General features: G+C 68.9%; 50 protein-coding genes and 5 pseudogenes (1 of these 55 only partly in view). 33 read left to right on the plus strand and 22 right to left on the minus strand.

Annotation, left to right across the window (positions count from 1 at the left end; translation table 11 throughout):
- Positions 1-320, plus strand: a pseudogene (locus ACIQCZ_RS35510) (recombinase family protein); the annotation flags it as partial.
- 196 nt (positions 321-516) lie between these two features.
- On the opposite strand, the gene ACIQCZ_RS35515 reads toward ACIQCZ_RS35510, so the two are convergent.
- From ACIQCZ_RS35515 to ACIQCZ_RS35525, 3 genes are all read right to left on the minus strand, one after another.
- Positions 517-1,194: a DUF6585 family protein gene (locus ACIQCZ_RS35515; RefSeq protein ID WP_402288945.1), complete on the minus strand. Its 678-nt coding sequence runs from the start codon at positions 1,192-1,194 to the stop codon at positions 517-519.
- A gap of 394 nt (positions 1,195-1,588) precedes the next feature.
- Positions 1,589-2,191 carry a GrpB family protein gene (locus ACIQCZ_RS35520; RefSeq protein ID WP_402288947.1) on the minus strand — a complete coding sequence of 201 codons (603 nt, stop codon included), beginning with the start codon at positions 2,189-2,191 and terminating at the stop codon, positions 1,589-1,591.
- 1,133 nt (positions 2,192-3,324) lie between these two features.
- Positions 3,325-4,674, minus strand: coding sequence for a tetratricopeptide repeat protein (locus ACIQCZ_RS35525; protein ID WP_402288950.1), 1,350 nt, complete (start codon positions 4,672-4,674; stop codon positions 3,325-3,327).
- Positions 4,675-4,885: 211 nt separating this feature from the next.
- Between ACIQCZ_RS35525 and ACIQCZ_RS35530 the strand changes: the two genes are divergently transcribed.
- From ACIQCZ_RS35530 to ACIQCZ_RS35540, 3 genes are all read left to right on the plus strand, one after another.
- Positions 4,886-5,080, plus strand: coding sequence for a hypothetical protein (locus ACIQCZ_RS35530; protein WP_402288952.1), 195 nt, complete (start codon positions 4,886-4,888; stop codon positions 5,078-5,080).
- A gap of 137 nt (positions 5,081-5,217) precedes the next feature.
- On the plus strand, positions 5,218-5,886 hold the full coding sequence (locus ACIQCZ_RS35535; protein WP_402288954.1) for a macro domain-containing protein: 669 nt from the start codon (positions 5,218-5,220) through the stop codon (positions 5,884-5,886).
- A 124-nt stretch (positions 5,887-6,010) separates the two neighbouring features.
- The gene (locus tag ACIQCZ_RS35540) at positions 6,011-7,675 is read left to right on the plus strand and encodes an ADP-ribosyltransferase domain-containing protein (RefSeq protein WP_402288957.1); all 1,665 of its coding nucleotides are present in this window, start codon (positions 6,011-6,013) and stop codon (positions 7,673-7,675) included.
- A gap of 129 nt (positions 7,676-7,804) precedes the next feature.
- On the opposite strand, the gene ACIQCZ_RS35545 is transcribed toward ACIQCZ_RS35540, so the two are convergent.
- Both ACIQCZ_RS35545 and ACIQCZ_RS35550 read right to left on the minus strand, forming a co-directional pair.
- Complete coding sequence (locus ACIQCZ_RS35545; protein WP_402288959.1) at positions 7,805-7,981, minus strand: helix-turn-helix domain-containing protein; 177 nt, start codon at positions 7,979-7,981, stop codon at positions 7,805-7,807.
- A gap of 325 nt (positions 7,982-8,306) precedes the next feature.
- Positions 8,307-9,410 carry a serine hydrolase domain-containing protein gene (locus tag ACIQCZ_RS35550; protein WP_402288962.1) on the minus strand — a complete coding sequence of 368 codons (1,104 nt, stop codon included), beginning with the start codon at positions 9,408-9,410 and terminating at the stop codon, positions 8,307-8,309.
- 666 nt (positions 9,411-10,076) lie between these two features.
- Between ACIQCZ_RS35550 and ACIQCZ_RS35555 the strand changes: the two genes are divergently transcribed.
- Entirely contained in the window at positions 10,077-12,509 is a 2,433-nt protein-coding gene (locus tag ACIQCZ_RS35555) for a lamin tail domain-containing protein (protein WP_402288964.1), read from the plus strand.
- A gap of 61 nt (positions 12,510-12,570) precedes the next feature.
- Here ACIQCZ_RS35555 and ACIQCZ_RS35560 read toward each other — a convergent pair whose 3' ends face one another.
- The 3 genes from ACIQCZ_RS35560 to ACIQCZ_RS35570 are packed head-to-tail and all read right to left on the minus strand — an operon-like array spanning position 12,571 to position 15,472.
- Positions 12,571-12,861: a hypothetical protein gene (locus tag ACIQCZ_RS35560; RefSeq protein WP_402288967.1), complete on the minus strand. Its 291-nt coding sequence runs from the start codon at positions 12,859-12,861 to the stop codon at positions 12,571-12,573.
- Positions 12,858-14,078, minus strand: coding sequence for an FAD-dependent monooxygenase (locus ACIQCZ_RS35565; protein ID WP_402288970.1), 1,221 nt, complete (start codon positions 14,076-14,078; stop codon positions 12,858-12,860). Before ACIQCZ_RS35565 ends, ACIQCZ_RS35560 begins: the two co-directional genes overlap by 4 nt.
- Positions 14,075-15,472, minus strand: a complete 1,398-nt coding sequence (locus ACIQCZ_RS35570; RefSeq protein WP_402288973.1) for an MFS transporter — start codon at positions 15,470-15,472, stop codon at positions 14,075-14,077. The genes ACIQCZ_RS35565 and ACIQCZ_RS35570 overlap by 4 nt, the downstream gene beginning before the upstream one ends.
- A gap of 106 nt (positions 15,473-15,578) precedes the next feature.
- On the opposite strand from ACIQCZ_RS35570, the gene ACIQCZ_RS35575 reads away from it, so the two are divergent.
- Both ACIQCZ_RS35575 and ACIQCZ_RS35580 read left to right on the plus strand, forming a co-directional pair.
- Positions 15,579-16,211: a TetR/AcrR family transcriptional regulator gene (locus ACIQCZ_RS35575; RefSeq protein ID WP_402288976.1), complete on the plus strand. Its 633-nt coding sequence runs from the start codon at positions 15,579-15,581 to the stop codon at positions 16,209-16,211.
- A gap of 555 nt (positions 16,212-16,766) precedes the next feature.
- Positions 16,767-17,219 (plus strand): DUF5707 domain-containing protein, encoded by a 453-nt coding sequence (locus tag ACIQCZ_RS35580; protein WP_402288979.1) that lies wholly within the window; start codon positions 16,767-16,769, stop codon positions 17,217-17,219.
- 197 nt (positions 17,220-17,416) lie between these two features.
- Here ACIQCZ_RS35580 and ACIQCZ_RS35585 read toward each other — a convergent pair whose 3' ends face one another.
- Complete coding sequence (locus tag ACIQCZ_RS35585) at positions 17,417-18,403, minus strand: alpha/beta fold hydrolase (protein ID WP_402288982.1); 987 nt, start codon at positions 18,401-18,403, stop codon at positions 17,417-17,419.
- A 141-nt stretch (positions 18,404-18,544) separates the two neighbouring features.
- Between ACIQCZ_RS35585 and ACIQCZ_RS35590 the strand changes: the two genes are divergently transcribed.
- Positions 18,545-19,153 carry a helix-turn-helix domain-containing protein gene (locus tag ACIQCZ_RS35590; RefSeq protein WP_402288985.1) on the plus strand — a complete coding sequence of 203 codons (609 nt, stop codon included), beginning with the start codon at positions 18,545-18,547 and terminating at the stop codon, positions 19,151-19,153.
- A 285-nt stretch (positions 19,154-19,438) separates the two neighbouring features.
- On the opposite strand, the gene ACIQCZ_RS35595 is transcribed toward ACIQCZ_RS35590, so the two are convergent.
- Together ACIQCZ_RS35595 and ACIQCZ_RS35600 are read right to left on the minus strand one after the other, a co-directional pair.
- A complete protein-coding gene (locus ACIQCZ_RS35595; protein WP_402288987.1) occupies positions 19,439-20,020 on the minus strand; it encodes a hypothetical protein in 582 nt (193 codons plus the stop codon).
- Between the two features lie 467 nt (positions 20,021-20,487).
- Positions 20,488-22,119 (minus strand): helix-turn-helix domain-containing protein, encoded by a 1,632-nt coding sequence (locus tag ACIQCZ_RS35600; protein WP_402288989.1) that lies wholly within the window; start codon positions 22,117-22,119, stop codon positions 20,488-20,490.
- 414 nt (positions 22,120-22,533) lie between these two features.
- On the opposite strand from ACIQCZ_RS35600, the gene ACIQCZ_RS35605 reads away from it, so the two are divergent.
- The 6 genes from ACIQCZ_RS35605 (at position 22,534) to ACIQCZ_RS35630 (ending at position 26,423) form a co-directional block, all read left to right on the plus strand.
- Complete coding sequence (locus ACIQCZ_RS35605; protein ID WP_402288992.1) at positions 22,534-23,562, plus strand: hypothetical protein; 1,029 nt, start codon at positions 22,534-22,536, stop codon at positions 23,560-23,562.
- Between the two features lie 72 nt (positions 23,563-23,634).
- Entirely contained in the window at positions 23,635-24,057 is a 423-nt protein-coding gene (locus tag ACIQCZ_RS35610) for a TetR/AcrR family transcriptional regulator (RefSeq protein WP_402288995.1), read from the plus strand.
- 306 nt (positions 24,058-24,363) lie between these two features.
- Positions 24,364-24,579, plus strand: a complete 216-nt coding sequence (locus ACIQCZ_RS35615; protein ID WP_189282204.1) for a hypothetical protein — start codon at positions 24,364-24,366, stop codon at positions 24,577-24,579.
- A complete protein-coding gene (locus ACIQCZ_RS35620) occupies positions 24,567-25,010 on the plus strand; it encodes a tail fiber domain-containing protein (protein ID WP_402288997.1) in 444 nt (147 codons plus the stop codon). Before ACIQCZ_RS35615 ends, ACIQCZ_RS35620 begins: the two co-directional genes overlap by 13 nt.
- A gap of 451 nt (positions 25,011-25,461) precedes the next feature.
- A complete protein-coding gene (locus ACIQCZ_RS35625) occupies positions 25,462-26,058 on the plus strand; it encodes a TetR/AcrR family transcriptional regulator (protein ID WP_402288999.1) in 597 nt (198 codons plus the stop codon).
- Positions 26,055-26,423: a DoxX family protein gene (locus ACIQCZ_RS35630; RefSeq protein ID WP_402289001.1), complete on the plus strand. Its 369-nt coding sequence runs from the start codon at positions 26,055-26,057 to the stop codon at positions 26,421-26,423. Before ACIQCZ_RS35625 ends, ACIQCZ_RS35630 begins: the two co-directional genes overlap by 4 nt.
- A 122-nt stretch (positions 26,424-26,545) precedes the next feature.
- On the opposite strand, the pseudogene ACIQCZ_RS35635 reads toward ACIQCZ_RS35630, so the two are convergent.
- The 3 genes and pseudogenes from ACIQCZ_RS35635 to ACIQCZ_RS35645 all read right to left on the minus strand — a co-directional run.
- Positions 26,546-26,893 (minus strand): annotated as a pseudogene (locus ACIQCZ_RS35635) (ATP-binding protein); the annotation flags it as partial.
- Positions 26,894-27,449: 556 nt separating this feature from the next.
- Positions 27,450-28,103: a TetR/AcrR family transcriptional regulator C-terminal domain-containing protein gene (locus tag ACIQCZ_RS35640; RefSeq protein ID WP_402289003.1), complete on the minus strand. Its 654-nt coding sequence runs from the start codon at positions 28,101-28,103 to the stop codon at positions 27,450-27,452.
- Positions 28,100-29,032 carry an alpha/beta fold hydrolase gene (locus ACIQCZ_RS35645; RefSeq protein WP_402289005.1) on the minus strand — a complete coding sequence of 311 codons (933 nt, stop codon included), beginning with the start codon at positions 29,030-29,032 and terminating at the stop codon, positions 28,100-28,102. The genes ACIQCZ_RS35640 and ACIQCZ_RS35645 overlap by 4 nt, the downstream gene beginning before the upstream one ends.
- A gap of 211 nt (positions 29,033-29,243) precedes the next feature.
- Here ACIQCZ_RS35645 and ACIQCZ_RS35650 point away from each other — a divergent pair, with 211 nt between their 5' ends.
- From ACIQCZ_RS35650 to ACIQCZ_RS35680, 7 genes and pseudogenes are all read left to right on the plus strand, one after another.
- Positions 29,244-29,597: a hypothetical protein gene (locus ACIQCZ_RS35650; RefSeq protein ID WP_402289008.1), complete on the plus strand. Its 354-nt coding sequence runs from the start codon at positions 29,244-29,246 to the stop codon at positions 29,595-29,597.
- Positions 29,594-31,147: a multicopper oxidase family protein gene (locus ACIQCZ_RS35655; RefSeq protein WP_402289010.1), complete on the plus strand. Its 1,554-nt coding sequence runs from the start codon at positions 29,594-29,596 to the stop codon at positions 31,145-31,147. The genes ACIQCZ_RS35650 and ACIQCZ_RS35655 overlap by 4 nt, the downstream gene beginning before the upstream one ends.
- A gap of 281 nt (positions 31,148-31,428) precedes the next feature.
- Positions 31,429-32,127, plus strand: a complete 699-nt coding sequence (locus ACIQCZ_RS35660; RefSeq protein WP_402289013.1) for a TetR/AcrR family transcriptional regulator — start codon at positions 31,429-31,431, stop codon at positions 32,125-32,127.
- 55 nt (positions 32,128-32,182) lie between these two features.
- On the plus strand, positions 32,183-33,706 hold the full coding sequence (locus tag ACIQCZ_RS35665; protein ID WP_402289015.1) for an FAD-dependent monooxygenase: 1,524 nt from the start codon (positions 32,183-32,185) through the stop codon (positions 33,704-33,706).
- Between the two features lie 142 nt (positions 33,707-33,848).
- On the plus strand, positions 33,849-34,271 hold the full coding sequence (locus tag ACIQCZ_RS35670) for a hypothetical protein (protein WP_402289018.1): 423 nt from the start codon (positions 33,849-33,851) through the stop codon (positions 34,269-34,271).
- Between the two features lie 108 nt (positions 34,272-34,379).
- Positions 34,380-35,069: pseudogene (locus ACIQCZ_RS35675) on the plus strand (helix-turn-helix domain-containing protein); the annotation flags it as partial.
- Positions 35,070-35,158: 89 nt separating this feature from the next.
- Entirely contained in the window at positions 35,159-35,977 is an 819-nt protein-coding gene (locus tag ACIQCZ_RS35680) for an IS5 family transposase (protein WP_402289021.1), read from the plus strand.
- A 112-nt stretch (positions 35,978-36,089) separates the two neighbouring features.
- Here ACIQCZ_RS35680 and pip read toward each other — a convergent pair whose 3' ends face one another.
- Positions 36,090-37,052: a prolyl aminopeptidase gene (gene pip, locus ACIQCZ_RS35685; protein ID WP_402289024.1), complete on the minus strand. Its 963-nt coding sequence runs from the start codon at positions 37,050-37,052 to the stop codon at positions 36,090-36,092.
- Between the two features lie 192 nt (positions 37,053-37,244).
- On the opposite strand from pip, the gene ACIQCZ_RS35690 reads away from it, so the two are divergent.
- From ACIQCZ_RS35690 to ACIQCZ_RS35705, 4 genes are all read left to right on the plus strand, one after another.
- On the plus strand, positions 37,245-38,732 hold the full coding sequence (locus ACIQCZ_RS35690) for an IS1182 family transposase (RefSeq protein WP_402289143.1): 1,488 nt from the start codon (positions 37,245-37,247) through the stop codon (positions 38,730-38,732).
- Positions 38,733-39,043: 311 nt separating this feature from the next.
- Positions 39,044-39,265, plus strand: a complete 222-nt coding sequence (locus tag ACIQCZ_RS35695; protein ID WP_402289026.1) for a hypothetical protein — start codon at positions 39,044-39,046, stop codon at positions 39,263-39,265.
- A gap of 68 nt (positions 39,266-39,333) precedes the next feature.
- Positions 39,334-39,600 (plus strand): hypothetical protein, encoded by a 267-nt coding sequence (locus tag ACIQCZ_RS35700; RefSeq protein ID WP_402289029.1) that lies wholly within the window; start codon positions 39,334-39,336, stop codon positions 39,598-39,600.
- Positions 39,601-39,622: 22 nt separating this feature from the next.
- Positions 39,623-40,261 (plus strand): SGNH/GDSL hydrolase family protein, encoded by a 639-nt coding sequence (locus tag ACIQCZ_RS35705; RefSeq protein WP_402289031.1) that lies wholly within the window; start codon positions 39,623-39,625, stop codon positions 40,259-40,261.
- 426 nt (positions 40,262-40,687) lie between these two features.
- Here the strand turns inward: ACIQCZ_RS35705 and ACIQCZ_RS35710 are convergent, their stop codons facing one another.
- Entirely contained in the window at positions 40,688-41,671 is a 984-nt protein-coding gene (locus ACIQCZ_RS35710; protein WP_402289034.1) for a hypothetical protein, read from the minus strand.
- A 140-nt stretch (positions 41,672-41,811) separates the two neighbouring features.
- Between ACIQCZ_RS35710 and ACIQCZ_RS35715 the strand changes: the two genes are divergently transcribed.
- Both ACIQCZ_RS35715 and ACIQCZ_RS35720 read left to right on the plus strand, forming a co-directional pair.
- Entirely contained in the window at positions 41,812-42,060 is a 249-nt protein-coding gene (locus ACIQCZ_RS35715) for a DciA family protein (protein ID WP_402289036.1), read from the plus strand.
- Between the two features lie 318 nt (positions 42,061-42,378).
- Positions 42,379-43,053, plus strand: a complete 675-nt coding sequence (locus ACIQCZ_RS35720; RefSeq protein WP_402289038.1) for a DUF4232 domain-containing protein — start codon at positions 42,379-42,381, stop codon at positions 43,051-43,053.
- Positions 43,054-43,077: 24 nt separating this feature from the next.
- Here ACIQCZ_RS35720 and ACIQCZ_RS35725 read toward each other — a convergent pair whose 3' ends face one another.
- From ACIQCZ_RS35725 to ACIQCZ_RS35740, 4 genes are all read right to left on the minus strand, one after another.
- Complete coding sequence (locus ACIQCZ_RS35725) at positions 43,078-43,302, minus strand: hypothetical protein (protein WP_402289040.1); 225 nt, start codon at positions 43,300-43,302, stop codon at positions 43,078-43,080.
- Between the two features lie 436 nt (positions 43,303-43,738).
- Positions 43,739-44,584, minus strand: a complete 846-nt coding sequence (locus tag ACIQCZ_RS35730; RefSeq protein WP_402289042.1) for an endo alpha-1,4 polygalactosaminidase — start codon at positions 44,582-44,584, stop codon at positions 43,739-43,741.
- 507 nt (positions 44,585-45,091) lie between these two features.
- Positions 45,092-45,451, minus strand: a complete 360-nt coding sequence (locus ACIQCZ_RS35735) for a DoxX family protein (RefSeq protein WP_402289044.1) — start codon at positions 45,449-45,451, stop codon at positions 45,092-45,094.
- 169 nt (positions 45,452-45,620) lie between these two features.
- Positions 45,621-46,115 carry a cupin domain-containing protein gene (locus tag ACIQCZ_RS35740; RefSeq protein WP_402289046.1) on the minus strand — a complete coding sequence of 165 codons (495 nt, stop codon included), beginning with the start codon at positions 46,113-46,115 and terminating at the stop codon, positions 45,621-45,623.
- Between the two features lie 81 nt (positions 46,116-46,196).
- Here ACIQCZ_RS35740 and ACIQCZ_RS35745 point away from each other — a divergent pair, with 81 nt between their 5' ends.
- Complete coding sequence (locus ACIQCZ_RS35745) at positions 46,197-47,048, plus strand: LysR family transcriptional regulator (protein WP_402289048.1); 852 nt, start codon at positions 46,197-46,199, stop codon at positions 47,046-47,048.
- 784 nt (positions 47,049-47,832) lie between these two features.
- Here the strand turns inward: ACIQCZ_RS35745 and ACIQCZ_RS35750 are convergent.
- Positions 47,833-48,486: a TetR/AcrR family transcriptional regulator gene (locus ACIQCZ_RS35750; RefSeq protein ID WP_402289050.1), complete on the minus strand. Its 654-nt coding sequence runs from the start codon at positions 48,484-48,486 to the stop codon at positions 47,833-47,835.
- A gap of 378 nt (positions 48,487-48,864) precedes the next feature.
- Between ACIQCZ_RS35750 and ACIQCZ_RS35755 the strand changes: the two genes are divergently transcribed.
- From ACIQCZ_RS35755 to ACIQCZ_RS35775, 5 genes and pseudogenes are all read left to right on the plus strand, one after another.
- A complete protein-coding gene (locus ACIQCZ_RS35755; RefSeq protein ID WP_402289053.1) occupies positions 48,865-49,263 on the plus strand; it encodes a VOC family protein in 399 nt (132 codons plus the stop codon).
- A gap of 111 nt (positions 49,264-49,374) precedes the next feature.
- Entirely contained in the window at positions 49,375-50,256 is an 882-nt protein-coding gene (locus tag ACIQCZ_RS35760) for a GNAT family N-acetyltransferase (protein WP_402289055.1), read from the plus strand.
- Between the two features lie 207 nt (positions 50,257-50,463).
- A pseudogene (locus ACIQCZ_RS35765) lies at positions 50,464-50,810 on the plus strand (transposase); the annotation flags it as partial.
- A gap of 162 nt (positions 50,811-50,972) precedes the next feature.
- Positions 50,973-51,181: pseudogene (locus ACIQCZ_RS35770) on the plus strand (transposase); the annotation flags it as partial.
- A 217-nt stretch (positions 51,182-51,398) separates the two neighbouring features.
- Positions 51,399-55,781 carry a S8 family serine peptidase gene (locus tag ACIQCZ_RS35775; RefSeq protein ID WP_402289058.1) on the plus strand — a complete coding sequence of 1,461 codons (4,383 nt, stop codon included), beginning with the start codon at positions 51,399-51,401 and terminating at the stop codon, positions 55,779-55,781.
- Between the two features lie 539 nt (positions 55,782-56,320).
- Here the strand turns inward: ACIQCZ_RS35775 and ACIQCZ_RS35780 are convergent.
- On the minus strand, positions 56,321-56,844 hold the 3' portion of the coding sequence (locus ACIQCZ_RS35780; RefSeq protein WP_402289060.1) for an ABC transporter permease. The gene runs 238 nt beyond the window's last position; 524 of the gene's 762 nt are visible here — the last part of the coding sequence; its start codon lies off the right edge, out of view; its stop codon occupies positions 56,321-56,323.

Raw genomic sequence — 56,844 nt, forward strand, 5'->3', positions numbered from 1 at the left:
TCCTGCCCGAGTACACGGCCGCCGACCCGGGCGCCCCGGCCCCGGAACTGCCGGTCGCCCTCGACATGCCGGGCAAGGTCGCCGACTTCCTCCGCGCCGCCGAGCTGGAGCCCGCCGAGCGCGTCACGCTCGACCAGGGCGTGACCGTACGGCGCGGACAGGGCTACACCCTGCGCGTCACCGCCGTACCCGCGGTCCACCGCCAACTCCTCGACCGCTGCCAGCCCCTCGACGACACCGCGGCGATCCCGGCACAGCGCAAGGCCCGCCGCGAGTACGAGAACCGCGTCAACGCTCTCGGGACTCACAACGGGAGCTGAAAAGACCCACCAAGATCAAGAACTGGCAGCTTTTGGGCGTACCTCGGCGCTACCCCATTCCCACGCCTCGGATGCTGCCGAGGCCCACAGAGGGACCAGCCGGCCCCCACAGACACCGCCGCCTGGCAGCAGACGGAGCCCGACACCGCCGCTTCGTGCCGCTGCCGGACTCCCGGACTTCGGCAGCGGCAGGCACTCAGCCTTTCAGTTCGTGGCACAGGTTGAGGAAGAGATCGGCGTTGGGAATGTCCGCGAGAGGCCTGGACCCGACCGCGAGGCGTTTGTCGTGGCCGTCGAACGAAACGCGGCCGTCGTAGGTTCGCACCTCGCCGATCCCCGACCAGGCCACGCTGCGCTTGCCGTCCCGCAGGCCGTGGCGGTCGGCTGTGAAAGGCCCGAAGCCCATCGCCTCACCGCGCGCGATGCGGCTGAGGACCCCGGGCAACTGCGCCCGGGTGATGCCGCGCAGCAAGTAGTCCCCCCAGTCGCCCGGATACAGGAACGGCGCGCCGTGTACCACCTCGGTGATCCCCAACTGCTCCTTCTGCCGCTGGAGGAAGCCCCGGCTGCCCGGACCGATGTTCAGCGCGTGACCGCTCGGGGCGATCAGGGTGTAACGAGCGTTTACCAGGGCGCCGTTGACCCGCCGGTAGTAGCGCAGTGCCCGCGTCGTGGGCCAGTCGTAGGCAGCCTCGAAGCCGTCGAAGCTGCTCACCACCAGGCCCCCGGTGTGGACGTAGAGCCGCCAACCCCGCCACTTGCGGTACATCCACCCCTGCTTCGAGGCGAACGTCTGGACCCAGTCGCCCAGTCCTCGTTGCCCGGCCAGGGCGGCGGCAGACGCGCTCGGCCGCTCGGAGAAGATCTCGTCCATATGATGCCCCCGTGTTTCGCTTCCGGATCACGGTAGCCGCAACCGGTAGCCAGGGCGGTACTTGCCGGAGATCTCGGCGGACCCACGCCGACGCCCCGTCCCGGTCCCATACGGTCCGAGAACGTTCGGCTTCGCGGACGCGTTGCTGTGTTGGGACGGCTCCGGTGGGCCTGACACCGGTGGCGGAGCACCGGCGCGGGCACGGCGCAGCGTCCCGGCAGCACGAGACTGCGATCAGCCGCCATACGGCGGGCGTGGCCGTGCCGTCGGGGTGTTCGAGTACGGCGAAGGAGGCCGGGCGGTGCGATCACGTTTCCGGGCACGGACGCCGTGCGGGCGGTGAAGAACAGCCGGAAGTCGCGGTCGTGCAGCAGGCCGAGCTCGTCCTGGCGCGTCAGTCGTCATCGGCCATGGCTCGTTCGATGATGCCCGCGACCACTTCGGACTTGGCGTCGGCGTAGTTCTGCATGTACTCCCACGATTGCCGGGCCAGGGCGCGCTTGGTGTCGGCGTACAGCTCACGGTCTCCGCTGTGGCGGCGCAGCCGGTCGCGGAAGCGCAGCATGCGTCTGTTCTCGGGGCACCCGGTGGACAGGACGTGGAGGTTGACGGAGTCGGCGCTGGGGTCGATGTCGTACCGGCGCAGGACACGGTGCTCGTACCACTCGGGTTCGCGGATGGCGAGCTCGTAGCCCAGGGCTTCGAGGGCGGGCACATAGGACACCTCGTCCCCGGAGTCGGGAACGATCAGGAGCATGTCGATGATCGGCTTGGCGGGGAGGCCTGGTACGGAGGTGGAGCCGACGTGCTCGATCCGGTGGTCCAGGTGGCCCAGGCGCTCCTTCATGCGGACGGCCTCCCGCTCGAAGGCCGCGGACCATTGCGGGTCGTGCTCGCGCAGGGTGATCTGGCTGTTGAGTTTGGGGGCCGCGCCCAAGTTGGCTGCCTCGATCTCCTCGGCGGTCATGGCGACGCGCGGGATCTCCTGTTCGGGCATGGATGGGCTCCTGCTCTCTGGCACGGTGGTCAAGGGGTACTTGTCATCAGATCAACTCCAGTAGACCAAAGGCTTGTTAGCTTCCGCTCAGCCGATGAAAACGGCCATGGCGACTCGCGGGCCGATGTGGAGGACGAGACCGTGTGCAGCATCGCGGAGCTGAACATGAGCAGGTCCCCGGCGTTCGGGTGGAGGGTGAGCGCGGGGGCTCGATCGTTGCGGTGTCCAGCCCCTCCACGGCGAGGAGGGGCTCCGCCTCCTCCTCGTCCGGCTCGCGCCAGGCCATCGTCTACTACCAGGTACCGCCACTGACGTCGATCTTCGCAGATCGGTCTGCCGGTGGAGTCGGTAGACCGATTGCGGAAGTTCTCCAGGGCACGCGGGGTACGTGACGAAGCCCTTCCCTCTCGCGGAGGGAAGGGCTTCGTGAGCGAGCGCTGGGCAGGCCTTGCACCTGCATTTCCCCGCAGGAAGCGGGGTGTCTTTCCTTGGACCACCAACGCAGCGTCGGTCGCCGTGAGTTACGGCTGACTTCCAAGATCAAATTTAGCACATGTGGCCGTCGACCGGCCCCGGCGATCGCGGAGGCCGGTCGAGCGGCAGACCAGGGCGATGCGCGAGCTCGGCCGACCTGCACCGAAGTGGCTGCCCAGGTGGAAACCCTCCAGGCCCAGCAGGAACCGAGTGCGCTTTTCGAGCAGTCTTGAGGCCGGCGTGCGCGCCGCGCTCGCCTGCAAACGCCGTTTCGGGCACGGCGTCTTACCAGGACCTGCCGCCCGCCGCCCTCGCTCGGCCTGCACGTCATCACCGCCCAGCAGTGGCGCCGATCGCCACCGACCGGAGTGCTTACGGGCCTGGTGCACGATGGCGAGCGGGCTCCCGACGTCATGCGGCTTGCCTCCGTCGTCGTCGGCCGACGACGCTCCGCGTCGCCCCCCTCCTCCGCCTCGGACCCGAAGCCGCATGACACCGCTCGCCGATCCACTCCCAGCCGTGCACCAGGCCGTTACCTCGAAGCCCGCCGGACCGGAACACCCGGCTGATCAACGACGGCGCAGGTCAACCCCGGGCAACCGGCGCAGCGCTCTCCAGGTGACAAAACACCACCCAGCGGGCCCGAACCGGGCAGGGCCTCAGAACGGGGGATCGTCGTGCCAGGTGCCGTGCGACAGCTCGGGCGGCCGGGAGGTGCGTCGCTGGAGGACGGCCAGGGCGTCCTCGACGCGGCCGAGGTCGATGAGGTAGCCGGCCAGGTCATGGCTGTTCGCGGAGGCGTGCTGTTCGAGGACGGTAACGGCCTCCTCGGTACGTCCGGCGCCGGCGAGCAGTTCGGCGATGTGCGGCGCCGCGTACGAGGTGGCGCCCTCGGGATGGGAGCGGGCCTGTGCGATCGCTTCGTCGACGCCGTCGCGGGCGGCGATCAGCGGCAGCCGTATCCAGTACAGGTCCCACTCCTCCTCGCCCCCGCGCGCGGCGGCGAGGGCGTCGAGGTGCGCCAGGCCGACCTCGGGGCGGCCCTGGTCGAGACACAGGTCGGACAGAGCATGGAGGACCCAGTCGTCCCCCTTGCGGGCGTCGGCCTGAACGCGCATCACGTCGATCGCTTCGTTCCCCCGGCCGTGCCGGGCCAGGAGCCACGCGAGCTGCACCGTCATGCTGACCCGGCGAAGGGACGAGTCGCCGGTCTGCCGGTACACGGCGATCGCGCCCTCCGCGTCACCGCGTTCCTCCAGCAGTTCCGCGAGGCGCTGCCCGGCGTACCCCAGCTCCTCGGTCGCCGCACAGGCACGCAATTCCCCGGTCCGGCCGTGCCGGGCCAGCAGATCGGCCAGCTGGTCTTGGCCGTTGACCGAGATGGCGTCCCGGGTGCGCAGCAGGACAATCGCCTCGTCAATACGGCCTTGGCGCTCGTGGATCGTGGCGAGCAGCCCGATCGCCGTGCCGCGATCGAGGCCTCGGCAGCACCACGGGAAGTCGGAACACCGGTGCTCGGCCCGGGCGGCGAGCAGCGCGGCGGCTTCCCCGTCGCCGTCGGCAGCGGCCGCCACGTCGACCAGCGCCACTGCGAGGGAAAGCTCGCCGATGTGCGGGCGCAGCAAGGTGAACGCCTCCTCGCTGCGGCCGTGCCGGGCGAGCAGGCGCGTGTAGAACTCCAGCGCCATCGGGTGTCCGGCCTCCATGCGGACCCGGGTGATCTCGATCGCCTCGTCGACCCGCTCCCAGCCCTCCAGCAGCTCGGCCGCGGCTACGACGGCCGTCCACCAGCCGGTTACCAGGTACGGGGCGAGCACCTCCAATGCGTCGCCCTGCCGGCCCTGCTCACCCAGCAACCGCGCCCACGCCAGCGCGCAGAACCACTCCCCGCGCCCGGCCTGCAGCTCCACCACGTCGACGTGGCCGCGTTCGAGCAGCCGTGAGACCAGCTCCGGCGGGATGCAGCCGGACCGCGCCCGGGCCCGGTAATCAAGATCAGCAGCGTCCACGGCCACGCACCATAGCGCTCGCCGCTGACACCTTGCCGAATCGACCACTTCGTCCCCCTCGAAGAAGCCTGGCGCTCCGGGGCCTCGGAGTGGGCGACGCCCGAGCGGCGCGCCTTCGCGAACGACCAGGTCCACTCGCAGCTCGTCGCAGTGTCGGCCGGCAGCGACGAAAGGCGGCGAGCGCCGCCCACCGGTTGGTGCTGCGCCCGCAGTGGTCCTCGTTCCGTGGCGCCAGAAGCTGGCGAACCGGGTCCACCTGACGGCGACGGACACGGACCTGGAGATCGGAACCGGACCGGAGGCGACCGGCCCCAGCCTCTCCCTGCTGCTCGCCGTGTCGGGGCGCCGGGCGGCACTGGACGACCTCTCCGGGCCGAGTGTCGCCACGCTGAAGGCGGGTTCCTGACCGCTCGTCATCGGCTCCCTCTCCTCCCCTCGCCCGCTCCCTGCTCCCTTGCTCGAACAACCCTGTCGAACGGCGCTGTCAGTGGCGCGCGGTAGCTTCGGGATTGTTCGGGATCACGGGGTGAGAGGGGTGAATTCGTGGGTGTCAGGCATGCGTTGAGCGTCGTCCTGGTCGACGTCAACGACGAGGTGGTGACGGCTTGGCGGTCCGCGTTCGCGGACACGCCGGAGGTCGAGATCAGGCGGGGTTCCCTTCTCGATGTGGACGCCGACGCCTGGGTCTCTCCCACCAACGAGCGTGGCCGGATGGACGGTGGGGTCGACGCCGTCGTCAAGCGGTACCTCGGTGCGGGCATCCAGGTGCGGGTACAGCGGGCGATCCGCGACCGGTTCGGCGGACGGCTGCCGGTGGGCAGCGCGGTGTGCGTCCCGTCCGGGGCGGACATACCCCGGTACCTGATCTCGACGCCCACCATGCGCCAGTCGTCGCAGAACGTCAGCCACACGATGAACGTGGCCCTGGCCTGCGCAGCCGCCTTCCAGGCGGTGCATCTGCAGAACCGGGCGAAGCCGGGCAGCATCCGGTCGGTGGCCCTCGTCGGAATGGGCGCGCAGACCGGGCGGGTGCCCGCGAAGGTGTGCGCCAACCTGATGTGGACGGGCTACACCCTCTTCCACGACCACGGTTTCGCGGACTACGACGAGTTGCGGGCCGCCGTACTGGGGCAGCTCGACGACATCGAGGGAGCGGGGTCCGCACGGCGGGTCCGGATCAACGTGCCGCAGCGGCCTTCCTTTCGTCACTGACCCGAAGACCTCGCAGGCCGGTGCCGCCCAGGGCGCGGACACCGGCGACGACCCTGCCGCATCTGTTCAGCATGCCGGGGCGCCCGCGGAGGCGCCCGGTTCGAGTGCCGGGAGTTCCACCCTCGTGAGTGATGTCGACGTGACGGCCGCGGGCGATGCCGGTTCCCCGGCCGCGGATCCGCTGGGACTGGCCGACCTGTTCACCGGTGGCGGCGAGCCATGGCTGCCGCTGCTCGGGCCGGTGATCGAGGCGCAGCCGGGAGCCGCCGACTTCATCGGCCCGAAACGCAGCCCGGAGGTCGTTCCGGTGCGCGAGCTGACGTTCCAGGCGTTGAAGCCGCATCCGCCGGAGAAGTGGAAGGTGGTCGTCTTCGGACAGAACCCCTATCCGCGGGCGGAGAGCGCGACCGGCATCGCGATGTTCGACAACACCTTCAACGACTGGAAGGACAGCCAGTTCGGCCGGGTCGTCAGCATCCGCTGCCTCATCAAGGCAGCCGCGATGTGGAAGTACGGCATCGTCAAGAAGACCCCGATCGCCGACGTCCGCGCCCTGCTGAAGAAGGAGGACACGGTTCAGCCGCCCGAGTGGTTCCAGGCGATGCTCACCCAGGGCGTGCTGCTGCTGAACGCGTCCCTCACGGCGAGCGCGGACGGGGCGATGGCGACCGATCGGCACACATCGTTCTGGCGCCCTGTGGCGGAGCAGATCGTCGAGGAGATCCTCCGGGCGAAGCAGGACACGGCGGAGGAGGACGACAGGGGGGTGGTGTTCGCCTGGTGGGGCGTGCACGCCCGGAGTCTGAAGAGGGTCGTCCAGCGGCTGGAGAAGAAGTACCCGGGGGTGCAGGTCCGTCACCTGGACCACGCCAATCCGGCCGCGCAGGGGGATCTGTTCTGCGAGGGCGACCACTTCGCCCAGGTGAACGACGCCCTGGCGGCGGTGGGGGCCGAGCCGGTCGACTGGCTGCCGCGGAAGGGCTGGGACCAGGGGACGGGCGGGGCCGGTGGGCCGGAGGACGGTGATGTCGCGCAGCGGATGGGGGCGTTCATCGCGTCCACGATGGAATTGCATCAGCTGTACCTGGAGCGGCTCACCAGCGTCAAGGACGAGGGCCTCGTCCTGCCGCCCGTCACCGGGGTGTTCGACACGCCGCTGATGGACTTCCGCAAGGCCGTCGAGCCGGTCTCGCGGGTGCTCGCGCACCTGGATCGGCACATCGATCTGTCGAGCCGTTTCGGGGAGACGAAGGCCGCGGAAGCGGCGTCCGCGGGCGCGCTGCCCGGGGAGGCCGTGAGTACCTTGTCGGCCGACGCGATCTCGGCCCTCTACCTGTACACGTGCGAGTCGGGCTTCTACCGCGAGATCAACGCCGTGCTGCGCTCGTCGGACCGCGAGCGCGTGGTGCCGTACCTGCCGTACCTGAGGTTGCTGTTCTCGGCGATGGAGGCGTTGCCGGCGCAGACGCGGCCGCTGTGGCGTGGTGTGGCGCTGGATCTGCGGTCCCAGTACCCGCTGGGGCGGACGGTGACGTGGTGGGGCGTGTCGTCGTGCACGTCCGAGGTGGGTGTGGCCCGTGCGTTCCTCGGCGGGCGTGGCCGGCGGACGCTGTTCGAGGTGACGCCCGCGCGGGCGGTGGGGATCCGGCGGTTCTCCGCGTTCACGGGTGAGGAGGAGTACATCCTCGCGCCGGGGACGCAGCTGAAGGTGACGGAGGTGAAGGCCGAGCGTGGGGGTCTGTGCACGGTGCGGCTGACCGAGCTGGAGGGGGCCGGCCTGGTGTCATGACGCCCCAAGCCGGGCATACGAGGCCCCGTGCCGGGCCTGAGCCGTGTCGTGGAAGAGGACTGGAAAAGCCGTAGTGCGCTCCTACCAGTTGCACGCCGCTCTCGGTGGGCAACTGGCAGGCCGGCTCGGTCACCTGAGCCCGCTGCAGGAGCGTGAAGGCGCTCGGCGTCCTGAGCGGCCGCGGTCTGCCAACCCGGCCAGCCGCTGCTCGGCGAACCGGCCCCGCCACATTCGCACGGTGTCCAGGCGCACCCCGACCTGCCGGGCGATGCGCGTGTTGGCCCGGCCGCGTGCGGCTGGCAGCACGATCTGCGCGCACCCGCGCCCGGTACTCGCTTCGGTGGCCCCCGGCCACCTTCTTCAACCGGTGCTCGGCAGCGGTCACGGAGAGCGAGCGGGCAGTGGTAACGGGCGTGGCAGACAGGCCGATCATGAGAAGTGGATCAAGACAGTGCCAGGCTGCCGTATCCCCGATGGCCATGGCGAACCGTCCATCCACCGGACACGGCATCCGGACAGGGCAGGATGGCCGCCATGCCCACACCCCTGAATCCACCAAGATCCCACTGGCCCAGAGGCTGACCGGTCGTGCCCGCACCGCCCGGCAGCAGCCGGGCCCGACCGGAGAGTCTCAGCTGGTGGCGACCTTCGCGACCAGCTCACTGATCTGGTCGACCGCGGCGGAAGGACCCGGGAAGAACCGATTCTTGGTCAGCGCGAAGGAAATACCGGTCGCGGTGTCGGCATACGCCGCACTGCCTCCCATGCCGGGCATGCCGAAAGTGCTCAGCGTCTCCTGCGGGTTGGCTCCGGGCCGGCCGAGGTTGTAGCCCAGCGCGCGCGGCATCGGGAATCCGACCATCTGGTCGACATCGGCCGTGGCCAGGGCCGTGACCTCTCGCAGCCGCTCGTCCGAGACCAGCCGGACGCCGTCCACCTCACCGAGCAGCGCGGCGTACATCTTGGCCGCCGCGCGGGCGGACATCGTGCCACCCGAGGGAATGTCCGAGGTGAGCACCACGGGGTCGTTGCCGTACTTGGCGCTGGGGGTCACGGCGGGCGGCGTGGCCTTGAGCAGCGGCATGTCGGCGGGCATCGCTGCCATCATCGCGGCGGTACCGGGCGCCTCCTCGAGTCGGGCGAGCCGGCCGAGCTCGGACTCAGGGACGCCGAAGAACAGCTCGTCGGCGATGCCCAGCGGAGCCGCCACCTCCTGCCTGAGTACCTGCGAGATCGGCTTTCCGGTGGCCCGGCGCACGATTTCGCCCATCACGAAGCCCCAGGTCATCGCGTGATAGCCGGTCTTGGTCCCGGGCTCCCACCAGGGCTCGGAATCGGCGATCAGGGCACACATCCTGTCCCAATCAGCAAGGTCCTGCACCGTGAGGTCGGACGGCACTGCGGGGACGCCGATGGAGTGGGTCAGAGCGTGGCGGATGGTCGCCCTGCTCTTGCCGTGGGCACCGAACTCGGGCCAGAGCTCCACGATCGGCGTGTCGTAGTCAAGGGCACCGCGGTCTGCGAGGACGTGCACCACCGTCGCAGTCACACCCTTGCCGGTGGAGGCGCTGTAGAACGGGATGTCCGAGGCGACCGTACGGCCGCTGTCCGGATCGGCGACACCCGCCACCGCGTCCACCACCAGCTCACCGTGCTGGTACACCGCGACCTGGACACCCAGCTCGGCGCCCGACTCCACCAGCTGGTCAATGACCTGTTGCACAAGCTTCTGCATGATGCTCCCTCTCGATTTCTGGCTGCGGCGCTCGGGGCACCGTTCACCCGGGAGTCGGTACCAGCGGTGAGATCTTGACATCTGCACAGCACTACTCGGCGCTGCCCGACCACCAGCTGGCCAAGCCCGGGACGGTCCGGGACGAGTACCCGAACGAATGGGCGCATGCGCCGCCCATTCGCGGCCCGCACCGGCCCACCCGGCCGTCTCCACCGCATGGCGGACCCGGCGGCGTCAGCATTGGCCGGGCGCTTCAATCCGGTCGCCGGGCGGCCACCCGTCCCGGGAGGCCATGACGATTTCGTCACGGCGTGGTCCGTAGCCGATGACCTGCCCAGGGCGGAGCTGCGGCCGTGGGCCGGTGCCGGATTCGCAACGGCTTCCCTCCATATGAGCGTGAGGGCGCCCCGCCCAACTCCATCGGCCACCTGTCAGCGGCAACACGCTTGCGCACCCGCCGCAATTCGCCCGGACGTCATGATCCGACAATGAGGTAAATTCCGGCGAACAGTCCGGAAACGCTTGGCTTTTCACGTATGAGACGGCTTGTTGTGTGCGTATCTACGCGCGTATCTTGAGCCGACTTCCGGTGCTCCTCCCTCAGAGCCCGTGCATCACGAATCCATACCTGACGTCCGCAAGCACGTCCGCAAGAAAGAGCTCACCGTGCCGCCTTTCATACCCCCGGCCCTGCGCGGCCGACGTGCCAAGGCCATTGCCATTGCCCTGCCCATCGGTCTCGCCGGGTCGCTCGTCGCGCTGCCGTTCACTGCGCAGGCGACCGCGTCCTCGGACGCCGTCATCTCCGAGGTCTTCGGCGGCGGCGGGAACGCCGGTGCCAGTCTCACCAATGACTTCATCGAGCTCGGCAACGCCGGCGACGCTCCCTTCGACCTCACCGGCTGGTCGGTCCAGTACTTGAGCGGCTCGCCCACCGCCACCTCCAAGTGGCAGGTCACCGAGATCAAGGGAGCCATCCCGGCCGGTGGCAACTACCTTGTGGAGGAGGCCAAGGGCGCCGGCGGCGACACCGCGCTGCCCACCCCCGACGCGGTCGGCACCATCGGCATGTCGGCGAGCAGCGGCACCGTCGCGCTCGTCCACTCCACCACTCCGCTGACCTGCCTCACTGCCGCCGACTGCGCCGCGGACAGCAGCATCAAGGACCTGGTCGGCTTCGGCACCGCCGCCGTACGGGAGACCTCGCCCGCCACCGGCGCCGACAACACGCACTCGGTGAGCCGCGATGCCGTCTTCACCGACACGGACAACAACTCCGTCGACCTCTCCGGCTCCACGCCGAGCCCGCGCAACAGCGCCGGTACGGGCGGCGACGGCGGCGGGGACCCGTCCCCCACCCCCTCGCCCACCGACACCACCCCCGGTGACGTACGCATCCACGACATCCAGGGCGCCACGCGGCTCTCCCCGTACGCGGGCAAGAACGTCACCAACGTCCCCGGCGTGGTCACCGCGGTCCGGGCCACCGGTACTTCGCGCGGCTTCTGGATCCAGGACACGAAGCCGGACAGCGACCCGGCCACCAGCGAGGGTGTCTTCGTCTTCACCGGCTCTTCCACCCCGCAGGTCAAGGTGGGCGACTCGGTACTGGTCTCCGCCAAGGTCACCGAGTACTACCCGGGCGGCAAAGCCTCCGGCTCGCAGTCCGTCACCGAGCTGAGCGGCCCGACGACCACCGTCCTGTCCTCCGGCAACGAGGTGCCCGAGCCCGAGGCGATCGACGCCAGGACGCTGCCCGAGGCCTACGCGCCGAACGCGGGCGGCGGCAGCATCGAGCCCCTCGATCTGGAGCCGTCCAAGTACGCCCTGGACTGGTTCGAGTCCCGCGAGGGCATGCTGGTGCAGGTCAAGGACACCCGGGTGGTGGGTGCCACCAACAAGTACAACGAGACCTGGATCACCACCAAGCCCGAGCAGAACCCGACCCCCAGCGGCGGCACCGTTCTCACCGGCTACGACGACCTGAACTCCGGCCGCCTGCTGGTCGGTTCGCTGACCGCCGACCAGCTCAAGGCCAACGTCGGTGACACTCTCACGGGTACGACGACCGGCCCGCTGGACTACGCCAACTTCGGCGGCTACAACCTCCAGGCCACCACCCTCGGCAAGGTCAGGTCCGGCGGCCTCAAGCCGGACGTGGCGAAGCCCGGCAAGGCCAACGAGCTCTCCATCGCCACGTACAACGTGGAGAACCTTGCCCCGCAGAACCCGCAGAGCAAGTTCGACCAGCTGGCCCAGGGCATCGTCAAGAACCTCGCCACCCCGGACGTCGTGAGCCTGGAGGAGATCCAGGACAACAACGGCGCCACGGACGACGGCACGGTCGCCGCCGATCAGACGCTCGCCAAGTTCACCGACGCCATCAAGAAGGCCGGCGGCCCGGCGTACGAGTGGCGCTCCATCGACCCGGAGAACAAGACCGACGGCGGCGAGCCCGGCGGAAACATCCGTAACGTGTTCCTCTTCAACCCGAAGCGCGTCAGCTTCGTGGACCGTCCGGGCGGCGACGCCACCACCCCCGTCAAGGTCGTCGACAGCGGCAAGAAGGGGATCACCCTGTCGGCCTCTCCCGGCCGTATCAACCCGACGTCCGATGCCTGGAAGAGCAGCCGCAAGCCGCTGGTCGGCGAGTTCACGTTCCAGGGCCAGCAGGTCTTCATCATCGGCAACCACTTCAACTCCAAGGGCGGCGACCAGCCGACCCACGGCGTCTTCCAGCCGCCGACGCTGGGCTCCGAGACGCAGCGCCTGTCCCAGGCCAAGGAGGTCAACACCTTCGTCTCCAGCCTGCTCGCCAAGGACAAGAACGCCAAGGCCGTCGTTCTCGGTGACATGAACGACTACCAGTACTCCACGCCGCTCACCACGCTCACCCGCGGCGGTGTCCTCACCGACCTGATCAACAAGCTGCCGGTGGGCGAGCGGTACAGCTACGTCTACGACGGCAACTCGCAGACGCTGGACCACATCCTCGTCACCCCGGGGATCCACAACCCCGGATACGAGCTGGTCCACGTCAACGCGGAGTTCTCCGACCAGACGAGCGACCACGACCCGCAGGTCGTTCGCATCAAGTAACGCGGAGATCCCAGTGATCCGTGGCGTGCACGCGTTCGACGCGTGCACGCCACACGTGCGTTCAGGCCGCTCGGATCGCCTTGCCCGGGTCGAGGATGACGTGCGGGCCGAAGACGGACTTCGGCCGCCGCTGCGGAGCGAGGCTGTCCGGGACGCGGTCCTTGAGCTGTCCGTGAATGCCTGCCGCTCGTATGAGGGGACCTGTCCAGGTGCGGGGGAGTGGGCGGAGCCGGCATCGGCGGTGGGCTGTGCTGTCGTGGATCTCGACGGTGGCCGCTGTTGCGTTGATGTCGATGCCGCGGATAGGCGCGAGCCGGCTGATGTCTGCCCCGGTGACCGCGTGGATGGTCACGTCGTGGGCATGAATTCGGGCAGGGTGAGGGCCGAGTGGGCCGGTCGTCCTTCCGCGGAGGGCATGGCGCCGAGGTTGCGCAGCATGGCGTTGCGCTGCTCCAGGGCCCGGGCGGTGGTCGGGAAGAGTGCGGCGTCGCCCTCGCCGACCAGCTCCTGGTTCAGGGTCACAAACTCACGGGTGTTGCGTTCGTAGGCAGCGAAGCCCGCGGTGTGGTCCCGGTCGGCCAGGGAACCGGCGAGCATGTACGCGCCGACGAGCGCGAGGCTGGAGCCCTGTCCGGTAAGGAACGAGGGCGAGTACGCGGCGTCGCCCACCAGCGCGACCCTGCCGCTGGACCAGCGGGGCATGCGAATCTGGCTGACCCCGTCGAAGAACAGGTCATCAGCGTCGCGCATGGCGGCAAGCATGCCCGGGACCTCCCATTCCGCGTCCGCGAAGACCGTGGCGACCAGGTCCCGTTGGGCCTCCGGGTTCCGGAACGCGTCGAACGGCGGTTCCGGGTGGGCGAAGTTCAGGAAGGCGTGCACTTCGTCGTTGTCCTCCACGGCGTAGAGTGCTGCGGCTCTGCCCGGGGTGTTCCACATCATGAGCTCGTGGGAGAGCCCGAGGGTGTTGCGCATGGTGAACCCGGCGAAGCAGTAGCCGAGGTATCGGTGGAACTGCGCTTCGGGGCCGAACAGGAACTCGCGGGTAGGTGAGTGCAGACCGTCCGCACCGAACACCATGTCGAACGTACGCCTGCGGCCCCCGCGGAAGGCGACGTCGACCCCGTGGCCGGACTGGTCGAGGGTTTCGATGGAGTCGTTGAACAAGAACTCCACGTCGTCACGGACCGCCGCGTGGAGAGCGTCGGTCAGATCTCCGCGCCGTACCTCGATGTCCCGTCCGGCGACGCCGCCGGTGACAGTGTGCGGGGCGACCGAGGCCACCTCGCTGCCGTCCCTGCCGAGGAAGGTCAGCCGGCGCAGGTCGATGTGCGCGTCCTTCAGTCGAGGCAGGATTCCCATCCTCCGGACGACCTCGAGTGCGGTGCCGCGTACGTCGATGGGGTAACCACCCCCACGAAGTGCGCCCGCTTTCTCGACCACCGTGACCGCGAATCCGTAGCGGTTCAGCCAGAACGCGAGGGCGGGCCCCGCGATGCTGGCCCCGGATATCAGGACCTTGCGCCTCGGCGGGGTGCGGACACCTTTCAACGGATCAATGCGGGTCATTCCTTGGTTCCTTCGCTCATGGTGCGGGTGACGAGGAGGGACAGCGCCGTGACGGCGCCGGCTATGACGAAGCCGGTGACGAAGGCCGATTCGGCTGGGACATCGGACCCGGTAGGGGTACCGGCGGTGAGGATCGCACCACTGACCTGCACACCCACGGCGTAGCCGACCACGCGAGTCACCAGGACGAGGCTGGTGGCGACGCCGGTGTCACCTTGATCGACGGATGTGGCGGTGCTGGTCACCAACGCAGTGACGCACAGGCCGTTCGCAAGCGCGATCAGCATCTTGCCGATGACGAGATGCCAGGCCTCGGTGTGCACGACTGCCAGGGCGATCAGGGCGGCGGCCATGATGACGATCCCGGCGGTGACCACGGCACGCGAGCCGAAACGACGCGCCCCGATCCCACCGATCGGCCCGGCCAGCGACGCGGCCACGGCGCCGGGCAGCAGGAAGAAGCCGATCTCGGTGGCGCCGGCCCCGAATCCGTATTCGTCGGCGGACACCGCGAACAGTTGCGGGACGAGATGGACCGCCACCGAGGTGCCGAAGCAGATCACGAACGTCAGCACGCACGACTTCCACACCGCGGGCCGTGCCAGCATGCGCAGATCGACCATCGGCGAGGCCGCACGACGCTCAACGGCTGTCCATCCGATCACGAAGGCGGCCAGAACCACCATGAGGGCGCCGAGCACGAGTGGCTGCGAGCCGATGTCGGGTGCGAGCGCGAGCGCGAGCATGAGCGTGGCCAGCGTCCCGCTCAGGAGAACGAGGCCCGGCCAGTCGACCCCGGCGCCGTCCGACCGGCTCGGCGGATCATGCGGCATCAGCCTGTTCACCAGGATGGTGGCCCCGATGACCGCGATCGTCGGCAGCGCGAACATCCAGTGTCGGGACAGCTCTTCGGCCACGGGCCCGGCCGACAGCGTTCCGGCCATCCCGCCCCCTACGAACAGTCCGCTGACCACCCCGATGGCCACCTTCGACTCTCCCGCGGGGAGGTGTTCGCGCACCAGGATGAACGACAGGGGCAGCGCGCCCACCATCGCACCCTGCAGTACCTGACCGAGCAGCAGCACCGGCAGGTTCGGCGCCAGGGCCGACACCAGACCACCGGCGCAGACCACCGCCATCAGCCGGATCAGGATTCGTTTTCCGCCGTAGCGGTCGCCTAACTTGCCCGCGACCGGTGTGACGAGCGCGCCGGTGATGAGGAGCATGATGCTGAGTAACGCCCCTTCGGCGGGACTCATGTCCAGCTCGCGTTGCAGGAGCGGGAGCGTCGGCGTCACCACCGACTCCAAGGCACCGGTGGCGACCGCCAGCATGCCGAGGGCCCCGACAGCGGCCTTACCGATACGGGCCGGGGAAACCAGAGTTGCGGTCATGGACATCCTTTCCGTCATTGCCGGGCCCGGCGCGGACACAGCGGTCCTCTCCCCGGGCCCCGAACTACACTACACCGTGCAGTGTAGTTCGGTTAGGATGTGCCCCATGCCGACCACGAAGACACTGCGCGAGGGGTCCACGCCGAAGCGGGCCGCCATCCTCTCGGCGGCCCGGGAACTGTTCCTCGCCGACGGCTTCGACCGGTCCAGCGTCGACGCGGTCGCCGCTCGGGCCGAGGTGTCCAAGCGGACGGTCTACGACTACTTCGGCGACAAACACAGGCTGCTGCAAGCAGTCGTCGACGCCGTCGGCGAGTCACTGATCACCACGATCCGGCGCACCCTCGACGACACCCTCACCGACCTCGCAGAGGACGCCGACCTTGAGGACGCCCTGGTCACGTTCTCGATGCGCATCGCGACCGACATGCTCGGCTCAGCGGAGTACGCGACGCTGCAACGACTGGTCCGGACGGAATCCGGCCACTTGCCGCACCGGGGCTACAACTCCATGGCCGACACCCCCGACGAGGCACTCGCCGAGCGGCTCGCCGCCCTCGCCGCGGCCGGGCTGCTCGACGTCCCCGACCCCCGGCTCGCGGCCGACCAGTTCATCGCGCTGACCTTCGGCGTCACGCTGGACAGACTCGGTTCCGCGAATGCCGCGGAGGACCCCCGCGTCCGGCCACTCGTCGTCGAGGGAGTGCGGACCTTCCTCCGGGCTTACCGAACCATGTAGGAGGCTGCGCGGCACGAAAGAACACTGCACCGTCAGCCCCGGCCACGAAGCCGCCGCCACTTTCCGGGCGACACCCCCGTACGCCGCCGAAGCCGAGCAGATCGTCGCCCGGGCGTGTCTGTCCGAGACGCCCCTCGCGCGGCACACCCCGACGTCGTTCCGCGACGACACCCCGCTGCCCGCGTACGGTCCGCCATCGGCTCATCGGCTCATCGGCTCACCGGCCCGCCTGCCCACCGTCCAGACCGGCCGACGCGGACGTACGGCGGCACCGAGGAGTACGACGTAAGGCCGGCGCCGAGGAGTACACAGCAACAAAAGCCGCAGAAGCAGGCCACGCAGCAACGCCCCCCCCGTGCCCGCCGAGGAGATGTCTGTCGCCCCCGTGCACGCCGAGCCGCACGCCCGTACCCCGGAATCCCCTGACCGACCACTCAGGTCGGTTTGAGTATGCGCGCTCATGCCCGGCGAATCCTCGCGCGGGGAGTATCGGCACAGCGTCGGATCAGAGCGGCGCGGACCCGATTCAGTGCTGAGACAGTTATGGAGAATCCCATGTCCCGACGTGTTGCCTTGTCCGTTGTTGCTGGTGTCGTTCTTCTCGGTGGTACCGGTGCCTTCGCTTTCGCCCAGGCTGCGGAGCAGGCTCCGGTGCTGACGCACAGCACTGTTCGCCACACCGCTCCCGACGGGGACCGGGACGGCTCGCTGGCCTTCGCCACCGATGTCACGGCTTCCTCCGGTGTCAAGAGTGTGAAGGTGCTGGCCTGGCCGCAGAACTCGTCCCTGGCCAAGAAGGGGCTGACCGCCAAGGACATGGCCGCAGTGGAGTCGGCCGTTTGCAAGCCCTCCGGGCAGGACACCGTGCGCTGCACCTATACCGCCGAGGTCACCAGTGCCGACGCCGAGTCGTCCCCGCGCGGTGCCTGGCATGTCGCCGTCCTGGCCACCGCGCAGGACGGCACCACGACCTTGGACACCGAGGCGGCCGGTTTCACCGTCCGGTGACCCGGACGCGCACGGGGTCGAGAGCAAGCGCCGCCGACGACGCAGTGCAGAGCGGGAGAGCCGGTCGGGCCGGGCCACCTTCAAGGTGTCGCTCTCGCACGGCAGTTGCATGACGAGGTCGAGCTTCGGGCACTGCTCTCGGGTGTGCCGGGCGGGGTTCTCCTGCAACGGCGCCCGGCCGCGGCACGCCCGACGATTCAGCCCTGGAGGGAGGCGAGCCAGGAGGTCAGCAGACGGTTGACCTCCTCGGGACGCTCCTGCTGGATCCAGTGCCCGCAGCCGTCCAGGATGTGGGTGGAGGCCAGGCCGGGGAGGGTGGCCGGGTAGGCGTCGATCGCGTCGGACATCCAGGTGGTGGAGGCGTCCAGGGCGCCGCCGATGAACAGGGACGGCTGCTTGATCGGGGCGCCGCGGTGCGGGGCGAGGTCCTCCCAGTCGCGGTCCATGTTGCGGTAGCGGTTGAGGGCGCCGGTCATGCCGGTGCGCTCGAACTCCCCGGCGTACACGTCGAGGTCGTCCTCGGTCAGCCAGGCGGGCAGCTTGCCGCCGGGGAAGCGGTCGCGCAGCCGGCCGCCGGCGCGGGCCACGAAGTGCGGGTCGGGCTCGCCATGGGCGGGCATGGTGTCGGCGGACAGGGCCGCGTAGAAGCCCGCGAGCCAGCCCCGGACGTCGGGCTCCATCTCCGCTTCGGCCCGGCCGGGCTCCTGGAAGTAGGAGACGTAGAACTCCTGGTCGCCGCCCATCTGCGCGAAGATGTCGGTGGGGCGGGGGCCGCCGGGCGGCGCGTAGGGGACGCTCAGCAGTCCGACGGCGCGAAAGACCTCGGGGTGGAGCAGGGCGGAGGCCGCGGCGATGTTGGAGCCCCAGTCATGGCCGACGACCACCGCGTTCTCCTCACCGAGGGCGCGCACCAGGGCGACGTTGTCCTCCACCAGGTCGAGCATCCGGTAGGCGTCGGTGTCCGCGGGCTTGGAGGAGCGGCCGTAGCCGCGCACGTCGAGCGCCACGGCTCGGTATCCCGCTGCCGCGAGGACCGGGAGCTGGTGGCGCCAGGAGTACCAGGACTCGGGGAAGCCGTGTACGAGCAGGACCAGCGGGCCGGTGCCCTGCTCGACCAGGTGCAGGCGCCCGGCGGGTGCCTCGATGGTTCGGTGGCGCAGGTCGGCGGACGGCTCGGGGTGCATGGACTTCTCCTCGGTTCGCGGGCGGACGCGGTTACCCACCGATCATGCGGCGCGGCGGCCGCCCGACGCGAGCACCCTTGCCATTCTGGCAAACTGGCAGGACAGGCCGGTGGAGGCGGCACGGCCGGAGGGAGTGGGGCGATGGTGACGGACGACGAAACAGCCGACACGCTGGCGGCGATGGGCCCCCGGCTGCGGGCCGCGCGCGAGCAGTGCGGCGCCACGCTCACCGCCGTCAGCTGTGCGACCGGCATCTCGCTGAGCACGCTGTCGCGGATCGAGACCGGCCGGCGCAAGCCGACTCTGGAGGTGCTGCTGCAACTCGCGAAGGCGTACGACATCTCCCTGGACGAACTGGCCGGCACCGCCCCCGCGGCCGAGCCTCGCACTTCGATGCCGCAGCGTTTCGGCGACGACAAGGCGGTGCTGCCGCTGACCCGGTACGTCGGCGGCCTGCACGCCCACAAGCACGTCCTGCCCGCCGTCGACGCGCCGCCGGCGCGGCCGCGGCAGGTCTCCCACGACGGCTACGAATGGCTGTGCGTCCTGTATGGGCGGCTGCGGCTCGCACTCGGCGAGCAGGACCTCGTCCTGAGTGCCGGGGACGTCGCCGAGTTCGACACCCGCACCCCGCACGGAGTCGCGAACGCCGGCCCCGGAGAACCGGTCGAATACCTGATCATGTTCGGGCCCCAGGGAGAGCGCCTGCGACCGCGCACCCCTCCAGCCCCGGGCCGCGGGGCCCGGTAGTGCGGAGCACAGCGTCCTGGACCCGCTCCCCCCCGTGACGGTGCCTTCTGACCAACAGGGTCCTCCAACAGGGGAGCGGAGCGGCGAGGAGGCTTCCAAGCGCGGACCGGACCCGGTCGGCCCGAGAGCCATGTCCGTAAAGGAGCCGTCCGTCCAGGGGCTGAGCGAAAGGGAGTGGCCCGGCACCGCAGGGTGCCGGGCCGGGGATCCACCGTTGGGGACCACGGTTCCTGCACCACGGAGGAGCGGGAGTTTTCAAAGGTCACCCGGTGTGCTGGAGGCGGGTTACCACTGGCAGTGGACGTGGGTTTCGTGGTTCTTGTCGCCCGGCCCGAGGACCAGTGCGGCGCCGAGCTTCCGGCAGGCATTCATGAGCCCGCGGTGATCGGCCTTCTTGCCCACGTGGCGGCCGTTGATCCAGGTCACGTCGACCGCGCGGCCCGCGTAGTGCTTGGAGGTGCGGCTGTGCTTTCCGCCGACGAACTCGGAGATCTCGAACTTGTAGTGGTATTGGGTGCCGAGCTTCAGGACACCGTTGAGCATCCGTGTGTCGAGCGCGACCCGCGCACCCTTCTTGTGGCCCCACGGGCTGGTCTTGGCCAGGTGCCCGTTGGAAACGTCGACCAGATTCTGTTGTGGGAGAGACGCCTTGTCGGTATCGCTCACGTGCGCCTTGGCGTAGGTGATGCCCTTCGCGTTCAGGATGGAACGGGCCAGCCGGGCCGACTCGCTCGCCGGCTTCGCGGGCGCGTGGTGCCGGGCTGCTTGCCCGTGCCGCCCGGGAGAGGGGTCCGCCGTCGCGGCCTGCCCGGCGGAAAGAGCGATGGCTGAGACAGTCACAGCGGCGCAGACAGCGAGACGATTCATGGATGGAGCCTCATTCCTCTGTGGGCGGTAGAGCTGATCAAGAGGAAAGCAGGCGACCGGACGGCCTCCGGCAGTCCAGCGGGATTCCCACCTGATCGGGGTACAACTGCGTCAACATCCTGTCGCGCACGGGAGGACACCGTGTGACGTACTACAGCGACGCGAGTAGCTACACGTACGGCAGAGCGATCGGGGCCATCTCGGCCGGAACGCCGGCCCGGATGCAAGCATCTCCGGGGAAAAGTGGTGCAAGGGAACCTTCCTGCAGGCGATTTCTGTGGCGTGTGCGCCCCGGCCGCATGTGCCCGATTCCGGTGCCGGAGTCGTTGACCGGCCTCCTTGGCGAAAGGCCGGCTCGGCGCAGTCGGGGCAGTGGATGAGCAGTGTGACGAAGGGCGTATGGACATGCGGAAGTCGCACCAGGCGGTACACGAATTCGCCGCCTTCTGGCAGGGGGTGGTTCGGCTTCACCGTGTGGGCCGCATCGGGTGTTCCTGAAGTAGTCGCTGTTGTTTCCAGGCCATGGCCGCAGCGAGTGTGGTCGTGGCGACGAGCAGGGAGCCCATGGCGCGTGTCGCACGACGGTTGCGCAGGGTGCGGCGGTGTGTGGCCATGCCGGCGGCGAGGAAGTCTGATTCGAGGGGCGTGAGTTCATCCCGACGGGCATGTGAGGTGTGTGCGTCGAGCTGGGCAAGGCGAACCGGTGAGATCCGCACGCCGGGCTCCCGCCCGACTGCTTCCCAGGCGTCGGCGGCCTCGGTCAACCAGCGCTGAAAGCGAAGTTTCTCGCGGTCCTGCTCGATCCAGGCGCTCAGTCGGGGCCAGGCGTTGATCAGGGCTTCGTGTGCGAGGCCGGCGGTGGCCCCGTCGAGAGTGATCAGCCGGGCCCGGGTCAGTGATTCCAGCACCTTGTCTGCTCTCTGGCCGCCGCCCAGGGCTGCAAGTTCGGCCCGGGTGACAGAGCGACGGGTGTCGGGGGCGCCGTCGGCTCCGGGGGTGATCATCCGCAGCAGGATCCGCCGTGCAATGTTCGCCTGGATGGTGTCGAGCCGCATGTAGACGCCCTCGGCGCTCTGGGCGATCGCCCCTTGCAGACCGCCGGCCTGTTCGTAGGAATCCAGGGTGAGTGTACGGCCGCACCGGCGGTTCCAGGTCTCCAGGAGGGCATGAGACAGCAACGGCAACGCGAAGCCGTTGTCCGCGACATCGGCGGTGAGCCGGGCCGTCAGCGCACGTTCGACGACCAGCCCGTGTACCCGCGCCGGTCTGACGATGGCCTCACGCAGTTCGGCAGGGCTCATGCGGGTCACGGTCAGGCTTGCATCGCGGATGACCGAGGCGAGGCCGGAATACTCCAGACAGCGCGAGGAGAAGTCCGCGCGGACACCCAGGACAACGCGGAGACGGCCGGCCGGCCCCCGGGCCGAGAGGAGAGCCGCGACGAACTCCTCCCGCTCGACCGGATCTTTGCACAGCGTGAAGAGTTCCTCGAACTGGTCCACGATCAGGCAGGTTTCGGACGGATGGGCGTCCGCGGACGACAGGAGCGAGCGGTGCGTGGCGAGCGGGCGCTCGCCGGGGGTGATGATACGGATCGCCGCAGGGCGTGCCGGACCGCTCTCCTGCTGTCGCAGCCGGGGCACGAGTCCCGCACGGAGGAGAGAGGACTTACCGCTCCCCGAAGGGCCGAGAAGCGCTGCCACACGTTGCCGGCGGGTGAGGGCCCACAGGTCGTCGGTGAGTCGCTCACGGCCGAAGTAGAGAGCGTGGTCGGTGTGGTCGAACCGGGCGAGTCCCTTGTACGGGGGAATCCCCTGACCGAGGTGCTGTGCCGTGAGTTCCTCCGACGCGTGGCGCCAGCGCGCCTCCCACGTGTCGGTGCTGCCGCCGCATGCCTCGACGTAGGCGAGGAGGACGGCGAGGGTGGGCAGTTGCTTCCCGGCCGCAGCCCGGGACAGGGTGGCGACCGAGTAGGAGCAGCGACGGGCCATCTGGTGGTACGGGGGGCTGCCGGAGTCATGACGGAGCTGACGCAGGGCGCCCGCCAGCGCGGCGACCGGGCCCGCCGAAGCGTCGAGCGGATTCTCGTGTCGGCCCATGGCACTCCTGCCTTCCCCCATAGCGGCCTCTGAATCAATCGCGCCGCGGTGTCGCCCGCAAGAGGAATTCGCGCCGTGGGCGGGCCGGTTGCACGCACTGTCCGCCATCGTCGACAGCGGAAGATTGTTTCATCGCGCGAGAGGGCCTGCGCAACAAACTTCGGCAGCACGACACTTGGACGCGATGGGGGACCGCAGGACTTCCACCTGCCAGGAGCACGGGCTCTCGACCGGGCGCAGCCGTGGATCCATTCACGTTCGACGCCTCGATGGCCCTCGCTCTGTTCAGCGGAAACAGGATTCACGCATTCATATGCGGACCCAGCGACTCGGCACAGGGTGAGCACCAGCGGCTACACGGCTCCGGCCCGTGCCAGGCGACGACCGGTGGATCCAAGGGAACGGAGGACACGGATGGACGGGGCGGATCTGGCGGCCGCGGCGGTGGACGCGGTGGCGCGAGCCGCGGCTGCCGCGACGACCGCGGCCGGCGGAGCGGCCGGCGGCATGGTCATCGACCTGGTGCGCGGCCGACTGCGGGACGTGGCCCAGGGAGAGGAAGCCGTATCGGAGGTCGAACGGACACCGGACGACTCCGATGCGCGGTCGCGGTTGCGGGAGAAACTGTCGGAAGTACTGGCCGAGGATCCGGCGTTCGCCGCGTACCTGGCGAGTGTCCTTGCCCCGCCCAAGCCGACCGAGCAGCCCACCAACGTGGGTGGCATCAACATCGACCGCGGGGGCCGGGCCCGTGGCACCTTCGTGCTCGGCAACCAAGCAGTCACCAAGATCCGCAAGGGCGACCCGGGCGCGCTCGTGGCGGTCGTCGCGGTGGTCGTCGTGCTGGCCCTGGCCGTGTACGGGCTGGCCCGGCTCGCGACGGGCGACGAAGGCGCGCCGGTTCCCGGCGCCGGGCACCGGGTCACCGTGCTCAAGGACCCCGCGACGGTCAAGGCCGTCGCACCCGACCTGCACGCCATGCCGACCGGCTGGACCAGCACGTCCACGACAAGTCTCGCGTCAGGTGGCGAAGCCTGCTCCGAGATGTCGGAGAAGCAGCAGTGTGCGGGGATCCTGAGCGTTGCCCAGTCGGCCTTCCACAACCCCTACGACCAGTCCGCCTCCTTCGCGGTGATCGCCTGCGCCTCGGCCGACGACGCCCAGCGCGTCTACGACGACATCGAGCAGCGGATGGGACGAAAGAGCGAGTCCAAGCCGCTGGCGATACCGGCCTTCGGCGACCAGGCGTACGCTCTCGAACTCTCGAAGGGGGAGGGGCAGGCGTTCGTTCGCGTGGGCACCGTAGTCGCCGCCGTGCAGGAGGAAGGTGCCAACGGTGACTACGAGGTCGCCACGCTGGAGGTGCTGGCGCAGATGGTGGCGGAACGCGCCCAGGAAGCCCAGGACGGCCACACCCCCACCGCACGGGCGCAGGCGACCTGACAACGGCCCGGTGGGAGGCCTTCCGACGCGCGGTGCCCCAGCACCGACACGGCGTAGCGGCTGCCGGGGGCTTTGTCGGACCTGCTGGAGCGTGGGGGCCGCGATGCGGTCACGACCCGGGCGGTCGCCGGCGCCGCCGGCCTGCGGCCGCCGGCCCTGTACCGGCTGTTCGGTGGCAAGGAGGGGCTGCCGGACGCGGTGGCCGAGTACGGCTTCACCCGGTTCCTGGCCGCCAAGCAGCAGATCGATCCCGCCCCGCAGGACCCGGTCGAGGAACTGCGCGACGGCTGGGACACCGTGGTCGAGTTCGGGCCGGCCAACCCCGCGCTGTACACGCTGATGTACGGCGAACCCCCCGGTCCACCGCCGTCTTCCGGATCGGCCTCGAACTCCTCATGGAGCGAATCCGCCACATCGCTGCTGCGGGCCTCTTGCGTGGGGAAGAGGGCCTCGCGGCCCAGATCGTCCACGCCACCGCCGCCGACGCCGTCCTGACCTGGCTGTCCGTGCCCGCCCCGAGGGTGCGGACGTCCACCTGTCGGCCGATTGATGAGCAAGATCGATCAGCGGAGATTCGCGGCCGGATCAGGCCCATCAATCAGTGTCAAAACGTGGGCGTGCACAAGGACGGCGCCGCCGATCTCCTCGCCCCTGTTCCGGCTGGCTCTACAGAGCAGTAGTCAACGTGTGGTCGTGCTGCTCGTGACCGACGGGGCGCGGTGTCGTTGCCTGGTTGATCTGATCTCTGACTGACCCGGAGCGTGTTTCATGTCTTTTACCGCAGCTACCCGACTTGCCGCAGTGTCCTCCGCTGCGATCGCCGCCGTGTCGGTGTGCCTGGGCGCGGCCTCGGCTGCCGAGGCCGCCGAGCCCGCGCAGGTGCAGGCGGTGGAGCAGAGCGCCGCCCCGGTCGGCGACGACCCCGGGGCCTCCGTTCACTTCGTCCCGCTGGGCAGTCTGCTGTTCTCCGACCGGGCCGTAAAGACCAGCGTGAGCCCGGTGCGATGGGATCGCTGACCGAACGCCTCCACCGCGCCCGGACCGCCGGCATTCGGGCCTACCGGGCGCGCCTGCACCCCGACACACCCAATCCCGCCGGAATTACGTCTACAGCCTCCGGGGAAACAGTCGCGGAGGCGGGTGACGGCGTGAACGGGTTCGACGTCCTCGCCGCGGTGACCGGCCTGCCGGTGAGCACATGGCGGTACCGGTGGGAGGACGACAAAGTGCGCCACCTGGGGCCGATGGCACAGGACTGGCGGGCCCACTTCGGACTGGGAGCCGACGACAGGACGATCTGCTGCACCGATGCCAACGGCGTTGCGATCGTGGCGATTCAGGCACTTCACCGGCAACTCACCGACCTTCAGGCTGAGGTCAGGGAACTCCGCGCGCAGAAGGCCGAACAGGCAGCACACGCGCCTGGTGCGGAGACCCAGCGGGTCTGATCGTCTCAACCGCCGCGCCTTGCTGTGGTTGGGTGCAGCGGCTGCAAGCCGCTCGTCCAGGGCCGGCAGTTGGGTGTGGGGGACGGCGGCCTGGGCCAGGCGCAGATGGCCGGGCCAGCCGGGCCGGGAGGGATGGGGCACGGCCATCTCGGCGCGCGGCCGGGCCGCGTCCACGGCCCGGGTGCTCTCCTCGCGCAGCACGGCCGCCGCCACCGACCAGGTGGCCACATCCAGGGCGATGGTCAGTTCCGGGCGCACCGCGCGGCCGTCCTCGCCGACGGCCATCACCTCCAGGCGGGTGGTGTCGACCTGTACCTGCTTGCCGGCCGCAGCGCCACCGTCGGCGTGAACGGCCGCACCGGTGGTGGCGGTGCGGGCCGGCTCCTCCGTTCCGAAACCGTGAGGGCCAACACTATTGCGTCGGTGCAGCCGCGCCGACTACCTTCTGAACATGTTCACTGAACACGTTCAGGAAACTCGTGCCGAACGAAAACAGCGGACCACCACCCGCATCATCGAGGCCGCCGAAAGACTCTTCCAGGAGCGTGGCTTCCAGGACACGACGGTGCGGCAGATCGCGGCGGAGGCGGGTGTTTCCGTGGGTGCCGTCATGGCAGTGGGGGACAAGGAGTCTTTGTTGAGCCTTGTCTACGACCAAGCCATCGCCGCCCGCATCCCCGCGCCACCGGCGGCGGAGTCCGCAGCCTCCGCAGTCGACTACCTGGCCCATTACTTCGACCCGTTCCTCGATTTGTTCGCCGAGAACGACGAACTTGCGCGTTCGTACTTCCGGACCCTGACCCGAGGTCAACCCGAGAACGCGGCCCTCGGCGGGCTGCGCACGCTGACCGAGGACAATCTCACCGCCGCGATGGTGAAGGCGGGAATACCCGCCCCTCGCGCCCGGCACGGTGCGCAGGTGATGTTCACCAGCTACCTGGGTGAGCTGATGCTGCTTGCCGCGGGATCCACCGACCGGCAGCAGGCGGCAACCGGGATCCGGCGCACCGCCGAATTCATCACCGCATACGAAGAGAATGACCGATGACCCTCTCTGAACTCCCGTCTCCCGTCTGGCCAATCCTGATCCTGCTCGGGATACAGGCAGGCGACGCCGCAATGATGCTCCGTCCACCGGGATTCATCGTCGACTGCCTGGACGGCGTACGGTTCCCGCGCGACTGGTGGTGGGTGCTGATCACCTTCAAGGCGGCCTCCGTAGTGGGGCTCATCGTCGGGCTCTGGGTGCCCGGCGTCGCCGTGACGACCACTGCTGCGATCGTCGTCTACTTCCTGGCGGCCGCCGCATCCCACATGCGCGCGCGAGCCTTGAACTCCGCGTTCTGGGTCAACTGCCTGGGCATGCTGCTGCTGTCCCTGGCTGTGCTCGTGGTGAGCTTCGTGCGGTTGTAACTCACCACGGGCGCTGTCGTTGTGGCAGTGTCGGGATCGCCCTCAGGCACGAAGTCACAGGGGGCCTCCATCAGTGGTCTTCGCGTTCGTCGCAGGTGGCCTGGAGCCGGGTAGGGCTCGGTGCCGGTCTGGAGCAGCGTGGAGCGGAAGGTGAGGCGGTTCGCGATGGCCGCGCAGAGCCGGCGGTCGTCGTACGTCTTCTCCCACTCAGCGAACGGGGAGTTCGTCGCGACCGCCGTGTCCTTGCGTTCTTCCCGCTCCGTGAAGATCTGGAACAGCAGCCTGGAGCCCTTCTTGTCCAGGTTCGCGTAGCCCAACTCGTCCAGACACAGAAGTCGACCTTGCTGTAGCGGGCGATCACCGACGAGAGACGCTTGGCGGCCTCCGCCTCGGCAAGCTCGTTCACCAGGGCTTGCGTGGTGGTGCAGCGAACGGTCAGTCCGGCCTCGGCTATCGCGGTGCCGATCCAGATGGGCAGATGAGTGGCTTTATTGATGAGTCGTGAGGTCAGGCGTTCACGGGTTTGGGAGGTACCCAAATCCACGGTCGGGTGGTGTTCACGAGTTTTACAGCACGGAGGTACTTGCCTGGTGGCCTGGGTGGTATCGAGGTGCTCCTGGTGAAAGGCCCTGATTATGCCGCGGATGTTGAAGATCGAGCTGTACGGCGGGATCCGGTGCGACCACCGTGGCGGCATGGCGATGCGAGAGATCGAGCGTAAGTACAACATGTCGTGGCGGACGGTCAGGAAGGCCGCGGACTGGTCTGGCCGGAGCCGAGGAAGAAGCTGCGCTGCGGCCGACCGCGCTGGATCCCAGCCGGTGATTCACGGGACCCTGCGAGCGGATGGACGTGCCGCGCAAGCAGCGGCACACCGCATACTGCTGACTCGTTCCTCTCAGGGAATCGAGCTTCCATCAGACCCGTTGCGGTTCACCACCCTTTGAACCGCGCAGGAGGTGCCCCCAGCATCTGACGCCGCGCGCTGATACCCCGACAACGCCTCGGGACAGCCCTCGCGGCAGGTCAGACGAGCGCTTCGAAGCCGTTCAGCATCGCCGTGAGGCCGATGTCGAAGTGCTCGTCGATCTCCGTGTCGTCCGCCGCCTGAGCCAGGATGTTGTACGAGGACGAGCCCGGCGTGGGCTTCCGGCTGCGGCTTCGCGCACCGAGCCGGATCACCGCGAGACTCAGCGCGTGTCCGACGGTGAACTCCCGCAGGCAGCGTGAGATCTGCAGCGCCTGGGCCGGAGTGAAGCCGGCCGTCTGGAACCCTTCGATGATGCGCACGCCGGTGTCGATCGACGCGGGGGAGCGCACGGGCCGGGTGGCGAAGATCGACACCGCGTGCGGATGGGCGAGCAGTGCCTCGCGCAGCCGGAGGCAGTACCGCTCGGCAACCTCGCGCCAGGTGCCGTCCCAGGGCAGTGAGTCGACGTCGAGCTCGTCGAAGATCGTCTCGGCGATGGCGTCGAACAGATCCTCCTGGTCCTGGAAGTAGCGGTAGACAGCCATCGGGTCGACGCCGAGCCCCGTGCCCAGCTTGCGCATCGAGAAGGCCGAGAGACCGCCCGCGTCAATCAGTGCCAGGGCCGCGCTCGCGATGTAGGGCCGGCTCAGCGCCGGTCTCGCGGGCGGGGACGGCCGGGTCCCGGCGGTGGTTGCCTTGTCGGTCGTCATGAGGGCAGTCGGTCCAGGATCGTGGTCAGCCGCTGGGTGAATTCCTCGGGGAGTTGCTGATAGATGGTGTGTCCCCCGGGAAACTCCTCGCATGGTACGCCCACCAGCTCGCTCAGCACGTGTGCGGGACGGTGGTAGGGGCGCCCCACACTGTCCCTGCCCGTCGCCAGGCACCACGGCACCCCGGCCCGACGCAGGGCGTCCAGATCTGGCCGGTGGCGGAAGCAGAACTCCGGCAGCTCCCGCTCGATGAGGAGGGTGGAGTTGGACAGGATACGGGTCATGGTGTCCGGCTTCCGGCCGGTCACTCGCCGCGCCGCCCGGCCGGTGGCCAGCATCAGATGGGAGGTCGCGGCGATCACCGCCTGGCCTCGCGGGGAGAGGAAGATCCGGGGCGGCTCCGGCAACGTCATCGCCCCGAAGGCGGCCTGCGCACGCATCGGTCCCTTCTCCCTGCCGAGCCGGTCGATGTCCTCGAGGGCGCGCCGCTCCGGACTGTCCTCGGGCAGAAGTTGCACCAACGGCGGCTCGTGGACCACGGCGGCCTGCACCCGCTCCGGGTGCCGGGCCAGCAGGTCCAGGGCGATGATCGCGCCCCCGCTGGTGCCGAACACCAGGGCCTTGTCGATGCCGTGATGGTCGAGGACCGCGACCACGTCCGCCACCTGCTCGGGCACCCCCACGGGTGTCGACGGGTCGGTGAGCGGGCTGCGTGAGTTCCCGCGCCGGTCGTAGGTGATCACCGTGTACCGCTCGGCCAGTAGCCCCGCGACGTCCTCGTACACCCCGGCGTCACCGCCCCCGCCGGGGATCAGCACCAGTGCGGGGCCCTGGCCTTGCACCTCCGTGTGCAGCCGCGCACCGGAGGTCAGGGCGGTCGCCGTGCGCGCGGCGACCTGCGGTCGGGCGCCGGGCTTCTGCTCGCTCATCTGAATCGCCATTTCGCTTCTCACCGGAATTGTGATTGTGTCTACGCTGTAGTTTACCTAACAGAAAGTCTACGGCGTAGTCGATTTATGATCCGATGGGAGATTTCTGGTCATGGGTGCGGAAACGACGGGCCGGGGGACCGTGCCGTCGCCCACGTCGGACGGGCGGGGGCGACGCAGGCGGGTCCATGGACGGGCGTACGCGGCCTTCATGTACACCGTGACCGCGGCCTATTTCGGACAGGCCGTGCTGGCGGGCCAGTTCCTGTCGGGCAGCTATGACGCGCTGCGCTGGCATCGGTACGGGGCCACGTTCACCGACGGGATCCTCTTCTGCGCGCTGGTCACGGGCGCGCTCCTGCGCTGGCACGCCAAGGGCAGGCGGTGGCCGTTCCTCGCGGCGCTCACGCTGCTGCTGGCCAACCAGGCGCAGAACGGCGCAGGCGCGGCACGGATGGTGTCCCTGCACATCCCGCTCGGCGTCGCCATGATCGTGGGAGCCTTCGTGGCGGCCCTGCAGGCACGGCACGCCGGTGCCCCCGCCGACCGGGAGGCCGGGGCATGAGCGGGCGTCTCTCCCGCCGCTCCCTGCTGCTGGGCAGCGGCGCCGCAGTGCTGGCCGTGGGCGGCTCCGCCGTGCTGACCCTCGGCTTCCGCGGCACGACCTCCACCGGCACCCTGCTGCGCAGCGAGATCCCGCTGCCCGAGCCGTTCCGCAAGCCGCTCACGGTGCCGCCCGTGCTGAAGCCGGTGGACTCGACCCGGGATACGGACACGTACGAGATCACCCAGCGCGCCGTGACCGCCGAGATCCTCGACGGGCTGCACACCCCGATCTGGGCGTACGAGGGCATCCTGCCCGGCCCCACCCTTGTCACCCGGAAGGGGCGGCGCACCGTCGTACGGCACCGCAACGAACTGCCCGTGCCGACCGTCGTCCATCTGCACGGCGGCCGGAACGCGCCGCCGCACGACGGCTACCCGACCGATCAGATCCTGCCCGCGCACGGCACCCACACGGCCACTCACCACGGTGGCGACCTCAGCCACGGCGAGCGCACCTATGTGTACGACACCGACCAGCGTGCGGCCACACTCTGGTACCACGACCACCGCATGGACTTCACCGGGCCGAGTGTGTGGCGGGGCCTGGCCGGGCTGCACCTGATCACCGACGACGAGGAGCGGGCCCTTCCCCTTCCGGACGGCGACCGCGACCTTCCATTGATGATCATGGACCGTTCCTTCGCCGAGGACGGCGCCCTGCGCTACCCCAGCGTCGACGAGAACCTGACCAGGACGCCCGGCGTGACATCGCCGTACGAGGCGGGCGTGCTCGGCGACACGATCCTGGTCAATGGAACTCTCTGGCCGTACAAGGAAGTCGACGCGGTCCGGTACCGGCTGCGCATCCTCAACGCCTCCAACGCCCGCCGCTACCGGCTGCAGCTCGACCCGCCGCCGGACGGAGTGGCCGAGCCGTTCGTCCAGATCGCCTCGGACGGCGGCTTGCTGGGCCGGCCGCTGACCCACCCGTACCTCGACCTCGCGTCGGCCGAACGCCAGGAGGTCGTGGTCGACTTCTCACGCTACCGGGTCGGCCAGAAGGTGCGGCTGGTGAACGACTTCGGCGAGGGCTCGACCCGATGGGTGATGGAGTTCAGGGTCGTGCGCAAGGCGAAGGACGACAGCCGGGTGCCCGGCACCCTCTCGGAGATCGAACCGCTGAAGGCCGAACAGGCCGCCAGGGAGCGGGACATGGTGTTCCGGTCCGATTCGATCGGCGAGCACCGCGGCTGGACCATCAACGGAGAGGCCTTCTCCGTGGACCACGTCCACGCCGCGCCCCGGCTCGGCGACATCGAGATCTGGAACCTTTACACGGACTTCCACCACCCGATCCACCTTCATCTCGTCCACTTCCAGGTGCTGGGCCGCGGCACCGGCGATCCGGGACGGTTCGACCACGGCTGGAAGGACACCCTCGACCTGCGGCCCGCCGAACAGGCCCGGATCATCACGCGGTTCGACGGGCACCGGGGCAAATACGTCTTCCACTGCCACAACCTGGAACACGAGGACATGATGATGATGGGCAACTTCGAGGTCCGATAACGACCTGGGTGTATTGCCCTGCCCTTCCCTGCGCCCGCACCTCGGGCGAGCTTCCGCCTCGTAGACCTCGACCGGTATGCCGTGGACGTGCAGGACGCGGGCCGGCGTGAGTCCGCCGAGCCCGGCTCCGGTGATCGTGACGTGGTGCATGACGTCCCTTTGCTCTTGCGGCCGGCGTCGGCCCACCACGCGTTGGTGCGCTGTTCCGAAGTGGGACCGTACGCCAGTTTGGTACGGCGCACCAATTTGGATCGCTGCACCAAATGCGGCATCGTCGAGGCATGACGACGCGAGCGCGCCGACCACAGCGGCGCAACCAGGTGCTCTCCCGGGAGCAGATCATCGACACTGCCGTCGAGATGCTCGATGCGGGCGGCGAGAGCGCGCTGACCATCCGGGCGCTGACCGAACGGCTGTCCACCGGCTCCGGGGCCATCTACTACCACGTGGGCACCCGTGACGAGCTGCTCGACACGGCGACGGAAACCGTGGTCGGCGCGGCGCTGGCGACCCGGCCCGCCGGGGCTGCGGCCACACCCGGGGACGAGATCCGTGTCGTCGCACTGGCCCTGTTCGACGCGATCGCCGCACATCAGTGGCTCGCCACGCGGCTGACCCTCCAGATCATCCGGAATCCGGTCGGCCCGGTGACGGTGGGGATCTTCGAGCGGATCGGCGCGCAGATGGGCGCCCTGGGTGTGCCGCGCGCCTCATGGTTCGACGCGGCCTCGACGCTCGTGCACTACATCCTCGGAGCCGTCAGCCAGAACGCCCGCATCGAGGGGGACACCTCAGGGATCGACCCAGACGGGGATCGCGACGAGTTCTTCGACGCGGCGTCGACGGCATGGCAGGGGCTCGACCCAGAGGCCTACCCGTTCATGCACGCCATCGTCGGCCAGATGAGAGAGCACGACGACCGCGAGCAGTTCCTCACCGGCATCGCCGTCATCCTCGACGGCCTCACCCATCTGTGCTGACCCGGCCGATCCGGCCGGGTGACCCCATCGTTCGTTTCTCGAAAGGACACCTCTCATGCACGACGTCGTGATCGCGGGCGGCGGCCCGGTCGGTCTGTTCCTGGCCGGCGAGCTGGCCCTGTCCGGCTGCTCAGTGCTGGTCCTTGAGCGGGACCCGGAACTCACCTCGCCCCTAAAGGCATTCCCGCTCGGGCTGCGGGGCCTGAACGCCGGGTCGGCCGAGACGCTCTACCGCCGCGGCCTACTGGAAGCGATAGCGAATGCTTCCGGAGTCAACCCCGAGAAGGCCGGCGCGGATCCGGAAGCGGTCGAGGCCCCCGACCCTCGCGAGCTGAGCCATTTCGCGGGCATGACCCTCAACGCGGCCGACATCGACACAGCAGCCCTCCCGTCTCGGCTGCCCAGCCCGGCGACGGAGGGGTTCATGACGAGCCTGGAAGCGGTCGGATCGGTGCTGTCCGAGCGGGCTACCGCACTCGGAGCCGAGATCATCCGGAATGCTCCCGTCACGGCCGTGGCGCAGGACACCGAATCTGTCCTCGTCACGGCGGGCGGCCAGGAGTACCAGGGACGCTGGCTGGTGGGCTGCGACGGCGGGCGCAGCGCCGTACGTCAGCTCGCCGGCTTCGAATTCGTGGGCACCGAACCGCTGTTCACCGGCTACGTCGCCAAGGTCACCTTCGCCGACCCCGAGCAGCTGCCGCTCGGTTTCAACCTGACGCCGAACGGCATGTATCTGCGTACGCCCCTCGAAGGGCACCTGGGCATGATGGACTTCGACGGCGGCACCTTCGACGGCTCTCAGCCGCTGACCCGCGAGCACCTCCAGACGGTCCTGCGCCGTATCAGCGGCACCGACGTGACGCTGAGCGAGGCCCATCTCGCCTCCAGCTTCACCGACCGCGCGATGCAGGCGACGACGTATCGCGAGGGCCGTGTACTGCTCGCCGGCGACGCAGCACACATCCACTCGCCCCTGGGCGGCCAGGGCCTCAACCTCGGCATCGGCGACGCCGACAACCTCGGCTGGAAGCTCGCCGCCACCGTGCGCGGCTCCGCTCCCGAGGGCCTGCTCGACACCTACACCACCGAGCGGCACCCCGTCGCCGCCGCCGTCCTCGACTGGTCCCGCGCCCAGGTCGCGACCATGAAGCCGGGCCCCAACGCCCCCGCTCTGCGTCAACTCGTCCACGATCTGATGGGCACCACCGACGGAACGACCCACGTGTACCGGAAGACGTCGGGGCTGTTCAACCGCTACGACATGGGCAGCGAACAGCCCCTCATCGGCTGCACCGCCCCGGACTTCCGCTTCGAGGACGGCACCCGCCTCGGCGAACTGCTGCGCCAGGGACAGGGAGTTGTGCTTGACTTCAGCACCGACCGTGCGCTGCAGGTCGCGGCCAAGGAGTGGGCAGGCCGGATCCACTACGCGGCCGGCCCGGCGCGCAACGACCTCGGGCTGGGCGCCGTGTTGATTCGGCCCGACGGCGTCGTGGCCTGGGCGAGCGAGCCCGCCCCGGATCGCGACGCGTTCGAGCAGGCGGCTGCCCAGTGGTTCGGCGCGCCGCAGAGCTAGTGCCGTATCAGGCAACGTTCGCCCTGTCGCGTCGCCAGCGGGCGCGTCCGGCACCGACTGATGTGGACATCGACGCGGGTCGGGGTCTCATGCGAGCCCTTGACCTGTGTAAGGACGTACCCCATGACTATGCTGACGGCACATGGACGCGATTTTCCGGTTTCCGCCTCAATCCCCGCTGGCCGCGGCTGTTTCCGAGGACTGGGGTTTGCTCCCGCTGCGCGTCCCTATGGGCTGGAATGTCATCTACAACACCTTGTTGGTCCGACGCCTGCCGGATGGAAGGGTTGAGGCCAACGACTCTGAGGACCTGTACTGGGCACGCACTGCACGACCGCCGTGGCTGACCGCGCAGGAGGCAGTGCGGAAGGGCGGCCTGCAGGCCCGGGAGATCAGCATCGACGCTGGCTGGTACCACGGCTGCGGCTTCCGCGTTGTCGTCCTCGACCCTGACTGGGACCATGAGCGAGCCTCCCACACCACCTCCGACCTCGAAGAGTTCGTCGCCACCCTCGAGGGTTGGATGCGAATGATCACCGAGCGGGGGGAACTCCCCAAGTTGTGAGGTCGACTTCCGGGCTGTTTCCTGGTACCGCGTCAGGCAGCATCAGCGCCAGTGCACCGTGACAGTTCAGAGGCTGACTCACGCGGCGCTGTGGGCCAGGCTGTCCAGGTGGCAGAACGGGTACGCGTCCGCGAGATCGATGATGACGAGGGTCGACGCCTGGTGAGGATCCTCCGCCGGGGCACCGGATCGGTGGTGACCTGGCGTCGGGCTCAAATGATCCTGCTGTCTGCGCAGGGCATGTCGGTGGCGAAGATCGCCGAGGTGGCCTTCACCAGCGCGGACCGGGTCCGGGATGTGATCCACAACTTCAACACGGACGGCTTCGACTCGCTCTACCCGAAGTACAGGGGAGGCAGGCCCAGGACCTTCGCCCTGCCCGAACGCCGGGAGATCAAGAAGATCGCCAAGTCCAGGCCGGTCGAGCACGGCCTGCCGTTCTCGACCTGGAGCCTGGCCAAGCTGGCCGACTTTCTGGTCGCCGAGGGGGTGGTCGACGACATCAGCCACGAGGGCCTGCGGGTCCTGCTCCGCGAGGGGGGCGTGTCCTTTCAACGCATAAAGACCTGGAAGACGTCCCGCGACTCCGACTACCCGGCCAAGAAGGGCCGCGTCGAGCACCTCTACGCGATCGCCGACGGCGAGGTCATACCCGAGGCCGGCGAGCCCGATGTCGTCTTATGCCTGGACGAGTTCGGCCCGCTCAATCTCCAGCCTCACCCCGGGCGGCAGTGGGCCGAGCGCGGCGGACGACACAAAGACCCCGACCGGGAACCCAGGCCCCGACGCCGGGCGACTTAGGATTCCTAGCAAAATGAACGGTTGTTTCCTTGGAATGACAGGCCGTCAGTTGGGGTTGTGCCTGTAGCCGATGGATCGGGGTGGGCATGGGCCAGCGGAGGCCGTGGGAGGTTGATGACGGGCTGTGGGAGCGGATCGCTCCGCTGCTGCCGGTGGTCGAGCGGCGCATCCGTTATCCGGGGCGCAAGCGGCTGGATGACCGACGGGTGCTCAACGGGATCCTGTTCGTGCTGTACACCGGGATCCCCTGGGAGTTCCTGCCGCAGGAGCTGGGCTTCGGCTCGGGGATGACGTGCTGGCGGCGGCTGCGGGACTGGAACGAGGCGGGCGTGTGGCAGCAGCTGCACGAACTCCTGCTCGCCGAACTGCGCGCCCGCGACGTGCTCGACCTGTCCCGCGTCTCCGTCGACGGCTCCCATTTGCGGGCCTTGAAGGGCGGAGACGCCACCGGGCCCTCGCCGGTGGACCGGGGCAAGACGGGCAGCAAGCACCACGTCATCGTCGACGCCAACGACATCCCGCTGGCCGCCACCGTGACCGGCGGCAACCGCAACGACGTCACCCAGCTCCTGCCGTTGATCCACGCCGTGCCGCCGATCCGCGGCAAGCGCGGACGCCCCCGCCGCCGCCCCGACGTGCTCTACGCCGACCGCGGCTACGACCACGACATCTACCGACGCCAGATTTGTGAGCTGGGCATCCGCCCGCTCATCGCCCGCCGCGGCACCGAGCACGGCAGCGGCCTGGGCAAGAACCGCTGGGTCGTGGAAGCAGCCTTCGCCCTACTGCACTGGTTCCGCCGACTGCGCATCCGCTGGGAGATCCGCGCCGACATCCACCAAGACTTCCTCACCCTGGGCTGCGTGATCATCTGCTGGCGACGCCTGAAGCCGTCGCTTCAGTGAAGTCCCCACCCGGCTGCCTCTTGCGAATTCTGACACAAACCGCGCGATGCGGGCGTGCGTCTTCAGTCGGTACGGCACCCAGTACTGACGACGCTCAGGCTGCTCACTGCCGTCACCGCCCGTCGAATCGCTCCAGCACAGCACGCACGTGCCTGTTCATGGCGGCACTGCCCTTGTGCCCGGCGTCGTCGAAGACCACCAGTTCCGCGCCTGGCCAGGCCCGCGCGAATTCCCAGGCGGCACCGAGCGGGCAGCTCAGATCGTGCCGGCCATGGATGATCACACCGGGGATCGCGGCCAGGCGCCCGGCACCTCGCAGCAGCGCGCCGTCTTCCAGCCATCCGTCGTTGGTGGCGTAATGGGCGCAGATCCGCGCGAACGCCTGCACGGCGTCCGAGGCGTGGTCGCTGTAGGGGGCTGGTTTGCCATTGGGCTCCAAGGAGAGGACGGCGTCCTCCCAGGCTGCCCAGTTGAGGGCCGCCTGCGCCCGCACCGCCGCGTCAGGGTCTTCCAAGAGCTTCACATAGGCAGCGACCATGTCACCATCGCGCTCGCCTTCGGGCACACCGTTCCTGAACCGCTCCCACGCCTCGGGAAAGAGCCGCGCGACCCCTCCGCGGTACAGCCAGTCCACCTCCGAACGGCCCATCATCCAAAACGCGGGAAGCACCATCTCCGACACTCGTTCCGGATGCCGTTCGGCGTAGGCGACGGACAGCGCCGAGCCCCACGACCCGCCGAAGAGCAGCCACTGTTCAACCCCCAGGTGCGCACGCAACTGCTCCATGTCGCGAAGGAGCAGCTCAGTTGTGTTGAGACGCATGTTCGTCGCAGGATCGCTCGCATGCGGCGTGCTGCGTCCGCAGCCCCGCTGGTCGAACAGGATGATCCGGTAGCGCTCGGGGTCGAATGCCTTGGGAGTGCCGGACGGACTCCCGCCCCCGGGTCCGCCGTGGACGATGAGCGCGGGCTTGCCGTCTGGATTGCCGCGCACCTCCCAGTACACGAGATTGCCATCGCCAGTGTCCAACATGCCGCGGTCATGAGCTTCGGTCGAGGTGAAGGCAACAGGCATGCAAGAGCTCCTACTTCGGCGATACGGTTGTCCTGGACGGTACATGCCTCCCCGCCGCCGCCAAGGCGGGCTAACCGACAGCCCATCAGCTTGGTCGCATTCTGTTAGCACTCCTTATACCCGCCCGCACGGGGTGGGCTGTGGCGCGACGAGGACTTCGCCGACTGGTACCCGCGTGACGGGCGACCGGGCCTGTCGCCCGCCCAGCTGGCCACCGTCTGCGTGCTGCAGTTCCTGCTCGGCCTGTCGGACCGGCAGGCCGCCGAGGCGGTCCGCTGCCGCATCGACTTCAAGTACGCCATGGCCATGGAGCTGGGTGACCCCGGCTTCCACCACAGCGTGCTGATCGACTTCCGCAACCGCCTCACCGAGGCCGACCGGGCCGACCGCCTCCTCGACCTCGCCCTGGCCCGCCCCAAGGAAGCCGGCCTCGTGGGCGAACGCACCACGCAGCGCACCGACTCCACCCACGTCCTGGCCGCCGTCCGCGACCTGACCCGCCTGGAACTGATCACTGAAGCGGTACGTGCCGTGCTGGAAGAGGTCGCCGGCACCGCCGGGCACCTGCTGGACGGCCTGGCAGACGAGGAGCGGGGGCACCGCTACGGCCGGCCGGTCCGCCTGGGCAAGAACCCCACCAGGCCCAGGACCAGGATCCTCGCCACCGGCGACGACGCTGTCCGGCTCCTGGAACACCTCTACCAGCACGGGACAGGCCGGGCGTCCGGCCCCCGCGTCCAGGCCCTGCGCCAGATCATGGTGCAGAACTACTACCGCGACGCCGCGGGCCGCCTGCTCTGGCGCACCGACGAGGACGGCGGACCGGGGCTGCCGTCCTCGTCCCGGGCGATCGTCTCGCCCTACGACACCTCGGCCCGCTACGCACGGCACGGACACATCATCAGCTGGAGGGGATTCTCCGCTCATCTGACCGAGACCTGTGCCCCGGACGCCCCCAACGTGATCACGGACGTGGCGACCACCGCGGCCACCACTCACGACAGCCGGGTCCTGCCCGGCATTCACACCCGCCTGCGCCAGCGCGGTCTGCTGCCCGCCGAGCACCTGGTGGACAGCGGCTACACCTCCCTGGTCCACCTGGAACAAGCCGCCCGGGACCACCAGGTCACCGTCACCGGTCCCCTGCCGGGAAACCCCACCCGGCAACATCGCCGCGCCGACGGCTTCGCCCGCGACGACTTCCACATCGACTACGACCGCCAGCAGGTCACCTGCCCCCAGGGACAGGTGAGCCGGGGCCGGCACGGCCCATACCCGACGTCCTCACCCACCGCGGCCCCGCTGATCGTGGCGAAATTCACCAAGGGCCAGTGTCAGCCCTGCCCCGCCCGCACCCAGTGCACCACCTCACGGGAAAGCGTCCGCACCGTGGGTTTTCCCCCACGCGAACTCCGAGACGTGCAACTTCGCGTCCGCGCCGAGCAACAGACCCCCGAGTGGAAGATCCGATACGCCGTGCGCTCCGGAGTGGAAGGCACGGTCAATGAGCTCGCCCACGGCCATGGCATGCGACGCTGCCGTTACCGAGGCCGGAGCAAAGCCCACGTCCAGCACGTCCTGACCGCGATCGCCGTCAACATCGAACGCCTCAGCGGACTACCGTCGGCCGAAGGAGGCCCCCCCGCCCCGACAGCCGACGGCCTTCCAGAACTACCTTGACCAGCACAAGATCCCCCGGCTCACCTCCTGGCGAACCCTCGGCAGATGAACTCCACACCTCCAAGATCCCCGACAGAGTCAAGCTAGAACGAACAGCGGCTCCCCGGCCCCGTTCCAGACGCGGTGCCGTTCACCCGCTGCGGATCGACCGACTTCCCCTGCGCCGGAGCATCGGTTCGGTCTGGAAGCGCAGGACCGCGAACGAGGCCCAGGCCCCTCCACCGCATCAGGCAACCGCCTGACGCCGAACTCGTCGAGCACCAACACCCTCAAGCACCGCCGCAGTACCCGACAGCCGAAGGGAAACGACCGTGAACAAAGCCATCAACACCCCCTCCAGCTCCGAAGGTTCGGCCCCGCACACAGTTGCATGGGTTCGCACCTGGGGCGCCTCCCCGCAGGCACCGGACAACTCCGTCAGCTGCATCGAGCCCTTCGAGAACGCGACGCTGCGGCAGATCGTCCGCATCACAGGCGGCGGACACCGCATCCGCATCCGCGCGTCAGCAACGAGTACGGAACCGCACCGCTGACCATCGGCGCCGCCCATGTCGCCATCACGGACACCGACGACGGAATCCAGCACGGAAGCGATCACGCGGTGACCTTCAGCGGCCGGCCGAGCACCACCGTGCCGGCGGGGGCGCCGATCCTCAGTGACCCCATCGATCTGCGGACCGCCGCGCTGTCTCGGCTGACCATCAGCCTCTACCTGCCTGACCGAGTCGACACCGCAACCTGCCACGGGACCTTCCACACGCTCGGCTGGCTCATCCCCGGCGACGCGACCGCCCTCGTGCCGCTGCCCGCGGGCGCCGCCCCCTTACCGGCACAAGCCCTGATCACGGCCGTGGAAGTACAGCCCTGAGACACCGACCCGGGCCATCGCCGTGATCGGCGACTCCCGCGTCGATGGCATGGGAACCACCCCCGGTACCGACCGACGCTGGACGGACGGGCTCGCCGAACGTCTGGCAGCCCGCGGCGGACAGGCGCTCTGTGTGGTCAGCCAGGGCATCAACGGCAACCGCATGCTCACCGACGGCATCGGCGCCGCCGCCCTCGCCCGCTTCGACCGCGACATCCTCGCCACGCCCGGCCTCGGCCACGTGGTGATCGCCGTGGGCAACGACCTCATCTTCTCCTTCGCCCCACGCACCGAGGAGACCGCCGGATTCCTCTCGATGTTCCCCGGCTCACCCGTCGGCGTCGACGACATCATCGCCGCCCACCTCCAGCTGGCGGCACGCGCCCGCGCGCACGGCGTGAAGGTCTACGCCGCGACCATCGCCCCCTACGGCAGCTCGGAAATGTACTCAGCCGAGGGTGACAAGGCGCGCGAGCAGGTCAACTCATGGATCCGCACGAGCGACACCTTCGACGGTGTACTCGACTTTGACGCAGTTTGGCGCGACCCCGTCGATCCCAGCCGCATCCGCAGCGACCTGCACACGGGCGACAACCTCCACGGCAGTGACGCGGGCTATGCCGCCCTCGCAGAATCCATCGACCTCTCCCTCTTCGACTGACCTCTGACCGAGGCGGCTTCCGAGCGACCTCGCGGCAGAAGGAGCGTCCTCCCGGACGCACCCGACAACGCCGCGGCGTTCGGCACATGCGGTGATCGCACACGCCGAACGCCGTGGCGGACCGTCAGGAGCCGCCCGGTCAATCGTGCTGTATGAAGGTCGCCATCGCCGGGCCATACGGACTCGGCGGTGCCACGAGCACGGGACGGGGCGGAGCGGTCTGCTTGCTGTGGCCCCGGCCCTTGTGTGGACGGTGGACGGTGACGGCCTCAGCGGGGTCTGCCTCGTTCACGTCGGCATGCCCTCTCGGTGGTGGTCTGGGCTACTCGTCGCTGGTGTCGTCTCCTGATACCGAGCCCGCGCCCGGACCGGGCCGACGTGGGGCGGCGGCCGGCACCACCGCCCGCCATCACCGCCCCGCCCCCGTCACTTGTCCGGTGTGCCTGCCCCCGCGACGGCCCCAGCCAGTTCGGGCTGTGCGACAGGTGCGCCGTCGTCGAGCGTGATGCGTACCGTGTGCTGGGTTCCTCTGTCGACGGTGTCGAGCTCGTTGGCGAACCGGTCGTACGCGGTGGCCGCCAGGGCCCAGTCGGCGGTGAGGAACTCGGCCTCGTCCCGGGTGTCCCACAGGGCGATCAGGAGAGCGATCAGCGACCGCCCGGACAGAGCGACGCGTACGCGCCCGTCCTTGATGTCATCGACGTTGGGCGGGGTACGGAAGTGCGTCTGGTTGGTGCTCAGGCCGGTGAGGTACTCCCATGTGTCGCGGTGGCACACGAGCTCCGCCAGAGCGACACCGGCCGCCTTCATCAGCCGGACACCGTGCTGCACCTCCGGCGCGAGCCCCTCGGCGGAGGGCTGCTCCTGGTGGCGGTCCTGCGGCGGGATCAACGGGCCGGACTGCGCGGCGGGTGCCGCGCCGCGGTACGCGGCTGCCGCCGCCCGCTTCAGCGCCTCCTGGCCGTTTCCGGTCTCGGGGCCGGCCCCGGCGGGACGGATGGCGGAGGCGTGAGGGACCGGTCTGGGCTCGCTGTGGTTCATGGGCTCCTCTTCGGATTCGGCAGGTGCGTCGGTGTCAGACAGGGGGCGGGTCTCGGCCGCCGGTGCGGCGGTGTTCTCCGGCGGGGGAGAAGGCGCGGCAAGCAGTGCCTGGGCGAGCTCTGTGCGGACTGTTGACACGTCTTGCCGTGCCTCGGCGACGTCCGAGATCAGTTGCTCCTGGCGGCGGCGCAGCTCCCGGTTCTCCTCGCGCAGCCCGGAGGCGCCTGCCTGGACGGTCTCCAGGATCTTCAGGTACTGCTGGCGTATCGCTTCCTGCCCGTCCGTCACAGGCTTCAGCCGGCTCCCCAGCTGTTCGGCCAGCTCCTTCTGAAGCTCTTGCAGGGCATTCTCGAAGCGCGCTTTCCGCATGTATCCGTCCGATCACCTTCTGTTGATGACGGTCGGATCCTCCCCACCCCGCAGGTCCGGTAATGCGATGATTTCCGGCCGCTCGTACCCGGTCCCGGAACGCGTCGTGCGGGAATCAGAGGAGTCTGCACCGGGCCGCCATGGCACCCGAGCTGGCCGGGCACGTCGCGGTCGTCGGCTTCGGCCTGGACTCCGGCCGGCTCACCGTGTGCCCGGAGTCGTCGGCGTGGGCGACGAAGGCCCGCCTGGAGCAGACCCGGGTCATCGAGATCGCCAACAAGGCAGCGGGCCGCATCTCGTTCGCGCCCTGCGGATCCTGCCGCCCGGCGCCGTACCCGTACCCGAGCCGGTCGACGTTGCTCTGGTGGCCCCGACCCACGTCGCCGTGAGCCCGGTGAGGACGCGGGAGATGGCATCGCCCGGCTTTCAGCAGGCGCTCGCCGCTCACCGGGCCACCCGGACGGACCGGCACATCGACCAGGGCATCGCGGAAGCAGTCGGGCAGCAGGCCTGCGCGATGCGCGAGCCGAGTCGGCGCGCGTTCCCGGCGGGCCAGGCCGGTGACCGTGCGGTGACGCCCGTCTTGGCGGACCGCCCGGTCAATGCGCCTGTGACAGAACGAAGACGTCGCGGAGGACCGCCCGTGACTCCGTGCGAGATACAAATACTTCCGACCACACGCACCGCGCTACTCCCGGGGGAACACCATGAAGTACACCCGTATCACTGCTCTCGCTGCCATCGGCGTCGCCGCCACCCTCTCGCTCACCGCCTGTGGCAGCGACAGCTCCGGGAAGGACTCGTCCTCCAAGGGCTCCTCGTCCTCGTCCTCGTCGTCCTCGTCCTCGGACAGTGGCTCGAAGTCTGAGGACAGCTCGGGCTCCGGCGGATCGGGGGCCGGAAACGCGAAGTCGGGCTCCGGTGAGGGCACCAAGGCAGAGACAGCCGCGAACGGCGCGACGACGACCGGCGGCAAGGTCACGTTCTGCAAGACGGAGGACCTGGCCATCGACGCCAGGGACGCCGCACCCGACAAGGACTCCGGCAGGATCGACATCACCATGATCAACCGGGGTTCGACCACCTGCTCGGCGACGGGCTTCGCGGGCGTCGACATCAAGGACGCCGACCACACCTCGAACCCCATCGAGCGCGGCCACGCCCAGCCGCGTATCACCACCCTGAAGCCCGGCGACGCCGCTGTCTTCAACCTCGCCTACGACATCGACACCACCGGCGGCAGCCTCGCGTCCCCGACCAACATCCTGGTGACGCCCCCGAACGAGACCCACACCGTGAACCTGAAGTGGCCCGCGGGCGCGGGGGAGATCAAGGGCGCCTACACCGACGTCGAGGTCTACCCCACGCACACGACCAAGTAGGGGTGGTGCCCGCGGCCAGCCCTGTCAGGAACTGTGGATCGAGGGCCATGCGCGGGGTCCGACTTTGGTGCCGTTGTGACCACGCATCAGGACGGGCCGCGACAGCGCCGGCTGATCGACAATGGTGAAGACGCCGACGACGCAGGCTGCGCGGGAGACGTCCCGCAGGCGGCGCTCGCCGGCGCCGTTCCCGCGCTGGTCGACCGCGACGATCCGATACCGGGAGCTCGAGCGCCGTGCCAGCAGCATCCTGCGGAGCGGCCTCGGTCTCAGGGGAAAGAACGACGGCTGAGCTCGTGTGTCGCAGCGGTCTGCCGCTCCACCAACCAGTCCCGCGCCGTGCCGACGCCGTGACCTGCGTCCCCTCATCGACTCCGCCCGACAGGCAGTAACCCATGGCCGCGGTTCCGTCCCGGAGGCGCACGGCCAGAAACGGCAGTAGCCCCCGGTCCGGGACCGGTTGGTCCAGGCACCGGCCCCGGGTGAACCTGGAAGGGGGAGCAGTGCACCGGTACGGGCGCGACGAGATCCTCGGCCCGGCGCACTCCGACCACAATCTCGTCGTGGTCCTGGAATCGGCGGGGACTGCCGACCCGGAGACGGTCCTGGACGACCCTCCTTGGGTGGGGCGGCGGGGAGGCCACGCACACGAATGGACCGAAGTATGCAAGGCCGGCCAAATGCGTCAGCAGCGCTCGAAGACGTAGGCCTTCTTCGTCGGGGACACCAGGTTGCGGTCGCGCAGGATCGTCATCGCTGGGCGACTCTTCAGCGCGCACACCGAGGACCACTTCCGTCCGATGTTGTCCGAGTACTCGATGTCGATTACGTGCTTGCCGTACGCCTTCGTGTACGCGTCGCACTCCTGATACTTGACGCACTCCTCGGCGACGACGAAGTCGAATCCGGTGCTCTTCCGGCCGGAGGTACCAAGTTGAGGGGTGTTCTTCTGTCCGGCGGCGAGCCCGTCGCGGTGCGCGATCCGCACGAGCGACTTCGCCAGTGCGAGGTTCCCGGACCGTGTCAATGCCCCGTGCGACCGGGTCCACGAGTCGAGATTGTCGAATTCCACGGCGTCGAACCCGCGGTCGGCGCAACGGGCGATCGACTTCGTCAACACCTTCGCGATCGTGGCGCGCTTCGCTGTGGTCGTGGTGTCGAGGAGCATTTCATCCGGCCAGCCCGGGTCGGACACAGGGTTACCGTCGGAATCCCTCAGGATCGCGGCCGGGTACTTCGACTTCCACAGGCCAGCGTCTTCTGGCTGGGTCTGGAACCCGTTGACGTAGCAGATGTTGTACTTGCCCTCCGCCGGGTGCGCAGTGCTGTCCCGCTCCACGATCGTCACCCCGGCGGGCGGTGTGTACGGCTGGCCGAGCTGGTAATCCGGCACCCCCGAGACGGGCAGGTTCGTATGTTGGATGTTGGAATCGTCAGAGCCGGATGTGGCACTCTCAGCGGCACATCCGGCGATGCTGGGCACCGCTACGAGTGATACCGCCACGGTCAGCAAGAAGGTATGGGTTCGCACGTCAGTAAGCCTCGCATGTCTGACCCCGCGCCCGAACACGCCATGGGTTCCGGGGGATCGGCCACGACATCCCCGCGGCCCGGCTATGGAGTCGCGCTGTCCAGCGACGGTCCGACTCCGGTCACGTCGCGGCCGGCTCCGGAACTTCGAGCGCGCCGGCGACCTTTTGAGCCATCGCGGCCACCTCCGGCGGGAACCGGCCTTGGGCGGCCTCGTGGGCGCCTCCTGCTCCGAGGGCAGCGGCACGACGCCGGTCGCCTCCAGGAGCGCGCTGCCCGCCCGTCAGCTTCTGTCAGACGTTGTGCTCGCGTTGTCGCTGTAGCCATCACCCGATGTACGTCCCATGCGCGGTCAACCCGGGTGGCTCTGTTCACGAGTTGCGACAGCAGATGTACGCCTCACCGAGCAGCGCGTGGATGGCGGCGTGTTCGATGTTCATGAGAAATGACAGCGGCCGTGGGGCGGCTGGCCCCGGATTTGCATCCTCCGGTCGAGGACTGTGCTCGATCACAGCCTGGTGGCCAGCCAGATGGTCATGGCCGCGGTGGCGGTGAGCCCGACGTTGAGTGCGATCCGGCGGTCTTCGCCGGTCAGGTGGACGGCGATCGCACCAGTCTGCAGGAGGACGAAGCCGGTGGCTGCGGCCGGTGCCAGCGAGGGCGCGATGCCGGTCAGCGGTGGCAGGACCAGGCCGGTCGCGCCGAGTATTTCGACCGTCCCCAGCGCCCTGAGGGCGGGCAAGGGTATGCGGTCGACCCAGGCCATCATCGGCCGGAGTTGATCGCGGCTGCGGATCACCTTCAGCGTGCCTGCGTAGAAGTAGAAGAGGGCGAGCAGTCCCGCGACGATCCAATAGGCGATGTTCATGGTTCCCGTTCATGGGCCACCGGTTCACGGGGCCCTCGATTGCGTCGATGGCCAGAAGAGCCCTGGAGAAGGCATGGTCCGTCGTCCGAGGGTCGGACCCGCCGGAGGACGGGAGTGGCACGGCCCCGCGGTCGAAAGGAGGGCGGCCGGGCCGTTCCATTCGTCGACTTCAGGCGAGGCCGGTGGCGGGCTCGGTCGCGTAGCGGCTCATCGCGTCGATGTTGGCCTGTCGCGTCAGCGGCCGGCCGTCGGCGAGCACCTCCTGGAGGTCTCGGAAGTACTGCACGTACAGGTCGGGGGTGAATGTGCTGAGCATGACGGCAGGCTGGTCGGTCGGGTTGGCGAAGGTGTGAGGGGTACCGGGCGGAACCATCACGAGCGTGCCCGTGGTGGCGTCGTAGTCCTTGTCCCCGACGGTGAACCGCACGGTGCCGGAGAGGATGTAGAAGCCTTCGTCGTGTTGGGCGTGGCGGTGCTGCGGCGGTCCCTGGGTGTGCGGGGCGAGGACGGACTCGGCGATCGCGAGGCGGTGCCCGGTGTGGCTGCCGTCCTCCAGAACGCGCATGCGCGTGGTGCCCAGAACGATCGTCTCGCCGTCGCCGGGACCCACCACCGATACGGCGGGGTCGGCCTGCGGCTCGCTGGTCTTCGCTTCTTCGGTCATGCTCACGAGTACACCGCCGGGATCCCGCCAGTGTCCAAGACCCATCCCGCAGCGCCGATACCCCACGGGTATCGTTGCAGCGTGGAGCTACGGACCTTGCGCTACTTCGTGGCGGTCGCCGAGGAACTCCACTTCGGCCGGGCCGCCACCCGACTGCACATGAGTCAGCCGCCGCTGAGCCGGGCGATCAAGCAGTTGGAGGCCGATGTCGGGGCCCTGCTCTTCACTCGCTCGCCCAGCGGCGTCACGCTCACTTCGATGGGCACGGTGCTGCTCGACGAGGCGCGGGCCCTACTCGACCACGCCGACCGCGTCCGTGTACGCGTGAGCGCGGCGGCCGGCGTCGCGACCATCGCTGTCGGCATCCTGGGCGATGGCACCGACCCGGGAGTGTCCAGGCTGGCCGCCGCCTACCGCCGAAGCCACCCCGGCATCGACATCCGCATCCGCGACACCGACCTGACCGACCCGACATGCGGGTTGCGCGCCGGGCTGGTCGACATCGCCCTGACCCGGGCGCCGTTCGACGAGACTGCCCTGACGGTGCGTGCGCTGCGAACCGATCCGGTCGGCGTGGTCCTGCGCGCCGACGATCCGCTGGCCCGCCGCGACCGGCTGCGGCTGGCCGAGCTGAGTGACCGCCGCTGGTTCCAGTTCCCGCAGGGCACCGACCCCATCTGGCAGTCGTACTGGAACGGCGGCCGGCCGCGCGAGGGCCCAGTGGTGCGCGCCGTCCAGGAATGCCTGCAGGCCGTGCTGTGGAACGGCACGGTCGGCCTGGCCCCGCTCGGACACGACCTGCCCGCAGAGCTGGCCGCGGTACCGCTGATCGACATGGCGCCGAGCCGAGTGGTCGCGGTGTGGAACGAAGGTGACACCAACCCGTTGATCCGACCCTTCGTCGAGATCGCGACAGCCGCGTACCGCCACTGAGCACCGGGAACCGGCGCTGCCGCATCCCGTGAACAATTCGAACGCCGCGGCCCTCGGAACTGCCTCGCAAAGCGGTGAACATCTGCCTTCTCGCGTACAGAGCCACCCCGGGCTCCACGTACGCGAGCACGCTCTCCTCCACGAGCGAGCCCTTCCCCGTGACGGGCGGGCGGACGGCTTTACGTTCATCCCGGGTCCGGAAGCTCGCAACCAGGCGGGAGCGCCGTTACCCAGGGGGACCGTGGACGTCCCGACGTTGATCCTTTGGGGGCGGCGGGCGGTCTGCTGCGCGGTGCCTTGGACTTGTACACCCGATTCGTCTCTTGGCAGGCCGACCACCGGACTCCGCGGGGCCTGCAGCGACGACTTTCCGAGCCCCACAGGCCTTCGTCTGCGGCCTGCCACGGTTGGGTCAACTCCTGTGTCAGACAGCTCAGATGACGCCGGGAGATCCGGGTGAAGGGCCGATTCGTGAGGACCGCGCAGCCGGCTCAGGTCGCTGTTCGCCCCGCCCTTGTTCGCCGAATTCGACATCACGGGTTGTCCCCGCGATGACAGTGATCCCACATGTCACCGCGGGGCTACGGCCAGTTGTGGAACAAGGTAGCTGTACTCCTCGCCGCCGAGCCGGCCGTCACCATTTCCGACGCCTGTGCATCACTCAGGGCCGCGCTGGCCACAGCCCCACGCGCTCTGGCTCAGCTGCGAGAAGATCTCGGCAAACGTTCCCAGAACTCACCTGCACAACCAGGCATCCTCACACCGTCCGCGGAGCCGGGGGTGTTCAGGCGACGGCGTAGTGGGTGAGCGCCGCTTCGAGCATGTCGAAGGCACTGTTCCCCTCCGCGGTGATGGTTTCGGTGATCTCGTGCTCGGGGTGTCCGGCCAGGGTGAGGTCCTGGATGCGCTGGAACAGGATGCGGTGGACGGTGCCGAGCAGTCCGGCGGCGGTCCGGGCGGTGATGTCGTCCGGCGGTGCGTCGGTGGCTGTGGCAAGAGCTTGGGCCAAGGCGCTCTCTCGTTGGTCGTGCAGGCCGCGCAGGCAGGCCGTGAGGGTGGGGCTGTCGGCGATCATGCGGGCGAAGGCAGGGCCGGAGAACCCGGAGACCGGGTCGGCGGCCGCGGCGGCGGCGGCGAAGGCGCGGCGCAGTGCCGCCAGGGCGGACTCGCCAGGCCGTCGAGCGGTCACCGTGTGCGCCAGGGAGGCGATGAACGCGTCCTGGTGGTCCAGGGCCAGGTCCTCCTTGCGCGCGAAGTAATTGGTCACCGTCTTCTTGGCGACCCGTGCGGCGGTGGCGATCTCGGCGATGGTGGTCTGCTCGAAGCCCTGGGCGATGAACAGGCGGGTGGCATGGTCGGAGATGAGCTGCCGGGTCTCCTGTTTCTTGGATTCCCGCAGGCCGGCAGGTTGCGCGGACGATGTGCTGTCGGTAGCCATGAGGCAATCTTACCTCCGTTGTATTTTTATGTTGACACTCGTGAGATCTGCAGGATAATTTTATCTCTGTCGTAAATTTGCGACGACGGAACGAAGAGGAGAGCCCATGCTCGAACTCAACCGCACCGCGGTATCCGCCCCCACCATCGACCTCGGCGAGGTCCTGGCCGGGGGCGACGGCCGCAGCGCCGCGCCGCCGTGACGGGCGGCTGCTCGCCCAGATGGCCGCCGCCCGCGCCCGGCGTATCACCCCGCCCGTCCGCAGCCTGCCGCGCCGCGGCGGCTACTGACCCGCACCCGCAACGGCACCGACGGCCACGCCCGACCGCCTCGCCGACCGGCGGCGACAGGCTCACCGAACCAATGAGGAGAACCGTCTTGCAGATCACCGCGTCCACCGTCTCGCTCACCGTCGACGACGTCGCCGCGTCCCAGCGGTTCTTCACCACCCACCTCGGCTACGTCGAGCAGGCGGCTGCTGATGGATTCGCCTCCCTGTCGCGCGACGACGCCGCGGTGGACATCGTCCTGCTTCGGCGCGGCATCGAGGTACTGCCAGCCGACCAGCGCGACCAGCGCGCCTCCGGCCTGATCCTTGCCTTCACCAGCACCAGCATCGAGACCGAAGAGAAGCGGCTGCGCGCCGAGGGTGTCGAGATCACCATGCCGCTGCGCGAGGAGCCCTGGGGCGAACGCCTCTTCCAGGTCACCGACCCCAACGGCGTGATCGTCCAGTTCGTCGAGTGGGTCGCCCCGTCCGGACCCGAGAACGCCTGACAGCCCCACCAGGTCAGGTCGCCCCGGGCCCTGACCCGGCAACGCACGGCCCGGACTGTATGCGACATTCCGCAACCACGACACCTTCCCCCTCTCTACGACGGAGACACCTTGCCCGTTCGCATCACTGCGCTGACCGATCCCGACCGCGGCCTGTCCAGCCACCGCCTGGCGTGGCTGGCATCGGACACCGATGGAATCCCCGTCGGGTCGGCATTCCTGCGTCTCTTCACCAGGGCCGGGCAGGAGCACCTCGCTGAATTGGATCTCCACGTCCATCCGGCCGAGCGGCGCAACCGCACCGGCTCCCGGCTCCTGGAAGCGGCCGTCGCCGCCGCACGCCAGGACGGCCGGCGCTGTGTCATCACCCAGGCCGAGGCCGGCTCCGCAGGCGACCGGTTCCTGACGGCCCGGGGCTTCCGCAGGGTCATGACCCTGACTTTCACCCGGCTGCCGTTGGCCGAGGCGGACATCACTGCTCTCGCCGAGATCACCGAACAGCCACATCCCGGCTATCGGCTGGCGTCATGGGAGGGTACGGTCCCTGACGGCCTCGCCGAAACATTTGTCGCGTCGCGCCGCGCCATGGACGACATGCCGATGGGCAGCACCGACTTCGGCACGGTGACCTGGGACCTGGCCCAGGTCCGGGCCGCAGCGGCGGTCATCGAAAAGCGTGGCGACCTGTTGCACACCGTTGTTGCCATCGACGAGTCGGACGGCTCGATCGCCGGGTTCACCGAACTCGTCGTCCCCGGCGACGGCAAGGGTGATGGCCAGCACTACGGCACCGGTGTCCTGCCCGAGCACCGCGGGCACGGCCTCGGCCGCTGGATGAAGGCCGCCTCGATCCGACAGGCGCACGAGCGACACCCGGACCTTGGCGGCCTGCTCACCGACACCGCCGACAACAACCCGTACATGCGGCACATCAACGACGCGCTCGGCTACGCGCCAATGCGCACGACATTTGAGTACCAACTCGATCTCTAGGAACGACGGGGGCCGGGCCATCGTCCTGACCCGGCCCCCACAATCGCGACTTCTCCTGGCTTCCGCGTCGTGCCTGCCTGGACTCCCTCTCGGCTCGCCCGAGAAAACCGTGGACTACGCCTTCGGCCCCTACCTTGGCGACCCCATGCCCTGACCAACACTCCTCCACGGACTTCTGCGGAGACTGTAAATCGTTCGGTGTAACTCCTGAATGACGTCCTCATGCTCGTCTGTGACGGAGTCAAGGGGCTTACCGAAGCGGTCGAGACCGTCTGGCCGCGAGCGACCGTCCAGACGTGCGCGGGTCACCTGCTGCGGAACTCCTTCCGCTATGCCGCCCGCCAGGCCTGGGACAAGATCGCGTGTTTCCTCAAGCCCGTCCATACGGCGGCGACCGAGGAAGCCGCACCGGAGCGGTTGGCTGATTTCGCCGATGCCCGGGGCAGGAAGTATCCGGCGATCGTCCGGCTCTGGGAGAACGCCTGGAGGAGTTCACTCCGTTCCTCAGCTTCGACACCGAGATCCATCGCATCGTCTGTACGACGAACGCGATCTAGTGCCTCTCCCGGCAAGCTTTGCCCCGTCGCGCCGTCCAGCACGCACGCTCGCGGCGTTGGCCAAAAGTCCTGGTAGCTCCGCTACAAGGACTTCCGGCCGCCTTGCGATCGCACGCACTGGACGACACTCCTCACGGGGCAAAAACTGCCGGTCACGGCACTAGTCTGTGAACGCCAGGATCCGCCGGGCGGTCAAGGACCGCGGGCACTTCCCGAACGAGACCGCCGCCTTGAAGCGCGTCTACATGGCCATCAAGTCCCCGGACCCCACCGGCAGGGGCCAGGCCCGCTGGACCATGCGCTGGAAGACCGCACTCAACGCCTTCGACGTCACCTTCGACGGCCGCCTCTCCGCAGCCCGTCAGTAGGCCCAACCACCCTGGTTGCACAGCTCGTTCGGCAGACCCGAGCGTGGCGGCATTCCGCCATGGCCCACATCCGCCCCACTCGGTCCGTTGATCCTGCCCGGACCCGACTGTGAGATTGGCCAGGCGGCTCAGGTGTTCTCGTGTCTGCGGGCTTGGCCGCACGGTGATGTTTCACTCCTTGGTTAGGAGCACGATGAAACGAGGAAGACGAACAGGTGTGATTGCCGCGGCGTCGGCCGTGTTGATTGCCGCGGCGCTGACTGGGCCTGCGGCCGCAGCCGCCAACCCGACCAGCCCGACTGGCTCCGAGAGTGCCGGCGCGAGCAAGGCCGAACCCGCTGATCCCGACGGGCCACAGGGGCCGGGTCGGTCGCCCGTTGCCGGGCTCGACGACCGGGCCGGGCTCGACGACCCGGATTCGATCTACAGGGCGGGGAAGACAGACGGGTTCCAGCCGCTGACCGACGATTCGCTGTCGGATACTGCGGCCGAGAAGCTGGGCAACGCCGACACCAGGCTGCTGCAGCAGGCGCAGGCGTCGAAGAAGAAGTCTGTCACCGTGTTGATGCTGGCCCGGAAGGGCGCGACTGAGGACGTCGTCGCCGCGGTGGAGAAGGCCGGCGGGACCGTCGGTTCGGTGACCGGAAAGGTCGGCTACATCCGGGCGACCGTCCCGACCGACAGCGTGACCACCTTGGCCGGCCTTCGGTCGGTCGCGGCGATCGACCTGAACCGGACATACAAGATCCCGGGCCCGGATCTGGGCGCCGCGGGTGCGAGGACGGCCGCAACGAAGGCCGCGAGGCCGACCGCGCCCGGCGCGGACACGCCCGCCGACAACCCGTACCTGCCGATCAACGAGACCGGCGCCGAGGCCTTCGTCAAGGACAACCCGGCCTGGGACGGGCGCGGCACGGTCGTCGGCGTGCTGGACACCGGCATCGACGTCGAGCATCCCGCGCTACAGACGACCAGCGACGGCAAACCCAAGATTGTCGATTGGGTAACCGAGACCGATCCGGTCACCGACCGCGACGGCAGCTGGGTGCGGATGTCCACCACCAAGACGGGGCCGACGTTCAGCTACCTGGGCAAGACCTGGACGATCCCGGAGGGCACGTTCCAATTCGGCGTGTTCTACGAGAGTGCGACGGCCGGGAGCGACTTCGAGGGCGACCTCAACCGGGACGGCGACACCCTGGACTTCTACGGGGTTCTGTACGACCCGACCACACACAGGATCTGGGTCGACGGCAACAACAACCAGGACCTCACCGACGAGACACCGATGGCCCCGTTCGCGGTCGACCGCCAGGTCGGCCACTTCGGGAGCGACGACCCCGCAACACCGCAGAACGAGCGCATCCCGTTCGTCGTCGAGTACCGCGACAACGTCGATCTCTCCCCGCTCGGCGGCAGCAACGTCGGCAAGACCGCGAACTACGTGTCTGTCGGGTTGCCGGTCGCCTCGCACGGCACCCATGTGGCGGGGATCACCGCCGGCACGTCGATGTTCGGCGGCCGGATGCACGGCGCCGCACCGGGCGCGCAGATCGTGTCCGCCCGCGCCTGCACTTGGGGCGGTGGCTGCACCCAGGCGGCACTGACCGAGGGCATGATCGACCTGGTCACCAATCGCCATGTCGACGTCGTCAACCTGTCCATCGGTGGGCTTCCCGCGTTGAACGACGGCTCCGACGTGATCGCCGCGCTCTACGACAAGCTGATCGACAACTACGGCGTCCAGATCGTCATCGCCGCCGGCAACGACGGCCTCGGCACCAACACCGTCAGCTCGCCGTCCGTGGCGGGCAAGGCCATCTCGGTCTCCGCGTCCGTCAGCTCCGGCACATGGTGGGCCGACTACGGGTCGAAGGTCGCCACCAAGCAGGGCATCTTCGGCTTCTCCTCCCGCGGCCCCGCTGAGAACGGGGCGATGGCGCCGCAGGTGTCCGCGCCCGGCGCCGCCATCTCCTCGATCCCGATGTGGCTGTCCGGTGAAGCCGTCCCCGAGGCCGGGTATTCGCTGCCGGCCGGGTACGGCATGGCCAACGGCACCTCCATGGCGGCCCCGCAGGTCGCCGGAGCGACGGCGCTGCTGCTGTCGGCCGCCAAGGCCCGTTCGCTGACGGTCAACCCGGCGGCGCTGAAGACCGCCCTGACCGGCACCGCCGACCCGATCCCCGGCGTCCCAACCGTCGCGCAGGGCGCCGGCATCATCGACACCGCCGCGGCCTGGAAGCAGCTCAGCGCCGGCATCAGCACCAATGAACTCACCGTGTCGGCTCCCGTTTGCAGTTCGCTGTCCGGCCTGCTCGCGACCCCGAACACCGGCGTCGGCATCTACAACCGTTGTCTGCCAACGGAAGGCGGCCAGGTGACCGGTGCGCAGAAGACCTACAAGGTCAGCGTCACCCGGACCAGCGGTGCCGCCGGGAACGTCATGCACCGGATCGGTTGGATCGGCAACGACGGCACGTTCAGCGCCCGCGCGGCAATGCCCCTGCAGCTCGGAAAGGCGGCCGATATCACGGTCACCGCGACCGCGACGACCTCCGGCGTGCACAGCGCGATCCTGACCATTGATGACCCGGCGACGGGCGGCATCGACCGGTTCGTCGCCGTCACCGTGCTGGCGACCAAGCCGCTGGCCAAACCCGACTACGCGGTCACCAGCTCCGGCACGCTCGGCCGAACCGGAACCACCTCGCTGCTGGTACCCGTTCCCGAGGGCGTCGAAGCACTGCAACTGACCCTGGGCGGCCTCGCCGACGGCAGCCAGGTCCGCGCATTGCCCATCGACCCCGACGGCATGCCCGCAGAATCCAACGCCAGTTACCACTGCTACACCAACTACACCGACCCGACGGACTGCAACGCCACCGCACGACCGGTGTACCGACCCAAACCCGGCATCTGGGAGTTCGTGATCGAGTCTCGCAGGACGTCCCCGGTCGAACAGAACCCGTACACAGCGACGGTTTCACTGCAGGGCATGTCGTTCGATCCGGGGACCGTCACAGTCGACAAGGTGACGATGAACTCGCCGACGAATGTCGGCTCGACGGGGACGAACACCTTTGGCCCCGCGATCGCCCATGTCGCAACTGGCGAGATCGGCGATGTCCGCAATCTGTTCTCGACGGTCTCGCAAGGCGAAATCACGTCCAACATGCTCTATGTTCCGCGTCGGACGACCCGGCTCGACGTGACGCTGACGCCCAGAGACGCCGCCGATCTGGACTTCTATGTGTACTTCAACGGCAAGCCGACAGGCCAGAGCACCACGACCGGGAACTCGCCCGAGCACATCGTCATCGATGATCCACAGCCGGGTACGTACTTCGTCGTGGTCGCGGGAGTCGCCGTGCCCGGAGACAACGTCACGTTCGACTACCACCAAGAGATGTACTCGAAGGGCCTCGGCACGATCACGCCGAAATCCGACGCGAAGTACACCGTTGCCACAGGCCAGTCGATGCCGGTCGACGGGGCAATGATCGTCGGCGCTCGGCAGTTGACCAAGGATCCCATGGTCGGCCGGGTCCGAGTGGCCAACGAGCACGGCACGATCATCGGGGCGGCGGACGTCACGATCGCCACTGTCGATGTCCCCGAACTCGATCTGGTCGCGTGGGCCCCGCCATTCGTCGGCGCGGCTCTCAATGAGAGCGGCGTAGTCGCGGGGGATCGCCAGTACAACTCCAGGATGACGCCGACCAGCTGGACGGCCGCCGACGGCTTCACCAACCTGGATCTCGCCGGGGGCAGGTACGGATCGGCTCTGGACCTGAATGACGGCCAGATCGCCGTCGGTATCGCGACGGACAGCGCATTGCGCACTCTTCCCGCCCAATGGGCCAAGGACGGATCGCTCACCGTGCTCGGCGTCCCGGATTGGCGGCCCTATTCCAGCGGCTATGCGACCGCCGTGAACAACAAGGAGGTGGTCACCGGATTTTCCGAAGCAATCGTCAAGGAGTCTGACGGCAAGAACCACAGCTACAGTGACGGGTTCGTACGGACGCCGGATGGGACGTTCAGCAAGCTGGCCCACCTGTCCTCGGATCTGACGGGAACCCAGCCGCGCGCCATCAACGATGCCGGAACGATCGTCGGTGCCTCGCACACCGATGGCCATGTGCCGCACGCGGTCACCTGGGAAGCGACGTCAGGTCATATTCAGGATCTCGGCACGCTTCCGGGACAGTATTCGGCCCAGGCGAACGATGTGAACGCCTCCGGGACCATCGTGGGGACCAGCGGGGACGACGCGTTCGTGTGGACCAAGGCCGGCGGAATGCGGCGCCTTGCCGACTACGGATACAACGCGACCGGCGAGAAGGTCACCGACGACGGGTGGATCCTCGGAACTGTCGAACTTTTCCCGGACGTCGCGGTGTCGGCGATGTGGGACCCGCAGGGACGGCTCTGGGATCTGTCCGGCATGGTGCCGCTCTCTGCCGGTGATCGATTCACGCCGACCTACAGCTTCGACATCAACGATCAGCACCAGCTGATGGTCTACGGCGAGGGCGGCCCGAACGCCGCCTGGTCCAGCTCGGTGATGCTGAGGATCCCGGCAGGTCTGGGCAACTAGTGCCTCTCCCGGCAAGCTTTGCCCCGTCGCGCCGTCCAGCACGCACGCTCGCGGCGTCGGCCAAAAGTCCTGGTAGCTCCGCTACAAGGACTTCCGGCCGCCTTGCGATCGCACGCACTGGACGACACTCCCCACGGGGCAAACACTGCCGGTCACGGCACTAGGCCCCGGCGCCACCTCGTCCCGTCGAGCCACCGACTGCGGTGGCTCGACGGGACGAAGGCGCTCAAAGCCGGCCCCGGTCCCGTGCGTGCCAGCCAAGCACCACGCGCCGATGCCCGAGCGCGCACGCCAGGCGGTGGCCGTCGCGTGCCAACCGACGTTTCCTCCACGATGACCAGGGGTCAGTGGACTTCTTGGCTCTGTCGCGGGTGAGTCGGACAGGTCGGCTGCGAAGGCCCCGATCGGCCGAGCACCGGCGCGGACAGACTCTGCCCTGGTGCAGACGGCCTGTCAGGCCGGGACGGGGAAGGAAGGACCGGTCGTGACGGCGGCCCCGGCAGGATGAGGCACCACGCGCGGGGCCGATTGGGCATCGTTCAGCTGTCACGGCTTCGCAGAGTGAGATAGCCGGCCAGCAGGGCGGCGGCGGCCCAGGCAGCGAGGATCAGCAGCCCCGTTCCCGGGCTGAGGTCCGGATCGGCCCTCATGACCTCGGCACCGCAGTGGTCAGGCAGGTAACGGGCGGCAGTACGCAGCGCCGGGATGACGTTGGCCACCGGCGAAAGCACGAAGACGAAGGCGAACAGCAGCGAGAGCGCGAGCGCCGTACTGCGCAGCATCGTCGCGATACCCAGCGAGAACAGACACATCAGGGTCAGATAGAGGCAGGCCCCGAAAGCCGCGCGAAGCGCTCCGGGGTGACTCAGCTCGACGCCGTGCGGGCCCAGGGCCGCCTGGGAGGCGAGGAAGGCGAGGAAGGAGGTCGGTACCGCCACGACCAGGGCCACCGTGGTGGCGGCGATGATCTTGCCGAGGTAGAAGAGGCCGCGGCTGGGTACCGCGGCGAGCGAGGTGCGGATCATGCCGCTGCCGTACTCGGCGCAGACCAGCAGTACCGCGA

The organism is Streptomyces sp. NPDC093149, from assembly GCF_044754145.1.
Taxonomy (GTDB): Bacteria; Actinomycetota; Actinomycetes; order Streptomycetales; family Streptomycetaceae; genus Streptomyces.

Excerpts from the sequence above, each read along its gene's own strand:
- ACIQCZ_RS35515 (WP_402288945.1), bottom strand. The coding sequence starts at position 1,194 with ATGGACGAGATCTTCTCCGAGCGGCCGAGCGCGTCTGCCGCCGCCCTG.
- ACIQCZ_RS35520 (WP_402288947.1), bottom strand. The coding sequence starts at position 2,191 with ATGCCCGAACAGGAGATCCCGCGCGTCGCCATGACCGCCGAGGAGATC.
- ACIQCZ_RS35550 (WP_402288962.1), bottom strand. The coding sequence starts at position 9,410 with ATGCAGAAGCTTGTGCAACAGGTCATTGACCAGCTGGTGGAGTCGGGC.
- ACIQCZ_RS35565 (WP_402288970.1), bottom strand. The coding sequence starts at position 14,078 with ATGACCCGCATTGATCCGTTGAAAGGTGTCCGCACCCCGCCGAGGCGC.
- ACIQCZ_RS35570 (WP_402288973.1), bottom strand. The coding sequence starts at position 15,472 with ATGACCGCAACTCTGGTTTCCCCGGCCCGTATCGGTAAGGCCGCTGTC.
- ACIQCZ_RS35575 (WP_402288976.1), top strand. The coding sequence starts at position 15,579 with ATGCCGACCACGAAGACACTGCGCGAGGGGTCCACGCCGAAGCGGGCC.
- ACIQCZ_RS35580 (WP_402288979.1), top strand. The coding sequence starts at position 16,767 with ATGTCCCGACGTGTTGCCTTGTCCGTTGTTGCTGGTGTCGTTCTTCTC.
- ACIQCZ_RS35585 (WP_402288982.1), bottom strand. The coding sequence starts at position 18,403 with ATGCACCCCGAGCCGTCCGCCGACCTGCGCCACCGAACCATCGAGGCA.
- ACIQCZ_RS35590 (WP_402288985.1), top strand. The coding sequence starts at position 18,545 with ATGGTGACGGACGACGAAACAGCCGACACGCTGGCGGCGATGGGCCCC.
- ACIQCZ_RS35595 (WP_402288987.1), bottom strand. The coding sequence starts at position 20,020 with ATGAATCGTCTCGCTGTCTGCGCCGCTGTGACTGTCTCAGCCATCGCT.
- ACIQCZ_RS35600 (WP_402288989.1), bottom strand. The coding sequence starts at position 22,119 with ATGGGCCGACACGAGAATCCGCTCGACGCTTCGGCGGGCCCGGTCGCC.
- ACIQCZ_RS35605 (WP_402288992.1), top strand. The coding sequence starts at position 22,534 with ATGGACGGGGCGGATCTGGCGGCCGCGGCGGTGGACGCGGTGGCGCGA.
- ACIQCZ_RS35620 (WP_402288997.1), top strand. The coding sequence starts at position 24,567 with ATGGGATCGCTGACCGAACGCCTCCACCGCGCCCGGACCGCCGGCATT.
- ACIQCZ_RS35625 (WP_402288999.1), top strand. The coding sequence starts at position 25,462 with ATGTTCACTGAACACGTTCAGGAAACTCGTGCCGAACGAAAACAGCGG.
- ACIQCZ_RS35630 (WP_402289001.1), top strand. The coding sequence starts at position 26,055 with ATGACCCTCTCTGAACTCCCGTCTCCCGTCTGGCCAATCCTGATCCTG.
- ACIQCZ_RS35640 (WP_402289003.1), bottom strand. The coding sequence starts at position 28,103 with ATGACGACCGACAAGGCAACCACCGCCGGGACCCGGCCGTCCCCGCCC.
- ACIQCZ_RS35645 (WP_402289005.1), bottom strand. The coding sequence starts at position 29,032 with ATGAGCGAGCAGAAGCCCGGCGCCCGACCGCAGGTCGCCGCGCGCACG.
- ACIQCZ_RS35650 (WP_402289008.1), top strand. The coding sequence starts at position 29,244 with ATGTACACCGTGACCGCGGCCTATTTCGGACAGGCCGTGCTGGCGGGC.
- ACIQCZ_RS35655 (WP_402289010.1), top strand. The coding sequence starts at position 29,594 with ATGAGCGGGCGTCTCTCCCGCCGCTCCCTGCTGCTGGGCAGCGGCGCC.
- ACIQCZ_RS35660 (WP_402289013.1), top strand. The coding sequence starts at position 31,429 with ATGACGACGCGAGCGCGCCGACCACAGCGGCGCAACCAGGTGCTCTCC.
- ACIQCZ_RS35665 (WP_402289015.1), top strand. The coding sequence starts at position 32,183 with ATGCACGACGTCGTGATCGCGGGCGGCGGCCCGGTCGGTCTGTTCCTG.
- ACIQCZ_RS35670 (WP_402289018.1), top strand. The coding sequence starts at position 33,849 with ATGGACGCGATTTTCCGGTTTCCGCCTCAATCCCCGCTGGCCGCGGCT.
- ACIQCZ_RS35680 (WP_402289021.1), top strand. The coding sequence starts at position 35,159 with ATGGGCCAGCGGAGGCCGTGGGAGGTTGATGACGGGCTGTGGGAGCGG.
- pip (WP_402289024.1), bottom strand. The coding sequence starts at position 37,052 with ATGCCTGTTGCCTTCACCTCGACCGAAGCTCATGACCGCGGCATGTTG.
- ACIQCZ_RS35710 (WP_402289034.1), bottom strand. The coding sequence starts at position 41,671 with ATGCGGAAAGCGCGCTTCGAGAATGCCCTGCAAGAGCTTCAGAAGGAG.
- ACIQCZ_RS35715 (WP_402289036.1), top strand. The coding sequence starts at position 41,812 with ATGGCACCCGAGCTGGCCGGGCACGTCGCGGTCGTCGGCTTCGGCCTG.
- ACIQCZ_RS35720 (WP_402289038.1), top strand. The coding sequence starts at position 42,379 with ATGAAGTACACCCGTATCACTGCTCTCGCTGCCATCGGCGTCGCCGCC.
- ACIQCZ_RS35725 (WP_402289040.1), bottom strand. The coding sequence starts at position 43,302 with ATGCTGCTGGCACGGCGCTCGAGCTCCCGGTATCGGATCGTCGCGGTC.
- ACIQCZ_RS35735 (WP_402289044.1), bottom strand. The coding sequence starts at position 45,451 with ATGAACATCGCCTATTGGATCGTCGCGGGACTGCTCGCCCTCTTCTAC.
- ACIQCZ_RS35740 (WP_402289046.1), bottom strand. The coding sequence starts at position 46,115 with ATGACCGAAGAAGCGAAGACCAGCGAGCCGCAGGCCGACCCCGCCGTA.
- ACIQCZ_RS35750 (WP_402289050.1), bottom strand. The coding sequence starts at position 48,486 with ATGGCTACCGACAGCACATCGTCCGCGCAACCTGCCGGCCTGCGGGAA.